The organism is Rhodococcus sp. IEGM 1351 (assembly GCF_030056875.1).
GTDB classification, from domain to species: domain Bacteria; phylum Actinomycetota; class Actinomycetes; order Mycobacteriales; family Mycobacteriaceae; genus Rhodococcus_F; species Rhodococcus_F opacus.
On the sequence record NZ_JASHKU010000022.1, the window covers coordinates 57672 to 115342 of the forward strand.

General features: G+C 67.7%; 53 protein-coding genes and 1 pseudogene (2 of these 54 cut by a window edge). 21 read left to right on the top strand and 33 right to left on the bottom strand.

What is annotated here, in order from left to right; all coding sequences use genetic code 11:
* Positions 1-1209, top strand: the 3' portion of a protein-coding gene (locus tag QM806_RS41490) for a protein kinase domain-containing protein (protein ID WP_005260975.1). 426 nt of this gene lie to the left of the window's left edge; the window shows 1209 of its 1635 coding nt (coding positions 427-1635); its start codon lies off the left edge, out of view; its stop codon occupies positions 1207-1209.
* Here QM806_RS41490 and QM806_RS30760 read toward each other — a convergent pair.
* Both QM806_RS30760 and QM806_RS30765 read right to left on the bottom strand, forming a co-directional pair.
* A complete protein-coding gene (locus tag QM806_RS30760) occupies positions 1187-1621 on the bottom strand; it encodes a LytR/AlgR family response regulator transcription factor (protein ID WP_043787868.1) in 435 nt (144 codons plus the stop codon). The genes QM806_RS41490 and QM806_RS30760 overlap by 23 nt on opposite strands.
* Before the next feature lie 55 nt (positions 1622-1676).
* On the bottom strand, positions 1677-3218 hold the full coding sequence (locus QM806_RS30765) for a GAF domain-containing sensor histidine kinase (protein WP_005260977.1): 1542 nt from the start codon (positions 3216-3218) through the stop codon (positions 1677-1679).
* Positions 3219-3475: 257 nt separating this feature from the next.
* Here QM806_RS30765 and QM806_RS30770 point away from each other — a divergent pair, with 257 nt between their 5' ends.
* Complete coding sequence (locus QM806_RS30770) at positions 3476-3709, top strand: hypothetical protein (protein WP_005250954.1); 234 nt, start codon at positions 3476-3478, stop codon at positions 3707-3709.
* Here the strand turns inward: QM806_RS30770 and QM806_RS30775 are convergent.
* The 7 genes from QM806_RS30775 to QM806_RS30805 form a co-directional block, all read right to left on the bottom strand.
* The gene (locus QM806_RS30775) at positions 3706-4305 is read right to left on the bottom strand and encodes a hypothetical protein (protein WP_054247700.1); all 600 of its coding nucleotides are present in this window, start codon (positions 4303-4305) and stop codon (positions 3706-3708) included. The two genes, QM806_RS30770 and QM806_RS30775, sit on opposite strands and share 4 nt — an antisense overlap.
* Positions 4306-4324: 19 nt before the next feature.
* Entirely contained in the window at positions 4325-4987 is a 663-nt protein-coding gene (locus tag QM806_RS30780) for a TetR/AcrR family transcriptional regulator (protein ID WP_005260980.1), read from the bottom strand.
* A gap of 89 nt (positions 4988-5076) precedes the next feature.
* Complete coding sequence (locus tag QM806_RS30785) at positions 5077-6219, bottom strand: acyl-CoA dehydrogenase family protein (RefSeq protein ID WP_005260981.1); 1143 nt, start codon at positions 6217-6219, stop codon at positions 5077-5079.
* A gap of 11 nt (positions 6220-6230) precedes the next feature.
* Entirely contained in the window at positions 6231-7910 is a 1680-nt protein-coding gene (locus tag QM806_RS30790) for a class I adenylate-forming enzyme family protein (protein ID WP_283293899.1), read from the bottom strand.
* A 25-nt stretch (positions 7911-7935) separates the two neighbouring features.
* Positions 7936-8670, bottom strand: a complete 735-nt coding sequence (locus QM806_RS30795) for an SDR family NAD(P)-dependent oxidoreductase (protein WP_005260983.1) — start codon at positions 8668-8670, stop codon at positions 7936-7938.
* 29 nt (positions 8671-8699) lie between these two features.
* Positions 8700-9494 (bottom strand): enoyl-CoA hydratase-related protein, encoded by a 795-nt coding sequence (locus QM806_RS30800; RefSeq protein WP_005250948.1) that lies wholly within the window; start codon positions 9492-9494, stop codon positions 8700-8702.
* Between the two features lie 124 nt (positions 9495-9618).
* Positions 9619-10770, bottom strand: a complete 1152-nt coding sequence (locus QM806_RS30805) for an acyl-CoA dehydrogenase family protein (RefSeq protein WP_283293901.1) — start codon at positions 10768-10770, stop codon at positions 9619-9621.
* Between the two features lie 141 nt (positions 10771-10911).
* Between QM806_RS30805 and QM806_RS30810 the strand changes: the two genes are divergently transcribed.
* The 3 genes from QM806_RS30810 to QM806_RS30820 all read left to right on the top strand — a co-directional run bounded on the left by QM806_RS30810 (position 10912) and on the right by QM806_RS30820 (position 13469).
* Positions 10912-11862, top strand: a complete 951-nt coding sequence (locus tag QM806_RS30810) for a hypothetical protein (RefSeq protein WP_054247705.1) — start codon at positions 10912-10914, stop codon at positions 11860-11862.
* A 132-nt stretch (positions 11863-11994) separates the two neighbouring features.
* Complete coding sequence (locus tag QM806_RS30815; protein WP_005250938.1) at positions 11995-12606, top strand: TetR/AcrR family transcriptional regulator; 612 nt, start codon at positions 11995-11997, stop codon at positions 12604-12606.
* 212 nt (positions 12607-12818) lie between these two features.
* Entirely contained in the window at positions 12819-13469 is a 651-nt protein-coding gene (locus tag QM806_RS30820) for a TetR/AcrR family transcriptional regulator (RefSeq protein ID WP_007301583.1), read from the top strand.
* Here the strand turns inward: QM806_RS30820 and QM806_RS30825 are convergent.
* Positions 13466-13933, bottom strand: coding sequence for a DUF6069 family protein (locus QM806_RS30825; RefSeq protein ID WP_133985245.1), 468 nt, complete (start codon positions 13931-13933; stop codon positions 13466-13468). The genes QM806_RS30820 and QM806_RS30825 overlap by 4 nt on opposite strands.
* Before the next feature lie 181 nt (positions 13934-14114).
* Here QM806_RS30825 and QM806_RS30830 point away from each other — a divergent pair, with 181 nt between their 5' ends.
* Positions 14115-14654 (top strand): nitroreductase family deazaflavin-dependent oxidoreductase, encoded by a 540-nt coding sequence (locus tag QM806_RS30830; protein WP_007301584.1) that lies wholly within the window; start codon positions 14115-14117, stop codon positions 14652-14654.
* Here the strand turns inward: QM806_RS30830 and QM806_RS30835 are convergent.
* Positions 14632-15192 carry a TetR/AcrR family transcriptional regulator gene (locus QM806_RS30835; RefSeq protein ID WP_065492315.1) on the bottom strand — a complete coding sequence of 187 codons (561 nt, stop codon included), beginning with the start codon at positions 15190-15192 and terminating at the stop codon, positions 14632-14634. The genes QM806_RS30830 and QM806_RS30835 overlap by 23 nt on opposite strands.
* A 250-nt stretch (positions 15193-15442) precedes the next feature.
* Here QM806_RS30835 and QM806_RS30840 point away from each other — a divergent pair, with 250 nt between their 5' ends.
* The 4 genes from QM806_RS30840 to QM806_RS30855 are packed head-to-tail and all read left to right on the top strand — an operon-like array spanning position 15443 to position 22292.
* Entirely contained in the window at positions 15443-16678 is a 1236-nt protein-coding gene (locus QM806_RS30840; protein ID WP_182624449.1) for a cytochrome P450, read from the top strand.
* 26 nt (positions 16679-16704) lie between these two features.
* Complete coding sequence (locus QM806_RS30845) at positions 16705-17331, top strand: TetR/AcrR family transcriptional regulator (protein WP_167113949.1); 627 nt, start codon at positions 16705-16707, stop codon at positions 17329-17331.
* 33 nt (positions 17332-17364) lie between these two features.
* Positions 17365-19074: an AMP-binding protein gene (locus tag QM806_RS30850; protein WP_182624448.1), complete on the top strand. Its 1710-nt coding sequence runs from the start codon at positions 17365-17367 to the stop codon at positions 19072-19074.
* Positions 19071-22292 (top strand): acetyl-CoA carboxylase family protein, encoded by a 3222-nt coding sequence (locus QM806_RS30855; RefSeq protein ID WP_182624447.1) that lies wholly within the window; start codon positions 19071-19073, stop codon positions 22290-22292. Before QM806_RS30850 ends, QM806_RS30855 begins: the two co-directional genes overlap by 4 nt.
* A 32-nt stretch (positions 22293-22324) precedes the next feature.
* Here QM806_RS30855 and QM806_RS30860 read toward each other — a convergent pair whose 3' ends face one another.
* The 10 genes from QM806_RS30860 to QM806_RS30905 form a co-directional block, all read right to left on the bottom strand.
* Complete coding sequence (locus tag QM806_RS30860; RefSeq protein ID WP_005572974.1) at positions 22325-23314, bottom strand: MDR family oxidoreductase; 990 nt, start codon at positions 23312-23314, stop codon at positions 22325-22327.
* Between the two features lie 88 nt (positions 23315-23402).
* The gene (locus QM806_RS30865; protein ID WP_169692736.1) at positions 23403-24473 is read right to left on the bottom strand and encodes an L-idonate 5-dehydrogenase; all 1071 of its coding nucleotides are present in this window, start codon (positions 24471-24473) and stop codon (positions 23403-23405) included.
* A 35-nt stretch (positions 24474-24508) separates the two neighbouring features.
* Positions 24509-25447 (bottom strand): sugar kinase, encoded by a 939-nt coding sequence (locus QM806_RS30870; RefSeq protein ID WP_283293904.1) that lies wholly within the window; start codon positions 25445-25447, stop codon positions 24509-24511.
* Entirely contained in the window at positions 25447-26061 is a 615-nt protein-coding gene (locus QM806_RS30875; protein ID WP_283293905.1) for a bifunctional 4-hydroxy-2-oxoglutarate aldolase/2-dehydro-3-deoxy-phosphogluconate aldolase, read from the bottom strand. The genes QM806_RS30870 and QM806_RS30875 overlap by 1 nt, the downstream gene beginning before the upstream one ends.
* Positions 26058-27437: an MFS transporter gene (locus QM806_RS30880; RefSeq protein WP_054245996.1), complete on the bottom strand. Its 1380-nt coding sequence runs from the start codon at positions 27435-27437 to the stop codon at positions 26058-26060. The genes QM806_RS30875 and QM806_RS30880 overlap by 4 nt, the downstream gene beginning before the upstream one ends.
* A gap of 50 nt (positions 27438-27487) precedes the next feature.
* Positions 27488-29023: a mannitol dehydrogenase family protein gene (locus QM806_RS30885; RefSeq protein WP_283293907.1), complete on the bottom strand. Its 1536-nt coding sequence runs from the start codon at positions 29021-29023 to the stop codon at positions 27488-27490.
* A gap of 5 nt (positions 29024-29028) precedes the next feature.
* Complete coding sequence (gene manD / locus QM806_RS30890; protein ID WP_167113966.1) at positions 29029-30246, bottom strand: D-mannonate dehydratase ManD; 1218 nt, start codon at positions 30244-30246, stop codon at positions 29029-29031.
* Complete coding sequence (locus tag QM806_RS30895; RefSeq protein ID WP_054245987.1) at positions 30243-31247, bottom strand: 2-hydroxyacid dehydrogenase; 1005 nt, start codon at positions 31245-31247, stop codon at positions 30243-30245. Before QM806_RS30895 ends, manD begins: the two co-directional genes overlap by 4 nt.
* The gene (locus QM806_RS30900; RefSeq protein WP_120660328.1) at positions 31248-32264 is read right to left on the bottom strand and encodes a LacI family DNA-binding transcriptional regulator; all 1017 of its coding nucleotides are present in this window, start codon (positions 32262-32264) and stop codon (positions 31248-31250) included.
* Between the two features lie 112 nt (positions 32265-32376).
* Positions 32377-33351: an LLM class flavin-dependent oxidoreductase gene (locus tag QM806_RS30905; protein ID WP_120660327.1), complete on the bottom strand. Its 975-nt coding sequence runs from the start codon at positions 33349-33351 to the stop codon at positions 32377-32379.
* A gap of 137 nt (positions 33352-33488) precedes the next feature.
* Here QM806_RS30905 and QM806_RS30910 point away from each other — a divergent pair, with 137 nt between their 5' ends.
* Positions 33489-34619, top strand: coding sequence for a nitric oxide synthase oxygenase (locus QM806_RS30910; protein ID WP_005572987.1), 1131 nt, complete (start codon positions 33489-33491; stop codon positions 34617-34619).
* Here the strand turns inward: QM806_RS30910 and QM806_RS30915 are convergent.
* Positions 34587-35546: a LysR family transcriptional regulator gene (locus tag QM806_RS30915; RefSeq protein ID WP_231137705.1), complete on the bottom strand. Its 960-nt coding sequence runs from the start codon at positions 35544-35546 to the stop codon at positions 34587-34589. The genes QM806_RS30910 and QM806_RS30915 overlap by 33 nt on opposite strands.
* A 77-nt stretch (positions 35547-35623) precedes the next feature.
* Here QM806_RS30915 and mdlC point away from each other — a divergent pair, with 77 nt between their 5' ends.
* From mdlC to QM806_RS30930, 3 genes are read left to right on the top strand one after another with little or no spacing between them, the layout of a single operon-like run.
* Positions 35624-37210 carry a benzoylformate decarboxylase gene (mdlC, locus tag QM806_RS30920; RefSeq protein WP_005572989.1) on the top strand — a complete coding sequence of 529 codons (1587 nt, stop codon included), beginning with the start codon at positions 35624-35626 and terminating at the stop codon, positions 37208-37210.
* A 53-nt stretch (positions 37211-37263) separates the two neighbouring features.
* Positions 37264-38634, top strand: a complete 1371-nt coding sequence (locus tag QM806_RS30925) for an MFS transporter (protein WP_502943919.1) — start codon at positions 37264-37266, stop codon at positions 38632-38634.
* A 27-nt stretch (positions 38635-38661) separates the two neighbouring features.
* Complete coding sequence (locus QM806_RS30930) at positions 38662-40119, top strand: aldehyde dehydrogenase family protein (protein WP_120660326.1); 1458 nt, start codon at positions 38662-38664, stop codon at positions 40117-40119.
* Between the two features lie 26 nt (positions 40120-40145).
* Here QM806_RS30930 and QM806_RS30935 read toward each other — a convergent pair whose 3' ends face one another.
* Positions 40146-40388 carry a globin family protein gene (locus QM806_RS30935; protein ID WP_259465669.1) on the bottom strand — a complete coding sequence of 81 codons (243 nt, stop codon included), beginning with the start codon at positions 40386-40388 and terminating at the stop codon, positions 40146-40148.
* A gap of 76 nt (positions 40389-40464) precedes the next feature.
* Positions 40465-40689 (bottom strand): annotated as a pseudogene (locus QM806_RS30940) (truncated hemoglobin); the annotation flags it as partial.
* Here QM806_RS30940 and QM806_RS30945 point away from each other — a divergent pair.
* Entirely contained in the window at positions 40688-41266 is a 579-nt protein-coding gene (locus QM806_RS30945; protein ID WP_120660325.1) for a TetR/AcrR family transcriptional regulator, read from the top strand. The pseudogene QM806_RS30940 and the gene QM806_RS30945 overlap by 2 nt on opposite strands.
* A gap of 8 nt (positions 41267-41274) precedes the next feature.
* Here QM806_RS30945 and QM806_RS30950 read toward each other — a convergent pair whose 3' ends face one another.
* Both QM806_RS30950 and QM806_RS30955 read right to left on the bottom strand, forming a co-directional pair.
* Positions 41275-42699, bottom strand: a complete 1425-nt coding sequence (locus QM806_RS30950; RefSeq protein WP_120660324.1) for an MFS transporter — start codon at positions 42697-42699, stop codon at positions 41275-41277.
* On the bottom strand, positions 42696-43151 hold the full coding sequence (locus tag QM806_RS30955; protein WP_120660323.1) for a MarR family winged helix-turn-helix transcriptional regulator: 456 nt from the start codon (positions 43149-43151) through the stop codon (positions 42696-42698). The genes QM806_RS30950 and QM806_RS30955 overlap by 4 nt, the downstream gene beginning before the upstream one ends.
* Before the next feature lie 257 nt (positions 43152-43408).
* On the opposite strand from QM806_RS30955, the gene QM806_RS30960 reads away from it, so the two are divergent.
* Together QM806_RS30960 and QM806_RS30965 are read left to right on the top strand one after the other, a co-directional pair.
* Entirely contained in the window at positions 43409-44605 is a 1197-nt protein-coding gene (locus QM806_RS30960; protein WP_283293912.1) for a L,D-transpeptidase, read from the top strand.
* A 9-nt stretch (positions 44606-44614) separates the two neighbouring features.
* On the top strand, positions 44615-46024 hold the full coding sequence (locus tag QM806_RS30965) for an FAD-binding oxidoreductase (protein WP_242322637.1): 1410 nt from the start codon (positions 44615-44617) through the stop codon (positions 46022-46024).
* A gap of 8 nt (positions 46025-46032) precedes the next feature.
* On the opposite strand, the gene QM806_RS30970 is transcribed toward QM806_RS30965, so the two are convergent.
* From QM806_RS30970 to QM806_RS30990, 5 genes are read right to left on the bottom strand one after another with little or no spacing between them, the layout of a single operon-like run.
* The gene (locus QM806_RS30970; RefSeq protein WP_005569879.1) at positions 46033-47118 is read right to left on the bottom strand and encodes an ABC transporter ATP-binding protein; all 1086 of its coding nucleotides are present in this window, start codon (positions 47116-47118) and stop codon (positions 46033-46035) included.
* Between the two features lie 51 nt (positions 47119-47169).
* Positions 47170-48048, bottom strand: a complete 879-nt coding sequence (locus QM806_RS30975) for a carbohydrate ABC transporter permease (protein ID WP_005261017.1) — start codon at positions 48046-48048, stop codon at positions 47170-47172.
* Positions 48048-49013 (bottom strand): carbohydrate ABC transporter permease, encoded by a 966-nt coding sequence (locus tag QM806_RS30980; RefSeq protein ID WP_283293913.1) that lies wholly within the window; start codon positions 49011-49013, stop codon positions 48048-48050. Before QM806_RS30980 ends, QM806_RS30975 begins: the two co-directional genes overlap by 1 nt.
* A complete protein-coding gene (locus QM806_RS30985; RefSeq protein WP_054245618.1) occupies positions 49010-50335 on the bottom strand; it encodes an ABC transporter substrate-binding protein in 1326 nt (441 codons plus the stop codon). The genes QM806_RS30980 and QM806_RS30985 overlap by 4 nt, the downstream gene beginning before the upstream one ends.
* A gap of 52 nt (positions 50336-50387) precedes the next feature.
* Positions 50388-51410, bottom strand: coding sequence for a sugar-binding transcriptional regulator (locus QM806_RS30990; RefSeq protein WP_054245619.1), 1023 nt, complete (start codon positions 51408-51410; stop codon positions 50388-50390).
* A gap of 150 nt (positions 51411-51560) precedes the next feature.
* Between QM806_RS30990 and QM806_RS30995 the strand changes: the two genes are divergently transcribed.
* The 4 genes from QM806_RS30995 to xylB are packed head-to-tail and all read left to right on the top strand — an operon-like array spanning position 51561 to position 56356.
* Positions 51561-52565 (top strand): NAD(P)-dependent alcohol dehydrogenase, encoded by a 1005-nt coding sequence (locus QM806_RS30995; protein ID WP_133986754.1) that lies wholly within the window; start codon positions 51561-51563, stop codon positions 52563-52565.
* Between the two features lie 10 nt (positions 52566-52575).
* The gene (locus tag QM806_RS31000; RefSeq protein ID WP_005569874.1) at positions 52576-54057 is read left to right on the top strand and encodes a mannitol dehydrogenase family protein; all 1482 of its coding nucleotides are present in this window, start codon (positions 52576-52578) and stop codon (positions 54055-54057) included.
* Positions 54054-54977, top strand: a complete 924-nt coding sequence (locus QM806_RS31005; protein WP_054245620.1) for a carbohydrate kinase family protein — start codon at positions 54054-54056, stop codon at positions 54975-54977. The genes QM806_RS31000 and QM806_RS31005 overlap by 4 nt, the downstream gene beginning before the upstream one ends.
* Positions 54974-56356: a xylulokinase gene (gene xylB, locus QM806_RS31010; protein ID WP_242322614.1), complete on the top strand. Its 1383-nt coding sequence runs from the start codon at positions 54974-54976 to the stop codon at positions 56354-56356. Before QM806_RS31005 ends, xylB begins: the two co-directional genes overlap by 4 nt.
* A 53-nt stretch (positions 56357-56409) precedes the next feature.
* Here xylB and QM806_RS31015 read toward each other — a convergent pair whose 3' ends face one another.
* Together QM806_RS31015 and QM806_RS31020 are read right to left on the bottom strand one after the other, a co-directional pair.
* Positions 56410-57417, bottom strand: coding sequence for an NADP-dependent oxidoreductase (locus QM806_RS31015; RefSeq protein WP_054245622.1), 1008 nt, complete (start codon positions 57415-57417; stop codon positions 56410-56412).
* Positions 57418-57443: 26 nt separating this feature from the next.
* A protein-coding gene (locus QM806_RS31020; RefSeq protein ID WP_005569867.1) for a DUF1304 domain-containing protein crosses the window boundary here: on the bottom strand, positions 57444-57671 show its 3' portion. 159 nt of this gene lie beyond the right edge of the window; the window shows 228 of its 387 coding nt (coding positions 160-387); its start codon lies off the right edge, out of view; the stop codon is at positions 57444-57446.

Genomic DNA, 57671 nt, shown 5'->3' on the forward strand with positions numbered 1-57671 from the left:
CACCGGCGAGGCACCCTCCACCGCGACATCAAGCCCGCGAACATCCTGCTCACCGAGTACGCGGAGCCTCAACTGACCGACTTCGGCATCGCACGAATCGCGGGTGGCTTCGAGACCGCCACCGGCCTCATCTCCGGTTCCCCCGCGTTCACCGCACCCGAGGTACTCCAGGGACAGACCCCCACACCGGCGTCGGATCTCTACAGCCTCGGCGCCACGCTCCTGTGTGCGCTCAACGGTCACGCGGGCATCGAACGCCCCCGAGCCGAGCAGACGGCCACCCAGGTGCCGCAGACCCCCGACGGAACGATGTCCAATGCGACGCAGACCGACATTCCCGCCGACGTGCGCTCCGCCATCAACCATGTGATGGCGGGCAACATCGAGGATCGTCCCGCGAGCGCCGCCGAGTTCGGGGAGGAGTTGCGGCGGATTCAGCGCCGCCACGGCCTGACCGTCGACGACATGGCGGTGCCCACCGACCTCGGCGACCCCCACGACCGCGACCATCCGCAATCGGCTCGGGCCCGGGCAAGCTCGGAGAGCAGGCCGGTGACGACACGTCTGCGGGTGATCCTGGCCGAAGACGACGTCCTGCTCCGCGAGGGGTTGGCGAGCCTGCTCACGCGCTCCGGCTTCGACGTGCTGGAACAGGCCGGCGACGCAACCACACTCCTCGAACTGGTCCGTGAGCGAGCCCCCGACCTGGTGATGGTCGATATCCGAATGCCCCCGACCCACACCACCGAAGGGCTCGACGCGGCCCGGGCGATCCGCGACGAATTCCCCGAAGTCGGCATCCTGGTCCTGTCCGCGCACGCCGACGTCGAACACGCGATGGAGCTACTCGCCAGCGGCCGCGGAATCGGCTACCTACTCAAGAGCCGCATCACCGACGTGGACGATTTCATCGACACCCTCCAGCGCATCGCCGCGGGGGCCTCCGTCGTCGACCCCGCGCTGGTTCAGGAGTTGGTCTCCGCCCGCAGGCGCAACGACCCGCTCGCCGCACTCAGCGCGCGGGAGCGGGAGGTACTGGCCCTCATGGCGGAGGGACGTTCCAACGCCGGCATCGCCCGCCGACTCTGGGTCACCGAGGGCACCGTCGAGAAACACGTACGCAGCATCCTCACCAAACTGAACCTCCCCGAGACCGGCGACGATCACCGTCGAGTTCTCGCGGTCGTCACCTTCCTCGAGGCCCGCTGACCGGAGCCACCGGCTCCCCTTCGGTTCCGTCACCGGCACCGAGCAGATCCCGGATCGCCTCGGACGACAGCTCGGACTTCGACACGAAACCCACCGCGGGGCTCCCGGCGATCAAGTCCGCCAGGTCCTGCTCGGCGTGGGTGGAAATCAAGATCACCGCAGCCGGGAACGCGTCCTCGTCGAGCCGCTCCGCGAGTTCGAATCCACTCTCCGCGCCGAGTTCGACGTCGACCAGGATGACATCGGGCTGCAACTCCGCGGCCGACCGGACCGCGTCGGCGGTGTTCGACGCAATGCCGACCACCGTGATGCCCTGCCGCTCGAGCAGTCGCCGAGCAGTATCCGAAAAACGTGGGCTGTCATCGACGATCAGGCACCGTAGACGACCGAATTGCAACACCATGTCTTCCATGGTTGACCTGATACTCCCGGGTACGCATTCCCGCTAGCAGGTAAATCCCGTTCGGTCACTCGTCGGCGACCGGGATGGTGATGTCCAGCATGGTCCCGTGACCGGGGGGACTCGTGATCAGCATGTGGCCGCCAAGGGCCTCCACACGGTCCTGTAGTCCGATGAGGCCAGAGCCCGCACCGGACGAGGCGCCGCCGACGCCGTCGTCCCCGATCACCAGGTGCAGAGTGCCGTCCTCCGCCCGCAGGGACACATCCACCTCGGAGGCGTGGGCGTGTTTGGCGGCGTTGGTGAGCGCCTCGGCGACCACATAGTAGGCGGCTACCTCGACCGATTCGGAGAACCGCCCCTCGATCGCGACGTCGAGAGCAACGGGGACTGCGGAACGACGAGCCAGCGTCCGCACCGCCGATCCCAGCCCGCCCTTCGACAGGATCGCCGGATGGATCCCGTGCGAGAGTTCCCGCAGATCCTCCGACACGCCCGTGAGCCCCGAGGCGATGGCCGACAACTGCTCGCGCACGTCCCCCCACTCGGCCGGCACCGACGCCTCCGCCATCCGCACCTCCAGTCCCAGCGACACCAGCCGCTGCTGGGCCCCGTCGTGCAGGTCACGTTCCAGGCGACGCCGGGCCTCGTCGGTTGCCGTGATGATCCTGGCCCGCGAGGCGATCAGTTCGGCACGGGTCGCCGCATTGGCGATCGCGGTCGCGACGAGATCGGCGAAGTCACCGAGTCGGACCTCGGTGTCCGCGGGCAGCGGCTCGGTGCGCCGCGATCCGACGATCGCCGCGCCCCACACCCGTTTGTCCACGACGATCGGGACTCCCACGATCGATCCGAAGCCCTCGGCACGAATGCGGGTAGCAACTGCCCCACCGACATCTTCGTGGTTGTCGATCCTGGCGCCGTGGCCGGTGCGCAAGACGATCGCCCCGACGTCGTCGCCCTCCGTCGAGATCCTGTCTCCGGTGACGGGCATCCGAGTTTCCCCCGGCTCGTATCGAACGGCGACCAACGTCCCTGTGCCGTCTCCCTCGTAGCGAAGCAACACGGCGTCGACCACATGCAGCCAGAGCGCGAGTTCTTCGGCCACCGCCGTGAACACCTCCGAGGGGCTCACCCCACGCGCCGTCAACGTCGCCACCCGACGTAGTGCGGCTTGGTGTTCGGCGAGGATCGCGAGCTCGTCCCGGCTCGCCTCCGCCTCCCGGCGGCGCAGAACCGCTTCCGCGGTACGCAATCTGGCCTGGCCCGCCATGAGGTTGGCCACCAGAGCGACCGGCAGGAAGACCACGATGGCCACCCAGTCGCCGGCTTTGGCCGGAAGCAGGGTCCCCGCCACCTGAAGGTGAAAGTAGACGTAGACGAACGCGCTCACCAGAGTCGTCATTACCGACAGCGCAAATCCCCACCGAGCCGAGACCACCAGAACTCCGAGCAGGAACACCGCACCGAATGCATTTTGCGGCGCTACCTTGTCCAGCTGATGCACCACAACGGTTTCCACGGTGATCACGGTGGCGGCGACCACGATCCCCAACCACAACGGCGGGGTCGTCGGACGCACCAGCAGCGATATCAGACGCGCAGGCATCTGGTGCGCGTCCGCGTCGAAAGCCGCCCAGGGGGCCTCCGCGCCGCGCCGCGACAGGGCTCCATGTGACCGCCGTGACCACTTTCGCGTCATCGTGCATGCTCGGATCAGTCGTGGAGTACTCGGACAGACCTCGATGAGCATCATATCGAGCTGCCGGTCCGGTCTCATCCGACCGAGTTCCCGTCACTCGGCTGACACCCGCCGATGTCGCTACGCTGGGCACAGGCCGATGCAGTAAACCTTGGGAGGAAGCGGTGGTAGCCGTACAGATACAGGTGGGTGATCTGGTGCAGGCGTCCGGTCACGCCGGTCCCTGGCTGGTGGTCGAGCTCAGCAAGGGCATGGCCTCGCTGCAGCATCCCGACGGCCATCGGCTCTCGGTCCGGACGACGGCCCTGTCCGTGGTGCACAAGGCGACGAGCCCGGCCGGCGAGGTCGAACCGGCCGACCGCGAACAGCCGGGAGAGGCCCCCACCCTCTTCGACTAGTCGACGATCGTGGTGACGATCGACGTGGCAGCCGGGGTCCGCGGGGTCGAGCCGAACCCGAATCGGACGGGCGGATCCACCGGCTGCAGCGCGCCGAGGTCCCGGCCGCGCCAGGATGCGGACATTCCCACCACCCGCCGCTGATCGACGGCGCCGTAGTACTCCCGGCGCCCGTTGCCTGCGGTGCCGCGGGTACGCACACCACGGAGAACGACACGGGCGATCGGGTCGCTGACCACACAGAACCACGGTGCACTCGCGAGCGCCCGCGGGATCAGGTTCAGCAATCGTCCGAGCGTGGTGCGGGCGCCGAGCTCGAAACTCACGCGCAGGTCCCCGCCCTCGACGGTCCGGCTGCCGCCGGACCGCGAGCACCGGACGGACGCGATCACGGTCTCGTCGAAGACGTACGTCGCGGTGACGAAGTCGCGGACCACCTCCGACGGGGCGAGCAGCACGCGGTGACCGTCCGCGAGTTCGACCATGACATCCGTGAACTCACCGAGCGGTGATCGCGACCAGTGTCCGACGACGATGCGCACGCCCGAGCCGGTGCCCAGGCCCGTGATCTCCCCGTCGAACCGCCATCTGGTCATTTGGTCAGCGTATGCGCGGTCACTCCGTCAGGTGTCGGTACTTCGCGATGCTCCGGTCCGACAGCACGGTGCGGAGAATGAATCGTGTTTGCGCCGTGATGTATTGGTCCACCGTGTAGCGGGACGCGAAATGCCAGTGCTTGAGCGCCCACCCGTGCGCGAGCATCATCATGTCGAATGTTGTCAGATCGACGTCGAGATCGCTCGCGATGCCCGCGGCGATCGCGGCATCGAGGGCGTCGTGGAGCGGCTTGGAGGTCGCCACCTCGAGTTCCTTGATCCGCTCACGCCCGTCCTGGTCGAGCGTCCGGCTCTCCCGATACGTCAGCACGACGGCATCCAGATTCTCGTCGACGATCTCGACATAGCGCCGGAACCCGGCCACCAGCCGCTCGACGGGGTCGGTTCCCGCTGCGTCCATCGCGGGCTCGAGCTGATCGCGGAAGGCGTCGAGGATGTCGACGATCGTGGCGAGGAGGATGTCCTCCTTGCCGCCGAAGTATTTGTAGATCAGCCCGACGCTCACCTGTGCCTCGTCGGCCAGCGCCTGCATGGACATCTGGTGGAAGCCGGTCCGCTGCATCACCGTGACGGCGGCGTCGAGCACCTGACGTCGCCGCGAGCTGACGCGGACGGCGCGGACGGCTTCGTCGAGTGGAAGGGCGGACGTGTCCTTCGCCATGACAGATGACCTCTCCTTGCTGGCAGAACCTGCGGTGAACGAGTATTCACAGTATCCCGCGCGGGGCCGGAACCGCAGTCCGGCCCGCGTCAGATCCCGAGATCCTTCGCGACGATGGTCTTCATGATCTCGGTGGTACCGCCGTAGATCGTCTGGATCCGAGCGTCCACGAACGCACGCGCCACCGCATATTCACGCATGTATCCGTACCCGCCGTGCAGTTGCAGGCACCGGTCGGCCACGCGAACCTGCAGTTCGGTGGTCCACCACTTGAGCCGCGCCGCACGGGCCGGGGTCAGTTCTCCGCGGACGTGCTGCCGGATGCAGTCGTCGAGATAGGTCCGGGCCAGATCGAGTTCCGTGGCCAGCTCCGCGAGAACGAACTGGGTGTTCTGGAGACCGGCGATCGGCTTTCCGAAGGCGCTGCGTTCCTTCACATATTCCAGGGTCTGCTCGAGCACTCCCTCGGCGGCCGCGACCGCGCCGACGGACAGCGAGAGGCGTTCCTGCGGCAGATTGTGGACGAGTTGATAGAAACCCTGCCCCTCCTCGCCGAGGAGGTTGGCCACCGGCACGCGCATGTCGGCGAACGTCAGCTCGCTCGTGTCCTGGGCGTGCAGCCCGATCTTCTCCAGATTGCGGCCCCGGGAGAATCCCGGTGTGCCGGATTCGACGACGAGCAGCGACAGCCCCTTGTGCTTGTCTGCCGACATGCGCACGGCGACGACGAAGAGCGTGCCGTTCTGACCGTTGGAGATGAACGTCTTGCTGCCGTTCACCACGTAATGGTCGCCGTCGCGCACTGCCGTGGTGCGGATCCCGGTGAGGTCACTGCCGGTGCCCGGCTCCGTCATCGCGATGCCGAGAATCGTCTCACCGGTGACGGTTCCGGGAAGCCAGCGCGCCTTCTGCTCCTCGGTCGTCATGTCCGTCAGGTACGGCAGCACGACGTCGTTCTGCAGAGAGAATGCGATGCCCGCGGCGGCGGCACCCGCCCGATTGACCTCGTCGACGACGATCGCGTTGTAGCGGAAGTCCTCGACGCCGGGGCCGCCGTAGGCTTCGGGAACCGGGAAGCCGAGCAGCCCCTGCTTACCCGCGTCGGTGAACAGTGCCGGGTCGAGGCAGCTTTCGCTCTCCCACTGCTCGTGCCGCGGGACGATCCGCTCGCGCACGAAGCTGCGGACACTGTCCCGGAACTGGTGGTGCTCGGACTCGAATTCGATGGTCATCACGGTGTCCTTTACGAGCCGGTGGTGTGGGATCCGCGGGCACTCGGAACGACGAACGCCCCGCTCTCGAACTCCCGGCGCGCGGTGTCGGTGGCCTTGTAGTGCAACTTCTTTCCCGTCGCAGACACGGGGAGTGACTCCACGAAACGGTAGGCCCGGGGGCGCTTGAACTGCGAGAGCATCGGGTGTCTGCGGCAGAAGTCGTCCAGATCGTCCGCGGACGGGACCGGTGCGGTGGTGACGACGTAGGCGACGACGATCTGCCCCCACTTGTCGTCGGGAACCCCGACCACCAGCGAATCCGTGACCGACGGGTGCCCGCCCAGTGCTTCCTCGATCTGCACGGGGTGCACGTTCTCGCCGCCGGACAGGAGCATGTCGTCCTTGCGGCCGACGATCGTCACGAACTCCTCGTCGTCCCACGTGGCCAGATCACCGATGTGGAGCCAGCCGTTCCGGAACTTCCGTTTCTCCTGCTCCGGGGCATCGAAGTAGGCGTTGGCGCCTTTCGGTGAGCGGACGATGACCTCACCGATCTCGGTTCCGTCCTTGGCGACCGTCTCGTGAGCGTCGGCGAGGCGGTCGTCGAACAGCCGGACCACGGCGACGTCGTCGTCGATGCAGGCCCGCCCGGCGGTCCCGGCCATCTCCGGCAGATCGATGGGCCGGAGGAAGGTGTTCCAGAACCCTTCGGTGCTGCCGTACCCGTTGAAGATGCGAGGATTCAGCACCTTCTGATAGTGCAGTGCCGCTTCCCGTTCGAGTGGCGCACCCATCGTCACGATGCCGTTGAGGGTCGACAGGTCCCGGGGCTTCTCCTCCTGTGCGCGAGCGAGCACCGCCAGGTTGGTCGGGGCACCGATCAGGAACGTCAGCCCGTATTCCTCGACGTAGTCGAGGGTGACCTCGGCGTCGAAGCTGCGCTGCGCCACCAGCGAGGAACCGAGATAGAACGTGGGATTCGGCCCGGCGCAGTACAGCCCGCCGCGGTGGAACCACGGAGTCATGTTCAGTGTCTTGTCTTCCGCTGTCAGCGGGAAGTGCATGATCACGTCGTGGGCGCTGAAGATCTCGATCATGCTGTTCAGCGGAACACCCTTGGGCATGCCGGTGGTTCCGGACGTGAACAGCCGTGTGGTTTCGTCCCACACCGTGCGACTCACGTCCGGCGGTGAGGCCGGCTCGGCCACGAGTTCGTCGAAGCGAATCACCTCGAAACCGTTTCCCGGCAGTGGTTCTCCGGGTCCGACGGCAACGACGAGCGCGGGCTTGTGTGTGGAGCGCGACAAGGCATCCCGCACCATCTCGCCGATCTCGGTGTCGTAGACGAACACCATGGGGCGGTTCGCGTCGAGGATGACCGCCGTCTCCCCGGACGCGAGCCGGAAGTTCATCGGCGCTCCGACCGCGCCGCAGGCCTGCCCGGCCAGGTACAGCTGGGCGAATTCGGAACCGTTGAACAACTGGTAGGCCACGACATCGCCTGGTGCGACGCCGGCGCGGGCAAGCCCGGTGGCGAGCCGGTCGACGCGATCACCGAGTTCGGCGTACGTCCAGCTCTCGCCGGTCGACGGGGACTGCATCGCGAGTCGATCGGCGTACCGGTGGGTGTTGCGCCGGAAGCCGTTCAGATAGGTGAAATCGTGCTCGAAGTACTGACGATAGGCGTGGGCGTCGTATGTGTACGTCATGATGAGTCCTCCGTCCCGGTGCCGGTCAGCCGGCCATGGTGAGGCCACCGCTGACGCTGATCACCTGGCCCGTGATGAACGACGCGGATTCGGACGCGAAGAACAGGACCGGCGCCGCCACTTCCTCCGGGCGGGCGAGCCGCCGGAACGGAATGGCCTTCACCAGAGACTCTTTGAGCTTCTCCGGCTGCGCCTGGAACAGCGGGGTGTCGGTCGGGCCCGGGCACACGCAGTTGACGTTGATCCCGTACCGGGCCATCTCACGGGCGAGCGACTTCGACAGCGCGATCACACCCCCCTTCGCACCGGCGTAGATGCTCTCCCCCGCACTGCCGACACGGCCTGCATCGCTCGCGAGATTGATGACGCGCCCGCCGTTACCGGCCTCCACCATGCCGGGAAGGAATGCACTGCACATGTGCACGGGCCCGAGATAGTTGATGGCGACGACCTTCTCGGCGAATTCGGTAGTGGCGTTGAGGAACTGATCGGTGCGGTCCCACCCCGCCGCGTTGACGAGGACGTTCGCGACGCCTACCTCGGCCGTCACCCGGTCGCGCAGGGCGTCGACCTGCGCCCGGTCGGCGACGTCGACGGTCATCGGAATGAGCCGGTCGGGCCGTTCGGCTGCTGTCTTCTCCGCGGCCTGCGGGTCGAGGTCGGCGACGACCACCGTGTCGCCGTGCTCGGCGAGCGCGAGGGCGATGGCCCGGCCGATGCCGGATCCTGCGCCGGTGACCACTGCGATGTTGTTGCTCATGCTTTTTCCCACTTCCCGTGCTGTCGGACTCAGGCGTTCACGAATTTGTTGAAATCTGGCTTGCGCTTCTCCGCGAACGCCGCCGCCCCCTCGAGGCCTTCGGGTGAGTGCGTGAACAGGTCCAGCGCGGACATCGCGAGGTTGCTCAGTCCGGCCTGGTGATCGGTGTCGGCGTTGAACGACTGCTTCAGGAAACGCAGGGTGGTGGGGCTCTTCTCGGCGATCTCCGCGGCGACGGCCTTGGCCTCGTCGAGCAGTCGGTCGGCGGGGACCACCCAGTTGACCAGGCCCCAGCGTTCGGCGGTGACCGCGTCGTACTGGCGGCAGAGGTACCAGATTTCCCGGGCGCGTTTCTCGCCGACGACTCGCGCCAGGAAGGCGGACCCGAAGCCCGCGTCGAAGGAGCCGACGCGGGGACCTGCCTGGCCGAACTTCGCGGTCTCGGAGGCGATGGTGAGGTCGCAGAGAACGTGGAGGACGTGGCCGCCGCCGACAGCGATGCCGTTCACCGCGGCGATGACGGGCTTGGGGACGTCGCGTATCAGCTTGTGCAGGTTGCCGATTTCGAACATTCCACTCTCGGTCGGGCCGTAGTCGCCGGTCTCCGCGCGCTGCTTGACGTCGCCTCCGGTGCAGAACGCCTTCTCCCCCGCACCGGTGAGGATGATCGCCTGCACCGCGTCGTCGGCCCACGCCGAGCGGAAGGCCTTGATCAGCTCCTCGACGGTCTTGCCACGAAAGGCGTTGTAGCGCGCGGGGCGGTTGATCGTCACGACCGCAGCCGGGCCGTCGACCTCGTAGGTGATGTCTTCGTAGTCGGTCACGGTGATTCCTCTCTCTGAAGTCTGCAATGAGTTGATGTTCATAAGTAGTGAACTAGCATTCGACGTGAATGAACGTATATTCACACCGGGCAGTGTGTCAAGGGTCACTCGGCGCTCGGTGGCACTAGAGGAAGGCGCCGACCCCGGTCTCCGCCCGGCCGATCAGCAGCTTCTGGATCTGACTGGTGCCCTCGTAGAGCGTCATCACCCGCGCGTCGCGCATGTATTTGGCGACGGGATATTCGTCGACGTACCCGTACCCACCGAAGATCTGTATTGCGTTGTTGGCGGCGCGAACCGCGGCTTCACTGCAGAAGTACTTCGCCTTCGACGCGGCCGTCCCGAACGGTTCACCGCGCTCGATCAGGTCGGCGGCCCGCCAGGTGACTAACCGCCCCGCGTCGGCGTCGACGGACATGTCGGCGATCAGGTCCTGCACGAGTTGGAACGAGGCGAGCGGACGGTCGAACTGCGTGCGCTCGCGGGAATAGGCGACGGCGGCCTCGAGGCAGCCCTGGATGATTCCGACGCAACCCGCGCCCACCGACACGCGACCCTTGTCCAGCGAGTGCATCGCGATGGAGAAACCCTGCCCCTCGGATCCGAGCAGGCAACTCGCGGGGACGCGGACGTCCGTGAAGGACAACTCGGCCGTCGCCTGCCCGCGCAGTCCGAGCTTTCCGCGGATCTCGCGCGATTCGAATCCCGGGGTGTCCGTCGGAACCAGAAAGGCCGAAACCCCTTTGGGCCCAGGGCCTCCGGTGCGCGCGAACACCAGGCACAGTTTCGCCCACGTGCCGTTGGTGATGAAGATCTTGGACCCGTTGATGACGTAGTCGTCGCCGCTGCGTACCGCCTTGGTCTTCAGATTGCCCGGGTCGGAACCGTTGTCCGGCTCGGTGAGCCCGAAGCAGGCGAGCGCCTCACCGGACGCGATGCGGGGCAGCCATTCGTGCTTCTGATCCTCGGTGCCGTGCGAGAGGATGACCTTGCCCACCAGCCCCATCGACACCGACACGATGCCCCGGACCGCGGAGTCCGCCCGGCCGAGTTCCTCCATGCCGAGGCAGTACGTGATGTAGTCGCCGCCGAGACCGCCGTACTCCTCCGGAATGGTCATGCCGAAGAAGCCGATGTCGGCGAGCTTCTCGACGATCGCGGTGTCCACCGATTCGGCGCGGTCCCACGCGGCGCGGTGCGGCACGACCTCCTTGTTCACGAAGTCGCGGGCCAGCTGCCGGAACTCCTTCTGCTCCTCGGTCAGTGTCAGGTCCATGGATGCTCCTCGATGCCGCGTTGAATACACGATCACTTTTCGTGAGTTATCACTCACTTGAAGTGAAGCTATATTCACTCCCGGGTGTCGTCAACCCCCGAGCACTGGCCCGGTGCCGCGTCGGCTGAGTAGGCTCGACTCATGCCGGTCACCTGGTCGGACGGGGTCGATGACGTCATCCGTGGCGATCTGACCTGCGGGTTCGCGTACATCACACCCGCAGGCGGGGCGGTGGTGACGGCGGTGGCACCCCTCGGGCTGAGCGACCGCGAGCGGGGAACGGTCGGCTTCACCACCTCGCTGGGGTTCGGCCGCAAGCTCGAACGCATCAAGGGTGAACCCCGGGTGGCGCTCGCCTACCACGCCCGCGAGCACGGGATCGGCGACGGTACCAATCAGCGCTACGTGCTCGTGCAGGGAGACGCGACGTTCGACCCCACCCCCGACCCGGAACTGCTCGAGGACATCGGCCGGCGCTCGACCCCCTACACGGGCGAGCCACGCCGCGGCGCGTTCTGGGACCGGTGGCTCAGCGCGTACTACGCCGACCGGGTACCGGTGACCGTGACGGTGACACGGGTCGTCGCCTGGCCCGATCTGCACCTGACCGGCCGGCCCGAGGTGTTCGGCGCACCGCTGCCCGCCGTCGACCCGGAACCCCAGACTCCACCGAAGAGGGGCACCGGCCCACGGGTGGATGCGGCCAAAACCGGTGGGCGCGCGGCGAAGCTGTCGCACCGGTTGCTCGCCTACCGTCAGGCGGACGGCTATCCGGTCGTCGTTCCGGTCGACGTCGTTTCTGCGAGCAGCGAGGGCGTGCGTCTGACGGTGCCCGCCGGCGCGCCGCAGGGCGGCCGCCGCGCCGGGCTGCTCGCCCACGCCTACCGCGCCAAGCTCGTCGGCCTCGAGTCGCGTCAGAACACCGGTTGGATCGAGGTCACGGGCACCGAGGCGCTGTATGCGCCCCATACCCAGGCCGGGTTCGCGGCGCCGCCGAACAAGACCCTCCTGCTCCTCGCCAACGGGTTTGTCGCCCGGCGGGGGCTGGCGAAGGCCCGCAAGGAGGGCCGGACCCAGGCCATGGGCGGCTGATTCACCCGTCGCACGTGGTTCACCGCCGCCGGGTTACTCGCGGTATTCTCACCTCAACCGAACCTTCGGTCGGCTCCCGTGGATGACGGCGCACCGATGCGGTGGAGTTCTGCACCTGGAAGGATTGCGCGCATGACTACGGCACGCCCCGCACGGAAGACCGGATCGCCCGGACGTCCCGGCTACGACCTCGACTCGCTGCTCGCTGTCGCAGTCAAGGTCTTCAACGACAAGGGTTACGACGGCACCAGCATGGAGGTACTGGCCCAGCGCCTGGGAATCACGAAGTCGTCGATCTATCACCACGTGTCCGGGAAGTCGGAGCTGCTCGAGCTGGCATTGTCGCGCGCGCTCAACGCCCTCTTCGCGGTCACCACCGAGGAGAAGGCGACGAGCGGCCGGTACATCGACCGTCTCGAGTATCTCGTCCGCCGCAGTGTCGAGGTCCTCGCCGCCGAGCTTCCCTACGTGACGCTCCTGCTGCGCGTTCGCGGCAACACCGCGGTGGAGCGTCGCGCACTCGCCCGCCGCCGCGAGTTCGACGCGTTCGTCAGCGACCTCGTCGTCGCGGCGGCGGAAGAGGGAGACCTGCGGCCCGGCATCGATCCCGCGCTCACCAGCCGGCTCGTGTTCGGCACGGTCAACTCACTGATCGAGTGGTACCGCCCGCGCACCGGCGGGACCGTCGCGGACCTGGCGGACGCCGTCGTCGAGCTGACGTTCGACGGGCTGCGCCGCACCTGATCACCGCGGCGACCGGCGTCAGCCGCCGTCGCCCGGGGACGAACCGGAATCCGCTCCGCACCGCCGCGCCGAACGTCGTTGGGACGGAAGCTCTGTGGTGGTCATGACGACCTCCTGATGCCGCTCGATGCGGCACGTGGTGCATTCGGGATGACCGTTGACGTCTGGTGTGGATCCCCGATCGTTACCGGGATCGATGAGACGATGACGGCATGACCGACAGCGAGAACCCACGTGGAGCGCCGCGCAAATGGCGTGGCCGGGAGCCGGCCGACCGTCGCGCGGCGAGGCGTGCGGCACTGATCGAGGCCGGCCTGCAGATCATGGGAACCGAGGGAACGGCAGCGACGACGATGCGCGCGACCTGCCGTCAGGCCGGCCTCACCGAGCGCTACTTCTACGAGAGTTTCGACAATCGCGAGGCGCTGCTCGTCGCACTCCTCGACCACGTCGTCCTGGGCGCGAGGGACACCCTGCTCAGGGCTCTCGAGACGGGTCCCGACGATCCGGGCGAACTCGTCCGCCACGTCGTGAAGGCGTTCACCGGCTACATCGCCCAGGACCGGCGGCGGGGACGCATCATGTTCGTCGAGTCGCAATCGGTGCCGGAATTGGCCCAGCGCGGCGACCAACTCGTCACCGAGTTCACCACTCCCATGACGGCGGCACTGACAATGCTGGGTGTCGACGGCGCACCCCGCGACGCCGTCAACACCCAGCTGAACGCGATTGCCCTGTTCGGGGCGATCGCCTTTCTGTACCAGCGCTGGCTCACCGGCAGCCCGAAGATCTCGCAGAAGCGGATCGTCGAGCACATCGCACTCACCATCGAGGCTCATGCGCCGGTGAACAGCACCCCCTAGACGTGCGCGGCGCGAACCAGCGGTCGCCGCATCGCTTCCAGGCCCGCGACGACCGCCACGGCGATCACCACGTGCATGACCGAGAGCGCGATGGTGCTGGCGGTGTCGAAGTCGGCCTGAATGGTCAGGGCGATCGTCGCGAGCGGCAGCAGGGCGCCGATCACTTCGGCCGGACGGATGACGGCCACCCATTTCAGCGAGATCAGCGCGGCCAGTGTCATTCCGATCAGTATCGGAACGACCGTCAGGATGACGACACCGCCGGGCGCCACACTGCTGGTCTTGCCGGCATCCGTCATCTCGAACGAACCGCCGGCAGCCAATCCCAGCAGCCAGATCACCAGGTTGGGGACGAGCGCGCCGATCGTAGTCGCGGCGATCGCCCACAGGCGGCTCAGTTCGAGCGTCATCGGGTTGATCCGTGAGGTCGTGGTTGCAGAAATCGTGGTTCCGGTGCTGGACATGTTCGTTTCTCCCTGTCGAGTGGCTCGAAGTGCTACTGACCGATCCTGCAACCTCAACCATTGTTTGGGTCAAGGCCTTAAATCGAGGTCTTCTCGGTGAGACCCGAACAGATAGACCCGGGCGGAACGCAAAACTCATCGCGGTCGGCCCCGGTCGGCCATCTGGGGAAAGATGGTCACCATGAACTCTGCCCCCACGACACCTCCCCGACCGCGGGGGCTCCGCAACCCCCTCCGCATACTCGCGCGCTGGCTCGGCACCCGCGAATGGGTGATGCGGATGGCGCCGATCATCATCTGGCTGGAGTCGCACCTGCGCGCGTGGACCGGCAACCGGGTGAGCCTGATCGGTATCGCCGGACTGCAGTCCGTGCAGGTGACGGTCCCGGGACGCAAGAGCGGCACCCCGCGCACGACGGCCCTTCTGTGCATTCCGTACGGGGACGGGTACATCGTCACCGGCTCGAATTGGGGACGTCCCGAGCATCCGACGTGGTCGGTCAATCTGCGTGCGGCCGACGAAGCCCAGGTGAAGGCCGGGTCGCACGAATCCCGGATGAGCGTCCGGATGGTCACCGGAGACGAACGCGAGAATCTCTGGAAACTGGTGGTCGACTACTGGCCCGGCTACCTCATGGAGCATCGACGGTCCGGTGGACGTGAGTTCCGGCTGTTCGTGCTCGAGCCCACCCGCTCGGCTACAGAGAGTCGCGAATCCTGAAGACCGGCTCCACGAAGCGTTCGACGGCGCGACGCTCGGCGGCCGAATCGCCCAACGGCCAGGTCAACAGCGACAGGACGACGCGCACGATCCACCCCGCCGCCTCCTCGTCGGGCGCGATGCGGGTGAGCGAGATTGCCACCCGGCCGAGTTCGGGTGCGCGGGCCAGGTACTCGTCCGTACTTCTCGACCGCGACCCGGTGAACCACCGCGCCAGCGTCGGCTCCGCGCGGATCGCGGTCACCGACGCAAGAATCGCCTCGACGATCCGCTCCGAGTTCTCGAACGATTCCAGCGACTGCTCGACGTGGGCCGCCACGGCTCCGGCGGCGCGGGACATCACGGCGTCGACGAGAGCCCGCTTGCCCCCGACGTAGCGATAGAGCGTCGCGCGCGAGCACCCTGCCCGCGCGGCGACCTCGTCGACACCCACGCCGTCGATGCCCCGCTCGCGGATGAGGTCGGCCGCGGCGGCGTGAATCCTCTCGACGGCAAGCACCCGCCGGTTGCCGCCGGTCAACCAATCCGCGTGTTCCATCCGCGCCGCCGTCCGAAACATCGTTGCCCTTGTGTCTCACAGTGAGACGAATACACGAGAAATTCTAGAACACGTTTTCCAAATTGGGGTCATGATCAGGCTCGACGGCTCCAGATCCACTCACGCTGAGACAAGGGCAAATTCATCGCTGAACAGCGGAGTCGCAGTCCGCAGACCACTCTTGACAGCATCGTCCTTCGACGCGAACTGTGGTGATCTATAACAGGTTCCCGCCAACAAGGAGGCCTCGATGACCCACTCGCCGACCCGTGGAACCGACATCTTCGATCCTGCCCATCTCGACGAACCGAACGAGCTCTACCGGACACTCCGCGAGCACTCCCCCGTCCACCGGGTCGCCGGAACCGACTTCTTTCTGGTGTCCACGTGGGATCTCGTGACCGAGGCGGCAAACCGCACCGAGGTCTTCTCGTCGAATCTCACCGGTGTGCTGGTGCAGCAACCGGCGGGGCCGCCCGCGACGTTCGACATGGACGGCGGCGGTCAGGCCGTGCACGTGCTGGCCACCGCCGACGACCCGGCGCACCTGCACCATCGCAAGCTCGTGCTGCCGGCGCTCGGCCGCCGCATCCGCGCGCTGGCCCCGGCCGTGGACTCGCTCGTCGACACGCTGTGGGACGAGGGAATGCGGGACGGGCAGATCGACTGGGCGTCCGCGATGGCGGACCGGCTGCCGCTGGCGATGGTCGCGCATCTCATCGGCCTGCCCGAGTCGGACGTACCCCAGCTACTGACGTGGGCCTACGACAGCACGGAGCTGCTCGGCGGGGTCGTCGCCGCGGACCGCCTCGGTCCCCTCGTCACCTCCGCGGCCGAACTGGCCGGCTATCTGCGGGCGGAACTCGTGCGGGCGACTTCGGACCCACGCGACGACCTTCTGGGCGTCCTGGCACACGCGTGCGATGCCGGTGAACTCTCCGAGGACGTGGCGACACTCGTCCTGGTCCAGTTGGTCGGCGCGGGCGGCGAATCGACCGCGGGGCTGATCGGGGGCGCCGCACGACTCCTCGCCATCCGCCCCGGACTGCAGACCCGGCTGCGGCAACAACCCGCACTCGTCGACGCGTTCCTCGACGAGGCGCTCCGCCTCGAGTCCCCGTTCCGCGGGCATCACCGGCACGTAGTTGCCGACACCACGCTGGGCGGCGCCGATCTGCCCGCCGGTAGTCACCTGCTCCTGCTGTGGGGCGCAGCCAACCGGGATCCGGCCGTGTTCGAGCGTCCGGACGAGATAGTGCTCGACCGGCCGCACATCCGTTCGCATCTCGCATTCGGCAAGGGCGTCCACTTCTGTGTCGGATCGGCGCTCGCCCGCATGGAAGCGCTCGCCGCGACCACCGCACTGCTCGCGCGCACCAGCCGCTTCGCCCTCGCCGCCGACTCCGAGCCACGTTGGGTCCCCAGCTTGTTCGTGCGGCGCCACAGCGCGCTCCCGCTCCGACTCGAGGTGACACCCAGAGATTGACATTGACGTCAACATCAACACATACTGTGACCGTGACCACAAGTGAGGCTCAGGAGCGGGCGCGGTCGGCGCGGAAAGACAACGACGGTCCCCGCCGCCGCGAACTCCTCCGCGCCGCGAGCGCATGCTTCGCCGAACTCGGCTACGACCGGACGACCGTCGAGGTGATCACCACCCGGGCCGAAGTGTCGCGGGCAACGTTCTACGCCTACTTCTCGTCGAAGGACGAGGTGTTCCACGCCGTCGCCGCCGACGTGTGCGAGGAATTCCTCGAGTCGCAGCACGTGGAAGGACCGGCGAGCGAGGACCTGCGAGACGTGCTGCGCACCACCACGAAAGCGTTCGTGGAAGCCGTGTACACCAACGGACGCGTCCTCGAACTGATCAGGCACCGCGCCCGGCTCGACCCCGAGGTCGGCCGAAGCTGGACCACCGTGCAGACCCGGCTCATCCGCCGCTACACCCGGTTCATCGAGCGCATCGTCGCCACGTGCGACGTCACGCCGTGCGCGCCGCCTGCCCGCATCGCGCAGACCCTCGCCGACGCCCAGCTCGCGGGCGCCGCCCGGCTGGTCGACGCGACGGCCCGTGAACAGCGCCGCTACACCGCCGACCTGACCGCCATCTCCGAAAGACTCATCGGCTTCGCCTGACAACGACAATCCGCACAGAATCGGGAGTTCGGTATGCCCACCTCGCCTTCGAGTGACCCCACGGCCCTGGAATCGGCCCTCGCCGAGATACGCGAACTCCAGGACGCCGCGTGGCCACCGCAGGTACCGCGGACAGTCGAGTACCCGATCGAGGGCCGCACCGTGATCGACTACCTGCGGCACTGGGCGACGGCACGACCGCAGACTGTCGCGATCGACTTCTACGGTCGTGCGATCACCTACGCCGAACTCGACGAACTGTCCGACCGCTTCGCCGGCTGGCTCCTGCAGCGGGGCGCGTCCGCCGGCGACCGCGTCGGCGTCCATCTCACCAACTGTCCGCAGTTCCATGTCGCCATGCTCGGGATCCTGAAGATCGGCGCCGTCCACGTCCCGATCAACCCGTTGTTCCGGGAGCACGAACTCGCGTACGAACTCGACGACGCCGGCGTGGAGATCCTGCTGACGCAGGATTCGTTCGCGACCGTGGTCGAATCCGTGCGCGGCCAGACGGCGCTGCGGCACGTCGCGATCACCGCCGTGTCGGACCTGCTGCCTGCCGTACCCAGCGTCACACCGCCGTTCCCCGCCGCCTCCGTAACCACCGACTGGGCGGAGATCATGGACTCTTCACGTGCCCAGCGGATTCCGATGGACCCCGACGCGTTGGCGGCACTGAACTACACCGGTGGTACCACCGGGATGCCGAAGGGCTGCGAACACACGCAGGCGCACATGGTCTACACCGCCGCCACCGCGACACTGGCCGGCGGCAGGCAGGTGGGCGAGGCTCCCCCCGTGGTCCTCGGGTTCCTGCCCATCTTCTGGATCGCCGGCGAGGACTTCGGCATCCTGTACCCGCTGATCAACGGCGGCACCGTCGTGCTCCTCAACCGCTGGGACCCGGAGGCCGCGGCGACACTCGTCGAAAGTCGTGGTGTGACATCGATGGTCGGGACGGTCGACAACTATGTGGAGCTGATGGATCTGCCCGACTTCACCGACCGAGACTTCTCCACCCTGGACAACGCGATGGCCGTGTCGTTCGTGCTCAAGCTCGACCCCGCGATTCGCGGCCGCTGGCGCGACGCCACCGGACACGTGCTGCGGGAGGCCAGCTACGGGATGACGGAGACGCACACCGCCGACACCATCACGCTCGGATTCCAGACCGACGACGAAGACCTGCTCAGCGAACCCGTGTTCTGCGGACTTCCGGTTCCGGGCACCGACGTCCTGATCGTCGACGAGGCCGGGGTGCCCGTGCCGGTGGGGCACCCCGGACAGATCATCGTGCGCAGTCCGTCGCTGCTCACCGGTTACTACGGCAAACCCGATGCCACCACTGCTGCGCTCCGCGACGGATGGCTCCAGACCGGCGACGTGGGCAAGCTGAACGGCAAAGGCGCACTGCACTATCTGGCGCGCAACAAGGAAATGATCAAGACCAACGGGATGAGCGTGTTCCCGTCCGAGGTGGAGGCACTGCTCATGCTGCACCCCGACATCCAGTCGGCCGCCGTGGTCCCGAAGCCCGATCCGGGCAAGGGCCAGGTGCCGTTCGCGTTCGTCCAACTCCTGCCCGACCGTCAGATCTCGGGTGAGGAACTGCGGGAGTGGGCCACCCGGAACATGGCCACCTACAAAGTCCCTACCGTCGAGGTGCTCGACGCCCTACCCATGACGGCGACCGGGAAGGTCCGCAAGGCCGACCTGTTCGCTCTGGCCGAGGAGTACAAGTGACCCTGCTGGTCGCCAATCGTGGCGAGATCGCGCTCCGCATCATCCGCACCGCCGAGGAGATGTCGGTCGACACGGTCGCCGTCTACGCGGAGGACGACGCGGACAGCCCCCACGTGCGCGCGGCAACCGAAGCGGTCGCGCTCCGCGGGTCCGGCCCGTCCGCCTACCTGGACGCTCGCGCCATTCTCGACGCGGCAGCGGAGTTCGGTGCCACGGCAGTGCATCCCGGATACGGATTCCTCAGCGAGAACGCCGATTTCGCACGCGCCTGCGCCGAGGTGGGACTGTCCTTCGTGGGTCCGAGCCCCGAAGTGCTCGACATCTTCGGCGACAAGTCGTCGGCACGCGAGGCCGCCGTGGCCGCGAAGGTGCCGGTGCTCGCCGCGACCAACGGTCCCACCGACCTGGACGGCATCCGCGCGTTCTTCACGGAACACCCGGGCGGCATCATGATCAAGGCGCTCGCGGGCGGCGGCGGTCGCGGCATCCGTGCCGTCCGCAGCGCGGACCGTATCGACGAGGAGTACCGGCTGTGCGCGTCCGAGGCGCAGCTCGGGTTCGGCAACCCCGCGCTGTTCGCCGAGTCCCTTCTCGACGGCGCCCGGCACATCGAGGTGCAGGTGGTGGCGGCACCGCACGCGGGCGTGACGCGGGCCCTGGCCGTCGGCGACCGCGACTGCAGCGTGCAGCGCCGCCACCAGAAACTCGTCGAGATCGCCCCCGCGCAGGGGCTCGACCCGGGACTGCGCAGCGAACTGCACGAGGCCGCGGCCCGGCTGTGCGCCAGTGTCGGGTACCGGGGACTCGCCACCGTCGAATTCCTGGTGTCCCGGGACGGCTTCGTGTTCCTGGAGGTCAATCCCCGAATCCAGGTGGAGCACACTGTCACCGAGGAGGTGACGGGGATCGACCTCGTCGCCGTGCAGATCGCCATCGCCCGGGGAGCCGACTACGGGGAGCTGTCACTGCCGGACGGCGTCAGCGCCGTGGGGCTCGACGCGTCGGGCACACCCACTGCTGCGCGCGGAATCGCCGTCCAGGCTCGGGTGAACATGGAGACGATGCGCCCCGACGGTCAGGCCGTCCCCGCCGCGGGCACCCTGTCCGTCTTCTCGCCGCCGACGGGACCGGGTGTGCGCGTGGACACCTACGGGCGACCCGGACTGTCACCGAGTCCGCGGTACGACTCGCTCCTAGCGAAGGTGATCGTGCATTCGCGGGGCCCGTCGTTCTCCGCCGCGGTGCGTAAGGCCGATGCGGCGCTCGCCGAGTTCGTCGTCGAGGGCGTCCCCACCAATATCGGCTTTCTCCGGGCGATTCTGGCGGACCCCGGCTTCGCCGACGGCGTCGTCGGCACCGACCATCTCGCCGAGCGGATGAGTGCGCTCGTCGACGCCGCCCACGTGCACCAGCCGGCGGAGGTGGCGTCGGAAACACTCGAGTTGCGGGCGGGTGAGGACGTGCTGCGCGCCCACATGGCCGGGACCGTCGTAGAGGCGGCCGGAGAAGGTGCGACCGTAGAGTCGGGTGCCCAGCTCGTGGTGCTCGAGGCCATGAAGATGCAGCACGTGATCGCCGCGCCCGCCGGTGCGGTAGTCGAGCGGAATCTGGTGGCGCCCGGGCAGACTGTCAACGCCGGCGACCCGCTGGTCGTGATCCGCCGCACGGGATCCGAGGCCGGCGACGTCGCCGACAGCGCAACCGATCTGGATCGTGAGCGTGCGGACCTGGCGGAGATCCGGCAGCGACACGAGGTGACCCTCGACGCCGCCCGGCCCGCCGCTATCGCGAAGCGCACGAAGCTCGGGCGGCGCAGCGCACGTGCCAACATCGACGATCTGGTCGACCCCGGCAGCTTCGTCGAATACGGACCTCTCGTCCTGGCCGCGCAGCGTAGCCGCCGATCCGAGCAGGACCTGATCGAGAACACCCCCGCCGACGGTCTGGTCGCGGGGCTTGCCACCGTCAACGGTGACGTGTTCGGTTCGCGCGACGCCCAGGCGGTCGTGCTGTCGTACGACTACACGGTGCTCGCCGGGACCCAGGGCATGCGTAACCACGCGAAGACCGACCGGGTGATCGAACTGGCCGGCCGCAAGCAGGTCCCGGTCGTCCTGTTCGCCGAGGGTGGCGGCGGACGGCCCGGCGACACCGACGCCGGCCCGGCAGCAGGATTGGACCTGAACACCTTCCGGTCGCTGGCGGCGTTGAACGGGAAGGTTCCGCTGGTGTCGGTGGTCTCCGGCCGCTGCTTCGCGGGCAACGCCGCCCTCGCCGGAGTCTGCGACGTCCTCATCGCCACCCCCGACGCGAACATCGGCATGGGTGGCCCGGCGATGGTGGAGGGCGGTGGACTGGGTGTGTACCGGCCGGAGGACATCGGGCCCGTCGACGTGCAGCGGCGCAACGGCGTCATCGATCTGCTCGCCCGGGACGAGGTGCACGCCGTCGAACTGGCCAAGAAGTACCTGTCGTACTTCCAGGGCGCGCTCCCCGAGTGGGAAGCCCCCGACGAGCGGCTCGCGCGCCACGTCGTCCCGGAGAACCGGTTGCGCGCCTATGACGTTCGTAGTGCCGTGGAATCCATCGCCGATGTGGGCTCGGTCCTCGAACTACGCCGCGACCACGGCGTCGGCATCGTCACCGCGCTGATCCGGGTGGAGGGTGCGCCGTACGGGCTGGTCGCGAACAGCAGCCACCACCTCGGCGGCGCGATCGACGCGGTCGCGGCGGACAAGATGGCCCACTTCCTGGAGCTGTGCGAATCGTTCGGCTTGCCCGTCGTCTCACTGTGTGACACACCGGGATTCATGGTCGGACCCGATTCGGAGAAGGAGGCCACGGTTCGCCGCTTCGGCAATCTGTTTGTCGCGGGCGCGCGGATGACCGTGCCGTACGGAACGATCATCCTGCGCAAGGGGTACGGCCTCGGCGCGATGGCCATGGCGGGCGGCTCCTTCCACGCGTCCGAGTTCACGGTCGCGTGGCCGACCGGCGAGATCGGGGCCATGGGACTGGAAGGCGCGGTGCGGCTCGGATTCCGGAAGGAACTCGAGGCCATCGACGACCCCGCCGAGCGCGACACCGCGTTCGCGCAACTCGTCGACGCCGCCTACCAGCACGGGAAGGCACTCAACGCGGCGACGATCTTCGAACTCGACGACGTGATCGATCCGGCCGACTCCCGTGCCTGGATCGTGCGCCTCCGGCGCCCGTGAGTACTTGTTAACCGCGGGACGTTAATAAGCACTCACGGGGCGACGCCCACCACGGCCCGGCCCGAGTAGGTGCCGGCCCGCACCTGGTCGATCACCGAGACGACGTCCGCGATCGGAACGTCGTGGGTGATCGACTCGAGCCGGGACGGCGCGAGGTCGGACGCGAGACGGCCCCACAGCCGGCGCCGCTGCTCGATCGGGTACTGCACCGAGTCGATGCCGAGCAGGCTGACACCGCGCAGGATGAACGGCAGGACCGTGGTCTCCAACTTCGGTCCGCCGGTCAGCCCACTCGCCGCGACCGCACCGCCGTACTCGATGGTGCTGAGCACGTGCGCGAGGGTGGCGCCGCCGACGCAGTCGACCGCCGCAGCCCACTGCGCCTTGCCGAGCGGACGCGGTTTCGTGTCGGGCTCCGGGAGGCGGCCGATCACCGTGCTCGCGCCCAGTTCGGTGAGCAGTTCCGCCTTCTCCGGCTTTCCGCTCGACGCGACCACCTCGAAACCCGCCGCCGACAGCAGGTCGACGGCGACGGTGCCGACGCCGCCACTCGCACCGGTCACGAGCACCGGACCGTTGCCCGGCTCGACCCCACGGGACAGCAGCGCCTCCACGCTCATCGCGGCCGTGAAACCGGCGGTACCGATCGCGGCAGCGGTGCGGGTGGACATGCCGTCGAGTTTCACCACCCAGTCGGCCGGGACGCGGGCGAACTGCGCGTACCCACCGTGACGGGCGGTGCCGATGTCGTAACCGTGCGCGATGACCGTGTCACCGACGGAGAACTCCGGGGACTGCGACTCGACGACGGTGCCCGCCACGTCGATACCGGGCACGATGGGGTACTCGCGGACCACTCCACCCTTCGGTGTGAGCGCCAGTGCGTCCTTGAAGTTCACGCTGGAGTACTCGACCTGGATCGTGACCTCGCCCTGCGGCAGGAACGACTCGGCGACCGTCTCCTGGGAGAGGCCGATGGCGCCCTCGTTCTCGCGAGCGATCCAGGCGGTGAATTCCTTCATCAGCTTGCTCTCCTGACCTCGGGGGTGCGTCGAGACCATCATGCGACAGCCGTGCCCCGCAGACGAGGCCGGGGCGACGTTCCCCGGATCAGAACCGCAGGAGCACCTTGCTCGACGAGGACGCATCCCTGGCCGACGCGAACGCGGTGAGCGCATCGGCGACGTCGTACTCGGCCGTGACGATCGGATCCACCACCAGCGAGCCCTCGGCGAGGGCGGCCACCACCTCGTCGATCTCGTCGTTGAACCGGAACGAGCCGACCAGATCCAGTTCCCGGGTGATCGCGATCGACATGGGTACCGGCTGATCCCCCGAGGGAAGCAGACCGACCATCACGACCCGGCCGCCGCGGGCCGTGCCGTGGATTGCCGATGCCAGACCGCGATGGTTGCCGGAGCATTCGATGGTGACGTCCGCTTCCACCGCCGCGACTGCGTCGGCATCGGTGGCGGTGAGTGTCGCGTCCGCACCCACGGCGCGCGCGATCCTCAGCGGGTACTCGTGCATGTCCACCGCCGTGATCTTCCCGGCGCCCGCTCGCTTCAGCACCGCCACGACGAGCGCGCCGATGGGTCCGGCACCGATGACGAGGACCGACCGGTCCTTCACCTCCCCTGCCCGCGCGACCGCGTGCCACGCCACGCTCGCCGGCTCGGCCAGTGACGCCAGACGAAGATCGAGGCCGTCGGGAAGAACCCGGAGCATGCGGGTCGGGACGGCGACGTGGCTGACGAACAACCCGTCCGCGTGCGGGAAGTGCGCCGCACTACCCAGGTACGTGCATCCGGGGGAAATATTGGGGCGATCGGCTGGATACTTCGCGCTGTCGCCGCCGGGGGTCGCGGGATGGATGGTCACGGGGGTGCCGGCGCCGGGACCGCTTCCGTCCGTCGCGCCGATCAGGACGGTGCCCGACGCCTCGTGTCCGAGCCGCATCGGTGCGCGAAGGATCGACTCGCCGGCGGCGCCGTGCTGCCAGTAGTGCAGATCGGATCCGCAGATCCCGCCGTAGGCGATGCGGATCACCGCTTCGTCCGGCTTCGGTGCGGCGATCGGCACCTCCTCCACGCGCAGGTCCTGCGCACCGTGGGCGACGACCGCCTGCGCGTGCGTCGGAATCTCGGTGGCGTCTGAAGCGGTGGTCGGGCTGGTGTTCATGCGTGGAGTCCAGTTCTGTCGGAGATCGGAGCTGGTCATCTGGTGACGGGTTCCGTTGTGGTGAGAAGGCCGAGTTCGTCCCGGCGTGGCATTCCCTCCCAGTCGCCGGACACGGTGCACGCGAACGCCCCGACCGTCACAGCGGTTCGCAGGCGGTCGGCGGGTGCCTCACCGGCCAGTCGTTCCGCGAGGTAACCGGCGACGAAACCGTCTCCGGCCCCGACGGAGTCGACCACGCTCACCGGCACCGCGGGCAGGGAGTACGTCTCTCCGTCGACCATCGCCAGGCATCCCTGGTCGCCCAGTTTCAGGATGCTCTCGCGTGGTCCGAGGTCGCGGACACGGGCGACGAGTTCGGCGGGGGTGCCCTCGCCCACCGCGATGGCGGCCTCGTCCTCACCTGCGAAGACGATGTCCGACAACGCGATCAGCTCACGGAAGACGGGGCCCGCGTCGTCCCGCGACCACAGCGCGCGGCGATAGTTGAGATCGAACGACACCGGAATGCCCAGTGCGCGCGCCCGTTCGACGCAGTGCAGGGTGGTCTTCCTGGCGGTGTCGGACAGGGCAGGGGTGATGCCGGTGACGTGCAGCAGGGACGCCGACTCGAGGCGGTCGTCCGCGATGTCCGACATCGTGAGCCGTGACCCCGCGCTGCCGGTCCGGTAGTACCAGACGCGGGTGGCGGTGGCGGTTCGCCGCTCCTTCACCATCAGTCCGGTCGGAGCGTCCGGATCGCGGATGACGTCGGCGGTTATTCCCTCGGCCCGGAGTTCCCGTTCGATCAGGTCGCCCAGGCTGTCCTGGCCGACGCGCCCGATCCAGGTGACGTCGACGCCGAGTCGCCGCAAGGCGATCGCGAAGTTCGATTCGGCGCCGCCGATTCCCAGATGCAGTGTCGATGTGTGGGCGAGGGCACCGGTGTCCACCGCCCTGGTGAGGGCCATCGTCTCGCCGAACGTCAGCACCGTCATCACGCGACCTCCAGTTCGGCGACGACGTCGGTGAGGCGCCGGCATCGTTCGGCCAGCTGCCCGAGGTCGCCTCCGCGGAGTGCGTCCCCGATCAACGGTCCGCCGAGGCTGACCGCCGCCGCTCCGGCCGCGAACCACGCGGGGACGTCGTCGATGCCCACCCCACCCGAGGGGACGACCTGGATGTCGGGGAAGGGCCCGCGCAGGTGCCCGATGTACTCCGGCCCGACCACCGACGCCGGGAACACCTTCACGGCAGTGGCACCCGCGTTCCATCCGTTCCACAGCTCGGTCGGGGTGAATCCGCCCGGGTAGATCGGAACTCCGGCACGCACGGCCGTGGCGATGACGTCGAGGTTGGTCGTCGGCGTCACGAGGAAGTCGGCTCCCACGTCGAGGGCGGCGCGGGCCTGCTCGACGGTGGTGACCGTCCCGACCCCGATCTCGACGCCGTCGGGTGCGGCGCGCCGGATGCTGCTCAGGGACTCGAGGGTTCCCGGCGTGCTCATCGTCAGCTCGACGGCGTGCACGCCGTTCTCGGCGAGGACGTTCACCACCGGGGCGTACCGGTTGGCGTCCGCGGCACGCAGCACCGCGATGACGGAAGACGTCATGCCGCCGTCACCTCACGGTCGGTGGCGTTGGCGGCCAGCGTGAGGTCGCGGTCGCGGGTTTCCGGTGCCATCGCCGAGGCGATCAGAACGGTCACGGCCATCAGGATCATGTAGACGGCCACGGGGATCCACGAGCCGGAGAACGCCGTGACGAGCGCCGCACAGATCAGCGGTGCGACACCGCCGCCGAAGATCGAGGCGAATTCGCGGCCGAGTGTGACGCCGGCGTAGCGGTAGCGGGAGCCGAAGATCTCCGGGAAGTAGCTCATGGTGACGCCGACGGCGCCCTGGCAGGCCAGGATGAAGCCGACGATCATCGCCATCGTGATCAGCAGATGCGAGCCGGTGTTCAGGGCCAGGAAGGTCGGCACCGGCAGGATGATCAGGGCGATCACGATCGAGATGTACACCGGCTTGCGGCCCACCCGATCGGACAGGCGGCCGAACCCGTAGGCCGCGATGCCGCCGCAGATGGCCCCGACCAGCAGCACCTTGGGAATGAACGTGGGGTCGACGTGCACGTCGTTCTTGAGGTACGAGGCCATGAACACCTGGTACGTGTACGACTGCGCGCTGATGCCGATGGTCATGAACATGACGATGAACAGCGGCTTCTTGCCGTTCGCGAAGATCTCCTTCACCGGCGTCTTCGGAACCTGGTGCTGCTCCTTGAGTTCCTGGAACACCGGGCTCTCGTTGAGCTTGCGACGAATGACGAACGCGGCGACCGTGACGAACAGACTGCTGACGAACACGAGACGCCAGCCCCAGGACATGAGCTGCTCTTCGGGCAGGAGCTGCGCGGCGATCCACGCGACTGCGCCGAGCGCCGTGCCCAGTGCGGCTCCCGTCATCACCAGGGCGGCGAGCCTACCTCGCCTGCCTATCTGCGCCGTCTCCGTCAGAAGGGTTGCACCGCCGGACTGTTCGGCTCCCGCTCCGAACCCCTGGAAGAATCGGCATGCGACGAGGAGAGCAGGTGCGAGCAGCCCGACCTGACTGTAGGTGGGCAGCAGGCCGATACCCAGTGTCGCGCCGCCCATCAGCATCAGCGTCGCGACGAGCACCCACTTGCGGCCGAGACGCTCTCCGTACCGCGAGAAGAACAGGCCGCCGAGCGGCCGGGCGAGAAACCCGACGGCGTAGGCGCTGAAGCTCGCGAGGATGCCCGCCGCCGGCGAGATGTTCGGGAAGAACAGGGTGTTGAATATCAGCGCCGAAGCGGTGCCGTAGATGACGAAGTCGTACTGCTCGAGCGTGGTGCCGATGAGCCCCGCCCACGCCGCCCGGCGGACCGCGGACGGGTCTGCCTGGGGTGTACCGCCACCGCGGCCGGGAGTTTTCGGGTTCACCGTGGGGTCGAGTGTAGTGTCCATGGATTCCTCCATTGGTGGTCCCGGAATAGTCCGGGCAAGGGGTGAGGGAGTCAGATGGTCGCGCTGGACCGCAGCGACGTGATCGTGCCGAGGTCCGGGACCGGGTCGGATGCTTCGCCGGCGGCGACTGCCGGCCCGTGACGGACGATGATGTCGACGAAGTCGGCGATCCGCGAGACGAAGTCGGTGTGCGAAGCGAGAGTGCTGGGAAACAGACCTCCGTCGACGAAGACGGAGCGAACGAATTCGGTAGTGGACGCGGCGTTGTCGGCCATTCCTGCCAGGCGCGGTCGAGCGGGGTCGGTCATGGATCGTGCGTGGGGGCCGGGATCGAACCCGGGCGGCGGGGCGATGCAGCAGAGGTATGCCGCCACCGTCAGAGAAAGGTACTGCGGGACGGTACCGCGGCCGAGGTGTTCGAGCGCGGGAATCGGGATGCGCTGCGCCAGTTTGACCGATCCGTCGGAGCCGACCTGCGAGGTGCGATGTCCCAGAGCGGTATTGGACCAACGCGAGAACAGCTGCCGGATGTAGTCGTCCGTGTCCACCGATTCGGGAACGGTGACCGTCGGCAGGTACTCGTCGCAGAGGATCCGCCGCGCTGCGTCCTCGACGAACGGCTGCGCCACGGACTCGGGGATGGTGGCGCGCCCGTCGAGTGCGCCGAGGTAGGCGATGAGCGAATGCGTCCCGTTGAGCAGTCGGACCTTCATCAGCTCGTACGGCTCGACGTCGTCGGTGAACAGCGCGCCACCGTGCTCCCAGGCGGGACGCCCGGCGGCGAACCGCTCCTCCATGACCCACATCGTGAACGGCTCCGCGGGGACGGCGATCGTGTCGCGCACGCCGAGGTGTGCCAGCGCCGCCTCGTTGTAGCGGTCCGAACCGGACGGCACGATCCGGTCCACCATCGAATTGGGGAACGTCACGGACGAGTCCATCCAGGACAGCAGGTCGTCGCGGAGAGGCGGCGCGAAGATGCCGACGAACTCGCGTACGAGTCCTTCGGTCTGACGCCCGTTGGACAGCAGGTTGTCGCAGCTGAGGATCGTGACCGGGGCGGCGTGCGTGCTCGCCCGCAGGGCCAGTCCGCGGGCGATCTGCCCGATCGTGGTGCGGGGCGTCCGCACCTCGCCGAGGTCGCGGCGAACGACATCGGAGTCGAGGTCGAGGGAGCCGGTTTCGGGTGACACCGTGTACCCGTGTTCGGTCACCGTGATCGTGACGATCTTCGTCGCCGGGTCCGCGATCGCACGGACGACCGACTCCGGGTCCTGCTCGGCCACCAGGGTCCCGGTGTGTGAACCCGGGACGCTCACACGAGAACCATCCGGCGAGATCTCGACGACGCTGTACAGGAGGTCCTGCGCGTTCATCGCATCGGCGACGGTGCTCGAGCGGCTCGCCACACCGAGAATGCCCCACGGTCCGGGTTCGCGTTCCATCGCGAGCGCGGTGTACACCGCCTGGTGTGCGCGGTGGAAGTTGCCGAGGCCCAGGTGCACGATCCCGGCGCCTTCCGGTACCCGCCGGTGGATCAGTGCCGCAGCGGGAACGTTTCGGCGCGAGAGTGTCGGTTCGGACATGCTCGTCACCAATCCGTCATGGAGCCGTCGCGGCGCCGGGCGACCGGGAGGTAGGCCTGCTCGTACGGATATTGCTCCGCGAGTTCCTCGTTCATGCTCACTCCGATGCCCGGAACGTCGCCGGGGGTGAGGTGCCCGTCCGAGAACGACCACTCGTGGGGGAAGACCTCGCTGACGAGCGGGTCGTAGCCCATGTACTCCTGGATTCCGAAGTTCGGCGTCGCAAGCCCGAGGTGCAGGCTCGCGCCCAGGGAGATCGGCGAGACGTCCGACGGGCCGTGCGGTCCGCCGCGAATCTGGTACACCTCGGCGAGCGCGAAGATCTTGCGGACGTGGCTGATTCCGCCCGCGTGGACGATGGCCACCCGGATGAAGTCGATCAGCTGCTCGGTGATCAGGTGCTGGCAGTCCCAGATCGTGTTGAAGACCTCCCCGATCGCCAGGGGTGTGGTGGTGTGGTTGCGCACCAGACGCAGCGCGTCCTGGTTCTCGGCGGGCGTGACGTCCTCGAGCCAGAACAGGTCCACATGTTCGACCGACTTCCCCAGCCGCGCAGCCTGCTGCGGGGTGAGCCGATGGTGGGCGTCGTGCAGCAATTTGAGGTCGGGGCCGACGTGTTCACGGACCGCTTCGAGGATCCGCGGTGCATGGTTGAGGTAGGCATCGGTGTCCCATACTTCCTCGACCGGGAGTGCGCCGCGGCTTGCGGGCTCGTATCCGGCGGCGCCCTGGTGCACGCCGTACACCGAATCCAGGCCGGGAACCCCGGACTGCACTCGAATCGCCTGGAAACCCTTCGCGCGCTTGGCGTCGACGGAGTCGAGTAGCGCGGGCGCGTCCCACCCGGTCGCGTGGGTGTAGGAGAGCACCCGGTCGCGGACGGCGCCGCCGAGCAGCTGGTAGACGGGCTGGCCGAGGGTCTTGCCCTTGATGTCCCAGAGTGCGACGTCCACGGCTCCGATCGCGGCCATCGTGACGGGCCCGCGCCGCCAGTACACGCCGCGGTAGAGGTACTGCCAGGTGTCCTCGATCCGCGCCGGGTCGCGCCCGATCAGCAAGGGCGCGACATGGTCCCGGAGATACGACGCGACGGACAGTTCACGGCCGTTGAGCGTGGCGTCACCGTAGCCGACGACGCCGTCGGCCGTGGTGATCTTGACGGTGACGAAGTTGCGGGTGGGGCTGCAGATCAGCACGTCCGCGGAGATGATCTTGTCGGTCATGCTCGTGATCCTTTCGAGCCGACGGCGGGGGCGACGACGTTGCGCAGTTGCTCACCGCGCGTGAGTCGAGTGATGTTGTCGGCGATGTCGTCGACGCGTCCGACGAAAGTCTGTTGTGAGACTCCCGAAGAATGCGGTGTCATCAGGATGTTGGGGAGTTCGGAGAACGGCAGAGCGCTGGGCGTCCCTCGACCGTCGGGTCCGGGATAGTCGTACCAGACGTCGATCGCCGCGGCCGCGATGGTCGACGAGGACAGTGCGTCGAACAGTGCCTGCTCCTGGACGAGAGGTCCGCGGCCCACATTCACCAGCACACCGTCGCTACCGAGTGCGCGCAATTCGTCGGCGCCGATCATGCCCCGCGTACGGTCGTCGAGCGGTGCGGACACCACGACGACATCGGATTCGACGAGGAGACGCCCGAGTTGGGACACGTCGGCCGCCCAGTCCAGTCCCGCACTCGGCGCGTCGACGTTGCCACGACCGGTCACGGCCGCTCCTGTCGCGCCGAATGCTCGGAACAGATTCCACGTGGCGTGGCCGATGTGGCCGAACCCCACGAAGCCCACTCGCGCGCCCTGCAGCGAATTCGACTGCGTAAGACGGTCGTCGTAGACCGAGGTGGCCCAGACGCCCTGCCGGAGTGCCTTGTCCTGCGCGACGAAGCCGCGTCGAAGCATCACCGCGGCCGCCACGACGTATTCCGCGATCGACTTCTCGTGATGGAAGGTGTTCGCCACCAGCACGTCCTGCGCCAGGGCATCGAAGGTGATGTTGTCCGTGCCGGCACCGGCGACGTGGACGAGGCGCAGCCTCTCGGCAGCCGACGCCATGGACGGTGTGAACTTTCCCCCGACATAGACGTCGGCGTCGCGCAGATCCTCGATCAGGGCGGCCTCGTCGAAGCCGCCGTGCCAGGACAGCCGCGATTCGGACGGAACTGCGGCCTCGAGCCGGGATCGGTGCGGAATCAGGTTGCTGTCGGCAACAACGATTTTCATCTAGCGGCTCTCTTTTCCGGGGCGAAACACCCGATCGTGCGCCGGTCCGGCCGAAGCCCGGACGACCAGTTGAGTGGGGAGGTGGATTTCTCGGATATCGGAGTCCGGCTCGTTCGCGCGCTGGAACACCAGGTCCAGACTCAGCACTCCGGCTCGTGCCATCGGCACATTGATGCTCGTGAGCGCGGGGCTGGCGAGTTCGGCCAGCGGCGAGTCGTCGATGCCGATGACGCTCAGGTCCGCCGGCACCGAGAAGCCCATTGCGCGGACGCCGTTCATCACTCCGATGGCCATCGGATCGTTGTGTGTGATCACGGCGCTCGCGCCCGTCGCGATCACGCTCGCCGCTGCGGCATGACCGCCCGCGAGGGTTTCCTGCTGCCAGCCGAGTAGACTCAGCTGCACATCCCTGGCCTTGCAGAATTCCTCGACCGCGGCGACACGACGCTGGTTCGACCAGGACTGCGGCGAGCCCTGGACGTAGGCGAGGTGCTCGTGCCCGAGGGCGACGAGGTAGTCGATGGCCTGGCGAATTCCGTCTTCGGAATCCGCCACGATGCAATCGCATTCGGGTGACGAGCGGTTGACGAGCACCAGGGGGGTGTCGCCGGCGAGCTGCACGATGTCCGATGCGGGCAGCCGCGGAGCGCAGACCACGAGTGCGTCGACGCGACCCTGCAACTCGCCGAGAACCTCACGCTCACGGTCGGCGCTGCCGTCGGTGTCGGTGAGGAGCACCGTCTGGCGCCGGTGCCACCCCTGAGCCTGCGCCGCCTTCACGAAGCTCGCGAACACCGTGTGTCCGATGTCGGGCACCACGACCGCGACGGTGGTGGCGGTGGGGCGCACGACGTCGGTGCGGGTCGGTGACGCCGCCCGGTAGCCGATCTCGTCGGCGACCGCGATGATCCGCGCGAGCGTGTCCGGTCCGATCCGGTCCGGGGCACTGAACGCCCGTGACGCGGTGGACAGGGATACCCCTGCGCGTTGTGCGACCTCGGTCAAGGTGGGTGCCACGGTGCTACCGCCTCGCTGTTCGTTGTGACTGCCGACACACACTATCCACCGGCTTGCGCAAAGTTGTCAATAGTTGCGCAAGGCTTGCAGCAAACCTGCGCGTCGTGCGTGTTCACACGTCCAGGAGTGACAACTGCCGATCGGATTCGAACAACGCGGCCCGGTCGAACGTCGACGTCGAGGCCAGGAGTTCGTCCGCGCCGGTGCGCGCGGCGAGGGCCTCGACCGCGACCCTTACCTGCTCGACGGTGCCGTGGATCGACGACGCGATCGAGGCGTCGACCTGTTCGCGCAGCCGCGGCGTCCACGCCCGACCCCGGATGTCCGCGACCGATTCGAGCGGCGGGAACTCGCCGGTCCGGCTCGACTGCGCCAGCGCCCACGCCTCCGGAAGCAGCAGTTCACGGGCTCGATCTTCGTCCTCGGCGATCATGACCTCGAGCGAGACGATCACGTACGGGGACGGATTCCCGGCGGACGGGATGAAGCTGTCGCGGTACCGGTCGAGTTCCGGAACGCGGGCGCCCGGCGCTCCGAGGATCGGCCCACCGACCACCACCGGCAGACCCGCCTTCGCGGCGAAGTCGAGCCCGCGCCGGGTAGCGAGAACGAACATCGGCGGTGGACTCGTCACGTGAGGCCGGGCCGTCACGGCGCCCTTGCCCTCGAGGTAGCTCCGCACCTCGTCGAGGTCGCCGGCGAACGTGTCGGGGGCGTTGCGGTCGCGGCGCAGCGCCTCGCGTACCGGCTTCGTGAATCCCAGCGACCGTCCGACGCCCAGGTCGATCCGGCCCGGGTACATCGCCTCGAGCATCAGGAACTGCTCGGCCACCACGAGAGGCCGGTGGTTCGGCAGCATCACACCACCCGAGCCCAGCCGGATCCGGTCGGTGCGGGCGCCGAGGGCAGCGAGCAGCACCGGCGGCGACCCGCTCGCGATGCCCGGCACGGCGTGATGCTCGGCCACCCAGAACCGATGGAACCCCAGATGCTCGGCATGCACCGCACGCTCGATCGTCCCGGTCAGCGCGGCAGAGTCGGGCGCACCCCGGCGCGTGCGGGACCGGTCCAGAATCGACAGCTTCACCCCCGGGGCAACGGTCCGCCGGCCGACGGTATTTCCTCACCCCGCACTCGGTGGACGAGTGTGCGCGCTTCGCTGACATACTGACCGCCGCAGGATCCACGATCGCCGGGAGGTCAATGGTGAGCAGCACAGGGACTATGTCGTACTCGCTGGACGTCACGTCGCGGTCCGCAGCGCAGATGCGGGAGTGTGCAGAGTTCTTCAGCGAGCCCGAGCTGGCCCACCTGCCCACGGCCCGCCTCGCGGACGCACTGGAGTCGCTGGCGGAGACGGGCCGCTACGAGCACACCGTGGAGGAACTGGAAGTCGGCTCGCAGCTGGCCTGGCGCAACCACGCCCGGTGCGTCGGTCGCAAGCACTGGCGCACGCTGAAGCTGATCGACGCCCGGCACGTCACCACCGCGGACGAGATTGCGGAGGCGTGCTGGGAGCACCTGCGGGTCGCGACGAACGGCGGCGCGCTGCGCTCGGTCATCACGGTCGGTCCGCTGCCGCTTTCCGACGGTCGCGAGTACAAGATCGTCAGCCCGCAACTGATCCGGTACGCGGGCTACCGCCACGCGGACGGGACGGTGACCGGGGACCCCGCGCAGGTCGGCATCACCGAGGCGGTGACGAAGATGGGGTGGCGGGGCGCAGGCACGCCGTTCGACGTGCTGCCGCTGCTGGTCAGCACCCCCGACGAGACGCTGCGCTGGTACGAGATTCCATCCGAGCTGGTGCTCGAGGTCCAGATCGAGCACCCCGACTACGCCTGGTTCGCCGATCTCGGTCTCAAATGGCATGCCGTTCCCGCCGTGTCGAACATGAGTTTCTCGGTCGGCGGGCTGACCTACCCGCTCGCCCCGTTCAGCGGGTGGTACGTGAGCACCGAGGTCGGAGCCCGCAACCTCAGCGACCAGGATCGGTACGACATGCTGCCCGCCATCGCCGAACGGCTGTGCCTGGACACGACGTCGGAGCGGACGCTGTGGCGCGACCGCGCACTGGTCGAACTGAACCGCGCCGTGATCCACAGTTACCGGCAGGCCGGTGTGCACATGGTCGATCATCACACCGTCGCCAAGCAGTTCATCAGCCACGTCGAACGAGAAGAGTCACTCGGCCGGAAGTGCCCCACCGACTGGTCGTGGATCAACCCGCCGATGTCGGCGGCGCTGACGCCCACCTTCCACCGGCTCTACGACGCACCCGACATGGACATCCGCCCTAACTTTCTCCCGGCCGCCACTGCATCAGGATGTCCAATCGGCGGCGGGAGCCTGTAGGACGTCGGCTATCAACTCCCGCAACCAATCGACGCCCGGCGACGGGAGAGCCCGCCGCACGGTAAAGAGCGACACCTCGACGTTCGGTATCTCGACAGGTAGCGCGAACGTGCGGACGGGCGAGGACCGGGTGAACAGTTCCGCGACCCGGCTCGGCACCACGGCGAGGTGCCGGGTCTGCGCCACCAGTTCCGGCAGCACCGCGAAGTGCGGTACCCGCACGGCGATGTCACGGCGACGCCCCATCCTCGCGAGGGCTTGATCAGCGTCCACGTGCCCGGCGGCGGCGTCGACGACGATGTGCCGTTCGGCAAGGAAATCGTCCAGTCCGGGTTCGACTCCGATCCGCGGATGCCCGAGTGCGCACAGTCCGAGATAGCCTTCCCGAAACAGGGGGTCGCGGCGCAGATCCGGCGCGTCGATGCGCGGGGTGCAGATGACGGCGTCAGCACGACCCTGACGCAATTCCTCTGCAGCACTGGCAAAATCGAGCGGCGTTACTTGCACGGCGCAGCCGGGAGCGCGGGTTTCCAGCGCCGCGAGCACTCCGGGGAGCAGTGAAATCTCCCCAAGATCGGTGGCGCAGATCCGAAAGGTTCGGTCCGACGTCTCGGCGTCGAATTGACCGACACCGGAGACGGTCTCGTCGATGACCTCCAGCGCCTGATGCAATTGCGGGTACATACTCGCCGCCAGAACCGTGGGCGCCAAGCCGTCCGACGACCGGATGAAGAGGTCGTCGTTGAACTGCCGCCGCAGTCGGCGGAGCGAATGGCTCACCGACGGCTGCGTGATGAACAGCAGCTCCGCCGTACGGGTGACGCTCCGCGTTTCATACAGCAGCACGAAGGTCCTGATGAGGTTGAGGTCCACGTCGGCCATACCGATAATATAGATCCTGTCTATGTGCTGATCGACAGTATTCATTGGACCTATAGGACGCGGCTCCCTACCGTGGTTCACGTCACACCGCGAGGACCATGCGAAGAAATGGAGAACACCTGATGGCCGACGTCAGCGAAGCGACCTATGACCTACTGCGGGCGCATGGCCTGACCACGATCTTCGGCAACCCCGGATCGAACGAGCTCCCCTTCCTCGCCGGGATGCCCGACGACTTCCGCTACATCCTGGGTCTGCACGAAGGCGCCGTCCTGGCCATGGCCGACGGGTACGCCCAGGCCCGCGGCGGCGCGGCCTTCGTCAATCTGCACGCCGCCGCGGGCACCGGCAACGCGATGGGCGCGCTCACGAACTCGGTCTACTCCCACAGCCCGTTGATCATCACCGCCGGGCAACAAGTCCGCTCGACCATCGGCCAGGAGGTGATGCTCGCCAACGTGGACGCGCAGTCGCTGCCGAAACCCCTGGTCAAGTGGTCCTGCGAGCCGGCGTGCGCGCAGGACGTGCCGCGGTCGATCAGCCAGGCCATCCACATCGCGAACCTGCCCGCGAAGGGTCCGGTCTATGTGTCGGTGCCGTACGACGACTGGGCGCAGGAAGCACCCGCCGAGACAAAGCACCTCCTCACCCGCGCCACAACCACTGCCGGTTCCCTCAGTGCGGATCAACTCGCCACCCTCGTCGACGCCCTCGACCGCGCCGAGAACCCGGTCCTCGTACTCGGACCGGAAGTCGATGCCGAGTACGCCAATGACGACGCGGTCCGTCTCGCGGACGCACTCGGCGCCCCCGTCTGGATCGCGCCGTCCCCGTCACGATGCCCGTTCCCCACCCGCCACCGCAGCTTCCGCGGGGTCCTGCCAGCCGCCGTCCAGGGCATCACCGACGCACTGGTCGGGCACGACCTGATCCTCGTCGCGGGAGCACCCGTGTTCCGGTACCACCAGTTCGTCCCCGGCGAGTACCTGCCCGACGGCGCCCGGCTCATCCACCTCACCAGCGATCCCGGCGAGGCCGCCCGCGCCCCGATGGGTGACGCACTGGTCGGCGGTGTGCGGGATGCGTTGTCCCGCCTCGCCGACAGCGTGACGCCGGGCCGCCGCCCGGTCCTGCCGCCGCTGCCCGACATCCCACAGGCCAGGACGTCGTCCGAGCGCGTGCATCCGGAGGAGCTGTTCGAGCTGTTGCGCGGCACTGCGCCGGACGACGCCGTGTACGTCAAGGAGTCGACGTCCACCACCGGCGCGTTCTGGTCGCAGGTCGACGTCTCCCGCCAAGGCAGCTACTTCTTCCCCGCATCGGGCGGGCTTGGATTCGGACTGCCCGCCGCAGTCGGTGCCCAGCTGGCGAATCCGGACCGTCAGGTGATCGGCCTGATCGGAGACGGCTCGGCCAACTACGGCATCACCGCCCTGTGGACGGCCGCGCAGTACGACATTCCGGTGATCATCGTCATCCTCAAGAACGGGACCTACGGCGCACTGCGCTGGTTCTCGACGGTGCTGGGGTCCGGCGAGACCCCCGGCATGGACGTTCCCGGGATCGACTTCACCGCCATCGCTGCGGGGTACGGCGTGACGGCCACCGCGGTACGGACCGGCGACGACTTCGTCCGCGCCTTCAAGACCGCCCTCGGCAGCGGAAAGCCTGCCGTGATCGAGGTCGAGACCGACCTCACCGAGCCGTGATAGCCCCACTCGTTCCCACGGCAGCAACGCTGCCCCGCATCGGGAGTATGCCCTTGTCTCAGAACCCGCTGTCCCAGAACCCGCTGTCCCAGAACACAGTTACCTCGATCATCTCCAACGCCCGACTGCGGCCGTTCCATTATGGTGTCGTAGCCCTGTGCTCACTGCTGATGATCATCGACGGATACGACATGGTCTCGTACGGCACCGTGATCGTCCATCTGATGGACGAGTGGAACATGGACCCGGTCACCGCCGGCACCCTCGGATCCGCGGCGCTCGTCGGCATGCTGATCGGCGGACTGTTCGTCGCCCCGCTCGCCGATCGGTACGGCCGCCGTCCGCTCATGCTCATCTGCGTGACGGTGGCGAGCGTGGCGTCGTTCAGCTGCGCCTTCGCCGGCGCCCCGGCGCAACTCGGCATTCTCCGCCTCGTCGTCGGTGTGTCGCTCGGCGCGCTCGTACCCAACTTCACGGCACTGATCGCCGAGCTCGCCCCACGCACGTCGAAGGCACTGCTCGTCACGTTCGTGTCGTCGTTCTACTCCGTCGGTGGCATCGCCGCCGCGGTGTTCGCAATCAACGTGGAGCCGCTCTGGACGTGGCGCGGTGTGTTCTACGTCGCCGGTCTGCCGCTCCTGTTGCTACCCGTTCTGCTGAGGTACCTGCCGGAGTCGCCGGAGTTCCTCGCCATCAACGGTCGTCAGGACAAGCTGGAGGCTGTGCTGTCCAAGGTCGACCCGGGTCGCGACCTGAGCGACGTCGTGGCCACGCCACGTCCGGAAGTTCGGAAGGCACCTGTCGCGCAGCTCTTTACCAACGGAAACGCCCTGAACAGCTTTCTGATTTGGATCTTCTTCGCGATGTGCATGTTGTTGAGTTACGGGCTCAACACGTGGCTACCGAAACTGATGCAGACCGCCGGCTACGCTTTGAGTTCCGCGCTGTGGACCCTGGTGGTGCTGAATCTCGGGGGCATCGCCGGCGCGATCTTCGGCGGCTGGCTGGCCGACCGCTGGTCCTACCGCAACACCCTGATCACGTATTTCTCCCTGGCATCCCTGTCGCTGGTGGGACTGTCCTTCGACCCAGCCGCCGCACTGCTCAATGTGCTGCTGTTCGTCGCCGGTGCGGCGACCATCGGCGCGCTCGCCATCATCCACGCGTTCGCCGTCGAGTTCTACCCGACCGAGGTACGGTCGACCGGCGTCGGGTGGGCTGCGGGCATGGGACGGATCGGTGCGATCGGTGGCCCCACCCTCGGCGGCGCGCTCCTCGCTCTTCATCTACCGTTCCAGCAGAACTTTCTCGCCGTCGCCGTACCGGGAGTCGTCGGCGCGGTCGCGGTGGCAATCGTCGCCAAGCGGAAATTCCGCTCGCCCCGCACCGAATCCGCGGCACCGTCACCCGTACTCGCGTCCTGACCGACCTCACCGAAAGAAGGATCGACCATGAGCCTGCTCGACATCGACTGGGAGAAGAAGGTCTTCACCGGCAGCTGGACCGCCGCCGAAGGCGCGTTCTCCGAGGTCGTGGAGCCCGCGACGGGCAGCACCCTCGGTCACGTCGGCACCGCGACCGCCGCCGACGTCGCCGCGGCCTGCACCAAAGCCGCCGAGGTCCAGCGCCGCTGGGAGAAAACGCCTTTCGAGGATCGGGCCGCGATCCTGCGCCGCGCCGGTCAGCTCCTCGAGGAGCACGCCTCCGAGATCGAGACGTGGATCGTCCGGGAGGCCGGATCGATTCGCGCGAAAGCGAGCCTCGAGACGCACGTCGCAGCGCAGGAATGCTACGAGGCGTCGGCGTTGCCTTCGCATTCCAAGGGTGAGGTGCTCCCGTCCGCCGACGGACGTCTGAGTTTCAGCCGTCGGATCGCGGCGGGTGTCGTCGGTGTGATCGCTCCGTTCAACTTCCCCCTGATCCTCTCGATCCGCGCAGTGGCACCCGCACTGGCACTGGGCAACTCAGTGATTCTGAAACCCGACACCCGAACCGCAGTGTGCGGCGGTGTGGTGCTGGCGGCCGTGTTCGCGGCCGCTGGGGTACCGGACGGCGTCTTCCAGATGCTGCCCGGCGGCGCCGATGCCGGTGCCGCCCTCGTCACCGACCGGCACACCCGCGTCATCGCGTTCACCGGCTCCACGTCGGCGGGACGGAAGGTCGGCCAGGCCGCGGCGGCGCACCTCACGCGGGCACACCTCGAACTCGGCGGCAACAACGCCCTCATCGTCCTTCCCGACGCCGACGTCACCAAGGCTGCGTCGGCCGGAGCCTGGGGCGCATACCTCCACCAGGGCCAGATCTGCATGGCCGCAGGCAGGCACCTGGTCCACGAATCGGTTGCCGACGAATACGTGGCGGTGCTCGCCGAGAAGGCGCGAGCGCTCCCCGTCGGCGACCCGTACACCAGTGAGGTGGCACTCGGCCCAATCATCGACGCGGTGCAGCGCGACAGCATCCACCGACTCGTGACCGAGAGCGTCTCGACCGGAGTGACCCTCGTCGAGGGCGGCACCCACGACGGGCTGTTCTACCGCCCGACCGTCCTCGACCACGTGCAGCGCGACACCCCCGCGTTCTGCCAGGAAGTGTTCGGCCCCGTCGCTCCCGTGCTGCGCTACTCGACGATCGACGAGGCCGTCGAGATCGCGCGCGACACCGAGTACGGATTGTCGCTGAGCGTCCTCGGCTCGGATGCGATGGCGGCCTGGGAAGTGGCGCAGCAGATTCCCACCGGGCTCGTGCACATCAACGACCAGACCGTCGGCGACCACGCCCACATCCCGTTCGGCGGAATGGGATCCTCCGGAAACGGCGGACGAGTCGGCGGCGCCGCAGCGAACCTCGAGGCGTTCACCGAACTCCAGTGGGCCACCATCCAGGGGCCGATTCAGCAGTACCCGTTCTGATCGGACAGGCTGACACCCTGCCCTACTCAGCCGCGGTAGGGCGGGGCCACGCCCCAACCCCAGTGCGGGACGGGTGCGTGCTCGATCACCTCGGCACCGGGGCTCGAGTTCTGCAGCGCGAGTCTGGTCCCCCACTCGACGTATGCCATGAATGCGGAACGGAATTCGGGATCCGACGGGAGGCCGGCGTCGTCGGCGGCGAGGCTCATCGTCGATGCGAAGCGGTGCCGCTGCTCCGGGCTGATGGCGAGGCCGATGTGGTGGCGCAACATCCGTTCGTAGCCCGCCCAGCTGTTCGCTGTAGCCCGGCGGGCCGCCGAACACCTCGCACCACCAGAGAGTCACGTTGCGCCGATGCTCCTCGTGCACGCCGCCGGGGAACATCGGCGACAGCAGTTCGTCGCCCTCCACCCGGTCGTAGAAGGCGTCTATCAGCCGCCGGAACGACTGCTCACCGCCCGCCCACTCGTACAGGGACGGTGTTTCCTGATCACTCATGGGAGCTCCCGATTTCCGTCGTCTGTCCATTACAATACACATCAGTATTGGATTGAAAAGAGGTTCGAGCATGAGTGTGGCCGGGCGCAGTCGCGACACCGATATCGACACCCGGGTTCTGAAAGTGGCGGGCAGGCAGTTGTCCTGCGCCGGCTACGACGCGATGTCGCTCGCCGCGATCGCCGCGGAGGCAGGCACCACCCGGCAGGCGCTGTACCGGCGGTGGGCGTCGAAGTCGGAGCTCGCCGCGGCAGTCGTGGCGCAGTTGGCCGACGAACAGTCGGGGCGGTCGTCGGCCGATCCCTTCGGGGATCTGGTCCGCGAGCTGACCGACTTCCGGCGCGGGGTGTCGCGGAGCGGCCGGTTGTCGCTCGTCGGCACGATGCTGCAGGACACGACGGACGCCGATGTCCGCGCGCAGTACCGCGCCCGGGTGGTGGCGCCGCGTCGCCGCCGCATCCGCGCCATCCTGGACCGCGCCGCCGAACTGGAGCTGATCGACGCGGACGCCGATCTCGACGTCGCCGTCACCATGACCACCGGCAGTTGGTACGGCCGGGCGCTGGCCGGTGATCGCCCACCCGCCGACTGGCCGGCCCGGACCGCGACACTGATCTGGCGGGCCGTCGGCGGGGTGCCGCCGACCTGACGCGGTTGCTACGCCGTCGACGCGTTCGTCGACCGCCGGTCTCCCATGTTCCGTGACATCAGGACGCCGATGAGGAGGAGAACGCCGGCGACGGCGATGAACCAGCCCGTGCGGTGCAGTCCGTCGTCACCGATGATGTGACCGGCGGTGGTCTGCAGTACGACTGCCGACAGGTTCGCTCCGATGTACTGGACGGTGCGGTACATCCCGATCGCCGTGCCGACTTCCTCGACGGACGTGACCGAGCTGATCAGGTTCTGATTGCCGATATTGTTGAACCCATTGGGAATTCCCAGCACCGCGGCCACCAGGAGTAGCACGACGATCGGAGCCGTACTGCTCTCCACCGACGCCAGGAGCAGCCCTCCCACCAGGAGCGCACACGTCCCGACGGTGAGCGTTCGGCGCACCCCGTGCCGCCGATACGTCCGTGACGCGAACAGCGTGGAGCCGATGCCGACGACGGCGACGGGCAGCATCGTCAGACCGGCTTCGGTGGCGCTCATTCCGCGGGAGTACTGCAGCCACTGCGGGATGCCGAAGAAGACGCAGTAGAACGCCGTGTACGTGAGGAGGGTGCGGGCGAGTGTGGCGCTGAGCGCACGGTTCCGGGCCAGGGCCCGAACGTCGATGAACGGTTCGTCCGCACGACGTTCCCAGTGGACGAACAGGGCGAACACCAGCGCCCACACCGGGATCAGCCACCACACGGGGTCGCTGGTGAGCGACAGCAGGAACAGCATCGTCGACGAGACGAGCCCGAGGAACAGCAGGACCCCGGCCACGTCGAGCGCGTGGAGCAGTTGCCGACCACTGACCGAGATGCCGCCGACGAAGCCGACCTTGGCGAATTTCGTGACCGCCACCGCGCTGAACGCGACGATCGGAAGGTTGATCCACATGATCGACTGCCAGCCGAACGCCCCGACGAGCAGTCCGCCGAGCGTCGGGCCCAGGGCCACGACCGCCTGGCTGCAGATCGCGAGGGTCGTGATCGCGGTGCGCGGCTGCGCGCCGCGCCGCTCCGCGTACCCGCGAATCATCGTCATCGCATTGGGATACTGCGTGGCGGTTCCGATTCCGACGAGGATTCGGGAGAAGATCAGCCAGCCGACGGTGGGTGCGAGCAGACCGGCGACCGAGCCCAGCGCTACCAGGGCGAGGCCCCCGAGGTAGACCTTCCGGGCTCCGAGCAGCGCGCCGAGCTTGCCTGCCATCGGAGCGGTGACGGCCGTGGCGATGTAGAGCCCCGAGATCACCCACGCGATCCCGGACGAGGAGCCGAACTGGGCGGCGATGCCGACGATCGCCACCGCGATCATCGACGAGTTCAGCGGTTGGAGGATGCTCCCGGTGGCGACCGAACCGCTGACCCGGAACGGTACGGACGGGGACTTCTGCGCGAGGCCGGTATCGGCGACGGTCGCGCTCACGAGTTCATCAGTGACTCCTGCTGCGGCGCCGGCTCGGTAGTTCCGGCGAGTCGACGGAGTAGCCGTCCGGCGATAAAGAGGAGGTCGCGCTCGGCGTCGGTACATTCGGCGGCGAGCGCGGCCGCCAGCCACTCGCTTCGCCGCGACCGATCGTCGACGAGCGTCTGCAACCCCAGCGCGGTGATCGCGACGATGCTCGCGCGCGCATCGTGGGGGTCCACGGTCCGGGAGACCATTCCGGACTCCTCGAGGATCGAGACGGTCCGCGCGATGGACTGCGGCGCGACCTGCTCGAGATCGGCGAGAGCGCGTGCGCTCATCGGACCTTCCCGGTCGAGGTGCGCGAGGGCTTGGAGTTGCGAGGGGGTGAGCAGGTGCCCGGAGCGCTGGGTTCGGATACGTCGGTTGAACAGAACGACGTCCTCGCGGAACTGATCGACCATCTGGTCCATGGCGGCCTCCCTCTCACAGTCAGGTTCATTAGCCAGTCTAGCTGTTCTATTTACAGCCTTCAATAGATCGATTAACGCTGTAAACAGACGATTCAGTCACAATTTTTCATCAGCACTGCTGTCTAATGCCTTGAGGGGAGACCCCGCGACCTCGAATTTCTGCAGGTGGGGCGGGCGCAGCGAGCGTCTCACAGGAAAGTCCGAGGCGATCGCTGGCAGTATGAGGACGGCGAGCGCTGATCCAGATCCGAAAGAAGGTGGTCGTGACTCTTCGCACACGGACAGCCGGCATTGTCGCGGTGGTGGCCCTGACGTTCCTGGCCACGGCGTGCACCCTCGGAGACACCGGCACGTCGGAACCCCCGACCACGTCACAGTCCGCGCCCGCCTCGATTGTCGTCCCCGCTGCCGACGGGGCGCCGATCAATCCGACCACCCCGATCGTGGTCACCGCGACAGGCGGCAAGCTGACCGCCGTGACCGTCACGAATCCCGCGGAGCAGAACACCCCGGTCGCCGGAAATCTCACGCCCGACGGCACGAACTGGACGAGCAGCCAACCACTCGGCTACGGCTCCACGTACACAGTCGTCGCGGACGCGGTCAACCCCGACGGCGCCCCGATCGAACAGACCTTCACCGTCACGACGTTGACGCCCGGCACCACCGCGTACGCGAACGTCGTCCCGGCACCCGAGGTCGTCGCCGACACCGGCATCGGCGTCGGCCAGCCGATGGTCTTCCAGTTCACCGCACCGGTCGTGAACAAGGCCGAGGTGCAGCAGCGACTGCACGTGACGACGACACCGCCGCAACCCGGCGCCTGGTATTGGACCGACGACCAGAACGCGCACTATCGAGCGGCGGGATACTGGGCGCCCGGCACCAAGATCCACATCGAGGCCGACGTGTACGGCGTCGATCTGGGCGACGGGGCCTTCGGCGCCGAGAACAACTCCGCCGACTACACCGTGCACGACTCGTGGGTGGCCAAGGCGGACGGCGCGAGCAAAATGCTCACCGTCTTCCACAACGGCGTCCAGGAGAACGCGATGCCGATGAGTCTCGGCACCCCCGACCACCCCTCGCACGAGGGTCCGCACGTGATCTCCGACAAGCAGCAGAGCATCATCATGGACTCCTGCACGTACGGGGTGTGCGCCGGCGATCCCGACTACTACCGCGAAAAGGTCGATCTCAACCTGCGGATCTCCAACGACGGCGAGTTCGTCCATTCGGCGCCGTGGTCGGTGGGTGATCAGGGCAGCAGCAACGTCTCCCACGGCTGCGTCAACCTGGCACCCGCCAACGCCCAGTGGATGTTCGACCATTTCGGTATCGGCGACGTCGTCGAGATCACCAACTCGGGCGGGCCGCTCCTGCCCGTGTGGGACACGTACGGTGACTGGGAGGTCCCGTGGGATCAGTGGCAGGCAGGTAACGCAACGGGATAGGAGGTGCTCGTGAGTTCACCATCCGCGGAATGTGTCGCACAGTTGAAGGCGGTTCTCCCGCACCGGGTTCATCTGCCGGACACCGACGACTACCGCACCGCGCTGGGCAGAGTGTTCTTTCCCGATGCCGCGAGACGCCGTCCGTCCTGCGTCGTCGAACCGGCGTCCGTGGAGGAGGTCTCCACCGTCATGAGGGTCGCGCACCGGACGGGCGGCACCGTCACCGTCCGCGGCGGCGGGCTGAGTTCCAACTGCGTCGCCGACGACGCCGTCATGCTCGACCTGTCGGCGCACCTGAACACGGCCCGACCCGAGGACGACCGCGTGGTCGTCGCCGGCGGCGCCACCGTGGGAACCATGCTGGACGCCCTCGCACCCACCGGCCGGGTGGTGCCGGTGGGGATCGTGGGCCACGCCGGATTCGGACTCGTCACCCGCGGCGGCGTCGGATACCTCACGCGCAGTCTCGGATTGACGATCGATCAGCTCGTCGAGGCCGAACTGGTGCTTCCGTCCGGCGAGGTCGTCCACCTGTCCGATGCCAGCACGGGCGACGAGGCGGACCTGTGGTGGGCGGTCCGGGGTTGTGCACCGTGCTTCGGCGTCGTGACGTCGGCAGTGCTGCGCACACACCCGGTGGGTCCGGTGTGGGTCGACCGGATGGTGCTCGGACTCGAAGCGCTCGCCACCTACTTCCGTGTCGCACCGACGCTTCCGCGAGACACGACGATGGGCGCGGTACTCGGTTACAGCGCACTGTCTCCCGACGAGCCCGTCCTCTTCGTGTACACCGTGTGCGCGAGCGGGGACGAGTCCGACATCGACCGCGCCCGATCCGCCGCCACCACCGTCGCCGACGTGTCAGGCAAGGTGCTGTACCGATCCGAGATGTCCGGTACGTACCTCACCGGGTTACCCGAATTCGCGCCACCCGGCCCCGACGGCGAAGAACCGGAACCGATCCGGCTGCCCGAACCGGGCGAGCGCCGTGGGTCGTTCTTCGGGAAGGCCGTCTTCACCGGACCGACCCTCGACTCCCAACTCGCGGAGGCTCTGGCCACCCAGATCCGTGGGGCGCCGACGCGGGACTGTCGTATCGACTTCCAGCACACCGGCGGTGCCCTCGCCGACGTCGGTGACGGCGACACCGCGTTCTGGGGCCGAAGCGGCGAGTGGAACATCCCGCTCAACGCCGTCTGGTCCGACCCCTACGACGGAGCCGCCTGCCTGTCGTGGGCGGGCGGCACCCTCGACGCGCTCGCACCCCACACGATCGGCGTCTACAGCGTCGAAGTGCGGCCCGGCTTCCCCGAGACCGGCGCCGAGATCGACGCGGCCTACGGCGGAAACCTTCGCCGACTGCGCGAACTGCGGCAGAGGCACGATCCGATGGGGGTGCTGACGCACTATCCGCTCTAGGGCATGCCCTAGTCGCCGATCCGCTCCCCCGTCTCCGGGTGGAACAAGTGGACCGCTCCGTCCCGCTTGTGCAGGGACACCGTGTCGGCCAGCCGCGCGGGGGTGCGGGTCAGTGACCGGGCGGTCAGTTGCGTACCGTCGCCGGCGATGTGGGTGTGGACGTAAGATTCGCTCCCGAGTTCCTCGACCAGGTCCACGATCACCTCGATGCCACCGTCCCCGGTCGACAACTCCAGCTGCTCGGGGCGCACACCGACCGTGACGGTCTCCAGTCCGGCCGCGTGCAGCGCCGACAGCTGGTCGCGCTCGAGCGCGAGCGTCGAGTTCCCGAGGCGCACGCCGTCACTGACTATGGGCATCGTCATCAGGTTCATCGCGGGCGAACCGATGAATCCGGCGACGAACGCGTTCTTCGGGCGATCGTAGAGTTCGGTCGGCGCCGAGAACTGCTGCAGCTTGCCGTTCTTGAGGACGGCCACCCGGTCACCCATGGTCATCGCCTCGACCTGGTCGTGGGTGACGTACACGGTGGTGGTGCCGAGCCGGCGCTGCAGCGCCGCGATCTGCGTGCGGGTCTGGACGCGCAGCTTGGCGTCGAGGTTCGACAGGGGCTCGTCCATGCAGAACACCTGCGGCTCCCGCACGATCGCTCGACCCATCGCGACGCGCTGGCGCTGACCGCCGGACAGCTTGCCGGGCTTCCGGTCGAGGTAGTCGGTCAGGTCGAGCAGTTTGGCGGCATCGGCCACCTTCTTCTTGCGTTCCTCCACACCGACTCCGCGCATCTTCAGAGCGAAGCCCATGTTCTCGCCCACCGTCTTGTTGGGATAGAGGGCGTAGTTCTGGAACACCATCGCGATGTCACGGTCCTTCGACGGCACCCCCACCATGTCCTTGCCACCGATCTCGATGGTGCCTTCGTCGATGTCCTCGAGGCCGGCGAGCATCCGCAGTGCGGTGCTCTTGCCGGAGCCGGACGGGCCGACGAGGACGATGAACTCGCCGTCTTCGATGTCGAGGTCGAGCGAATCGACCGCCAGCGTGTCGGCGTTCTCGTAGAGGCAGGATGCGCCCTTGTACGCGATGTCAGCCATGATTGCTCCTCAGGTGGGTACGAACGGTGGGGGAAGTGGTTGCCGGGGCGATCATTTGATCGCACCGAAGGACAGGCCGCGGACCAGTTTGTTCTGTGCGACCCAGCCGGCCAGGATGACCGGGAGCGCCGCCAGCGTCGCCGCCGCCGACAGCCGGGCCCAGTACAGGCCCTCACCGGTGATGAACCCGACGAGGAACACCGGAATGGTCTGAGCCTGAACGGCGGTGAGGTTGACCGCGAAGAAGAATTCGTTCCACGAGAAGATCACGCAGATCAGTGCGGTGGCCGCGATGCCGGGTGACACGAGCGGAAGGATCACCTCACGCACCGACGTCCACAGGCTCGCGCCGTCCATGCTCGCGGCCTCGAGCAGCTCACCGGGGACCTCGAGGAAGAACGAGCGCATCATCCACACCGCGATGGGGACGTTCATCGCCGTGTACAGGATCACCAGCGCCCAGATGTTGTCGAGCAAGCCGATGTCGTTGACGATCACGTACAGCGGGATGATCGCGGCGACGATCGGGAGCATCTTCGTGCTGATGAAGAAGAACAGGGCGTCCTTCGTCTTGCGGACCGGCCGCAGCGACAGCGCGAACGCCGCCGGCACACCGAGCACCAGCACGAGGATCGTCGACATGGCGGTCGCGAACGCCGAATTCAGCAGTGCCGTGCCGATTCCGCTGTCGAGGACCGCCTTGAACTGGTCCAGGGTGGGCGTGAAGAACAGCTTCGGCGGAGTCGTGTAGGCGTCGCCCTCCTGCTTGAACGCGGTGAGCACCATCCACGCCACGGGGAAGAAGAAGCCGAGCGCCACGATCCACGCCACCACGCTCCACGGGCTGAACTTGCGGTGCTTGCGCGCCCGCTTCGTCTCCGGCGCGGTGGGGGTGGACTCCACCGGTGCCGCCGCAGTGTCGGTACTCATCACGCTGCCTCCTCGTTACCGGTAAAGCTCTTGAAGATCAGGCGCAGCGCCAGGGTCGCGACGACGATGGTCGCGATCACGACGATGACGCCCATCGCGGCGGCCTGCCCGATGTCGAAACCGAGGAATGCGCGCTGATAGATGTAGAAGGGAAGATTGGCGCTGGCCGTGCCCGGCCCGCCCTGGGTCATCATGTAGATGGCGTCGAACGTGTTGATCAGGTAGATCGCGCCCAGCACCGCGCCGAGTTCGATGAACCGGCGAAGATGCGGGAGCGTCAGTTCACGGAACATCGCGAACGGCGTAGCACCGTCCACCCGTGCCGCCTCGAGGATGTCGCGCGGCATCGACTGCAGACCCGCCAGGATCAGCAGCATCATGAACGGGGTCCACTGCCAGATCAGGTTCACCATGACCGCGGCGAGCGGGAACTTGCTGACCCAGTCGACCTGTCCCACCCCGAACGGGGAGAGGACGAAGTTGACGATACCGAACACCGGGTCGAACATCGTGGTCTTCCACAGCAGCGCACCGGCGACCGGGGTCACCAGGAACGGGGTGATGAGCAGGGTCCGCACGATGCCGCGGCCCAGGAAGGCGCGGTCGAGCAGCAGTGCGAGCAACAGCCCGAGCACCACCGAGATGATCACGGTGCCGACGATCAGGATCACGGTGTTGACCGCGACCTCACGGAACTGGCTGTCCTGGAACACGTCCACGTAGTTCTGCAGTCCGACGAACGCCTGGGATCCCGGTCGGACCAGGTTCCAGGACTGCGTCGAGTAGTACAGCGTGAACAGGAACGGGATCTGGGTCACCACGATCATGAAGATCAGGGCGGGGAGCAACGGTCCCCGGCGACGCCATCCCTCGGCGCGGGAGACGCTGTCGTCCTTGGCCTCCCGCAGTTGCCGCACCCGGTCGGCGGTGCCGTCCGCGGTGGGTTTCTCGGCGATGGTTGTCATCGTTCCTCCCGATACGTCGCGCCGACCACCTCGGCGTACTGCTGTGCCTGGGCGAGCGCCTCGGGCACGGTCTGCTGTCCTGCGATCGCCGCGCTGATCTGCTGGCTGACGCGGGTTCCGAGATCCTGGAACTCCGGGATCGCCAGGAACTGCACGCCGGTGTACGGAACCGGTTGCACGGTGGGCGCTTCCGGTGTCGCGTTCTCGATCGCCTCGAGCGTCAGCGGACCGTAGGCCGCCGAGGCCTCTTTGTACTCGGGAATCTCGTAGGTCGACAGCCGGCTGCCCGGAGGCACCCGCTCCCAGCCGAGATCCTCACCGACCGTGCGTATGTATTGCTTGTCGGTCATCCACGAGATGAACTTCCACGCCGCATCGGGATTCTCGCTGCTCTCGGGAATGCCGAGCGACCAGCTGTACAGCCAACCGGAGTTGTCTTTCACCTCGATCGGCGCTGGCGCGTAGCCGATCTTGCCGACGACGGCGCTCGACGCCGGATCCTCCAGCGTGGACACCGCGGACGTCGAGTCGTACCACATCGCCACCTGACCCTGAGCCAGCTGCGTGGCGCACTCACCGAAACCGCTCGTCGCGGCGCCCGGCTCGCCGTACTCGCGCACCAGGTCTACGTAGAACTGCACCGCGCGTTCCACCTCCGGGCTGGTCAGCTGAGCGTTCCAGTCCTCGTCGAACCAGCGGCCACCGAACGTGTTGATGACGGTGTCGAGGGGTGCGAGCAATTCACCCCAGCCCGGCTTGCCACGCAGGCAGATGCCGGCCATGTCGTCGGAGTCGAGTTGCTTTGCCGCCGCTGCGACCTCGGTCCAGGTCGGCTTCTCCGACAGGGTGATTCCGGCCTGCTCGACCAGGTCCTTGCGGTACATCAGGAACGAGGATTCGCCGTAGAACGGCACCGAGTACATGTTCCCCTCGTAGGACAGGGATTCGCGCAGGGTGGGGATGAAGTCGGCCTCGTCGTAGCCCTCGGTGGCCTGCGCGTACTGCGACAGGTTCTTCAGCCAGCCGTACTTGGCCCACTGCGGGGTCTCGTAGTTGCTGATCATCACGACGTCGAACTCGCCGCCACCGGTTGCGGTGGATGCCGTGATCTTCGCGCGCGCCTGGTTCTCCGACAGCGTCACGAACTTCAGGTCGATGTCGGGATTCTCTTCCTCGAACTGCGAGGCGAGCTTCTGGGCATCCTGCATCTGTGAGTTGGAGACCATCGCGATGGTGATGGTCTGGTCCGACGCGCCCAGCGTTCCTGCGCCCGCGCATCCGCTCAGCGTGAGGCAGAGCGCGCCCGCGCCGGCTACCAGCATCGTCGCCGGTTTCCTGTTTTTCTTCACCGATCTTCACCTCTCTTGCGTGGTGCTACTGATCGAGCAGCCAACGCGCGCATTCGATGTCGCAGACCAGCATCTTGGCCAGTCCGCCGTGGAGGGCACCCAGTGCCGCTTGGTGTTTGGCGACGCCACCCGTGACGAGGATCGATCCCCCGCACGCACGGATGTCGTCGAGTGGAACGGACATGGCCCGTTCGTCCAGAGGGCCGGCGACTTCGGTTCCGTCGAGCCGGTAGAAGCGCCCACCGACTTCGCCGACCGCGCCGAGGCCGGTGAGCACGGACAGCATGTCCGTGTCGATGAAGCTGCCCTCGAACAGGGTGGTCGACGTGGAGACGGCGCCCGTGCCGAACATCATCATCTCCGCCGTCCGCCCAGCCTCGAGCGCCTTGGAGATGACGGAGTCGCCCCGCATGGATACCACGGTCGATGCGTCCGCGTACAGGGGAACGGGAAGCCGAACAGTGTTGGCCTGCAACTGCTCCGCGCACCTACCCAGGACGTACTCCGTTCCGGTCTGGTAGTTGATGGCACTCACCGAACCGTCGAGCTGGACGACCGACGCGCACGTGGCCGCCCCGGACGGCAACCCCTGCGCGACGGCGACCGTCTCGGGCCCCCACGTGAATCCGAGGGTGTCGCCTTCCCGGATCCGGCGCACCAGCAGGGACGCGGCGGCGCGCCCGACCCCGGCGAAGCTGTTGTGGTCGTCGATCGAACCGGCGGCGTCGACGGAATCGGCGACCACCACCGCCTCGACGAGGCTGTACTTCTCCTCGAGCGCACGCTCCTCGTCCGAGCGCAGCGAATCCCGCAGATGCGCGGGAGCCTGCACCTCGATGCGTACCAGGCCCTGCGTCCGGGCCCGTGCCACCAGCCGGCCCGCCGTCGGGCGGGAGACACCGAGGCGTGTCGCGACCTCGGCCTGCGTCATTCCGTCCAAGTAGTACAGCGTTGCAGCGCGCAACGCGAGGCGTAGATCCTCCGTCGTGGACGGCGGCGGCGACGCGATGAGAGACGGCGTCTGGGCCGTCGGATTGGGGGACGTCACTGATTCTCCTCGCCATGATCCCGAGCCCGTCGAGTGTGTCTTCGGAGCCTCGAGAAACCGTGAGCAAATGATCACTATGCGTTCATCTGCTCAATACGCTAGCATCGAAGTGTGACCCACACAACACTCCCTTCCGATATCCCCAGGACGATGCGTGCCAGCGTGCTCGTCGAGCCGGGTGTCATCGAGATCCGGGAACGCCCCGTCCCCACTCCCGGCCCCGGCGACGTCCTGATCCGCGTGGCCTCGGTGGGCGTCTGCGGATCGGACGCCCACTACTACCGCGAGGGCCGGATCGGTGAGTTCGTGGTCGACCAGCCGATCGTGCTGGGCCACGAGGCGTCGGGCACCGTCGTCGGTGTCGGTGCCGGGGTTCCGGCAGCGCGTATCGGGCAGCGAGTCTCCATCGAACCGCAGCGCCCCGACCCGGACACCGAGGAATCGCGGCGCGGTCTCTACAACTTGTGCCCGCACATGCAGTTCTATGCCACCCCGCCGATCGACGGGGCGCTCGCCGAGTACGTGACCATCGGCTCGGCATTCGCCCATCCGATTCCGGCCGAGATGTCCGAGGACGCGGCCGCGCTGTGCGAGCCGCTGTCCGTGGCCATCGCCACCACCCGCAAAGCCGGCGTGACGGCCGGATCCCGCGTCCTGATCGCGGGAGCGGGACCGATCGGGATCGCCATGGTGCAGACGGCCCTCGCATTCGGCGCCACCGAAGTGGTCGTCTCGGACCCCGATCCCCGGCGACGTGACGTCGCAACGAAATTCGGTGCCACCGCGGTGCTCGACCCCCGCGAGCAGGACGTCGCGGGACTCCACGTGGACGCGTTCGTCGACGCGTCCGGCGCCCCGAGCGCGGTGCTGGCCGGGATCCAGGCCGTCCGGCCCGCGGGATCCGTGGTTCTGGTGGGCATGGGCGCCCCCGAGATGACACTGCCGGTCCAGACCATCCAGAACCGAGAGTTGGTGCTGACCGGGGTATTCCGCTACGCCAACACCTGGCCGACGGCGATCGCCCTCGCGCGGTCGGGGCGGGTCGACCTCGATTCGATGGTCACCGGAAGATTTCCGCTCGCCGAGGCGGAGCAAGCACTGAACGCAGACCGGACGCCGGGCAGCCTCAAGGCCGTCGTACGCGTCCAGGAATGAGGAGAGACCGATGCAACTGTGCGCGCAGGCACTGCAGCAGTTCGACGACACCGTGCAGGTGCCGAATTACGATCGAAGCGACATCACCGTAGGGATAGTGCATTTCGGTGTCGGCGGATTCCACCGCGCACATCAGGCGATGTACGTCGACCGGTTGCTGCGACGCGGGGAGGCCCGCGAGTGGGGCATCTGCGGGGTCGGGGTCCTGCCCGGTGACCGGCGGATGAAGGACGTCCTCGACGCGCAGGACGGCCTGTACACGCTGGCGCTGCGACACCCGGACGGCACCTGGGACGTGAGCGTCATCGGGTCCATCGTCGACTACCTCTTCGCTCCGGACGATCCCGAGGCCGTGATCGAGAAGATCGCCGCGGAGACCACGAAGATCGTCTCGCTGACGATCACGGAGGGCGGCTACAACTTCACCCACGACACGGGCGAGTTCGATGCCGAGAACCCGGACGTCGTGCACGACCTCACCGACGGCGCCGCCCCGCGGACCACGTTCGGACTCGTCATCGAGGCCCTGGCCCGGCGCCGCGCGCGCGGCTTGCCGTCGCCGACCATCATGTCCTGCGACAACATTCAGGGCAACGGCGACGTGGCCCGCAAGATGTTCCTGGCCTACGCAGAGTTGAAGGATCCCGAACTGGCGGCGTGGATGCGCGAGGAGACGTCCTTCCCCAACTCGATGGTCGACCGCATCACGCCCGTCACCACCCCCGAGGTGACCGAGGCGCTGTCGTCGCGGTTCGGCATCGACGACCGGTGGCCCGTCGCCGCCGAACCGTTCACGTCGTGGGTGCTCGAGGACGCCTTCCCGCTCGGTCGCCCGGCATTCGAGGACGTCGGCGTCCAGGTGGTCGACGACGTCGAACCCTACGAACTGATGAAGCTGCGCCTGCTCAACGCGAGCCACCAGGGCCTCTGCTACTTCGGATACCTGTCGGGATACCGGCTCGTGCACGAGGTCGCGCAGGATCCGCTCTTCGCCGACTTCCTGCTCGCGTACATGGACGAGGAGGCCACGCCCACCCTGGCGCCGGTGCCCGGAGTCGACCTGGACGACTACAAACGCACGCTCATCGAGCGCTTCTCCAATCCCGAGATCCGCGACACCGTCGCCCGCCTGTGCGCCGAGTCCTCCGACCGCATCCCGAAGTGGCTGCTGCCGGTCATCCGCGAGAACCTGGTCGCCGACCGCCCCGTTCGACTGTCCGCCGCGATCGTGGCGAGCTGGGCCCGGTATGCCGAGGGAGTCGACGAGAACGGCGAACCCATCGACGTCGTCGACCAGTTGAAGGACTCCCTCGTGCCGATCGCGCGCAGCCAGCACGAGAATCGCACGGCCTTCATCGAGAACCAGTCGGTCTTCGGTGACCTGGCCGAGAATCCGCGCTTCGTCACCGCGTATCTCTGGGCGCTGGACTCGCTGTACAGCGTCGGTGCACGGAAGACGCTCGAGGCTCTGCGTGAGAAGGTGCAGTCATGAGTCTGGTCATCGGTGAAGCCCTCATCGACATCGTCACGGCGAGCGACGGCACCACCACCGAGTACGTCGGCGGTAGCCCGCTCAACGTCGCGGTCGGTCTCGGCCGGCTGGGCCGTCCGGTCGAATTCGTCACCCGGATCGGTGACGACACGAGGGGCGGTGCGATCGTTCGGCACCTCGAGCAGTCGGGGGTGAGCCTCGCGCCCGGCAGTGTCACCGCGCAGCGAACGGCGACGGCCCACGCCACCCTCGATTCCGCCGGATCCGCCACCTACGAGTTCGACATCGAGTGGGACCTTCCCTCCCCCAGCGGGTCATCTACCCCGTCGCTCGTTCACACCGGTTCCATTGCCGCCGTGATGGAACCTGGCTGCGACGTCGTCGCAGACATGCTCCACCGCCGCCGCTCGTCCGCGACCATCAGCTACGACCCCAACGTGCGACCGGTGTTGATCACCGACAAGGCACGTGCCCGGCAGCGGATCGAGCACCTCGTATCGATCTCCGACATCGTCAAGGTCAGCGACGAGGACCTCCGCTGGTACGACCCCGACCGAAATCCCGTCGACATCGCCCGCGAGTGGCTGTCCCGCGGACCGGCGATGGTCGCGGTGACGAAGGGCGCCGAGGGCGCATTCGCGGTCTGCGCGGCCGGACTCGTCGAGGTCGCGGCCCGCAACGTCGAGGTGGTCGACACGGTCGGCGCGGGCGACGCGTTCATGGCCGGACTCCTCGACGGGTTCTGGTCGCACGGCTTCCTCGGCGCGGAGAGCCGCAACGCACTCCACGCGATCGCCCCGGAGGAGGTGCGGAACGTACTGGACAATGCCGTGCTGATGTCGGGTCTCACGGTCGCGCGTGCCGGGGCGGATCTGCCCACCCGCGAGACACTGGACCGCGCGGCAGGTGTCCGGCAATGATCCTCGTCGCGGGCATCGATTCGTCCACCCAGTCGTGCAAGGTGATCGTCTGCGACGCCGACACCGGTGAGTTCGTCCGCGAGGGCAGGGCGCCGCATCCGGACGGCACCGAGGTCGACCCGCAGGCGTGGGCTGCGGCTCTCGACAGCGCCATCGCCGCCGCCGGCGGACTGGACGACGTCGCCGCGGTGTCGGTCGGTGCGCAACAGCACGGCATGGTGTGCCTCGACGACGCCGGAACGGTCGTGCGTCCGGCGTTGCTGTGGAACGACACTCGCTCCGCCGACGCCGCCGCACAGCTGGTGGACGATCTCGGTGGTCCGGACGCGTGGGCGGACGCGGTGGGGGTGGTGCCCCTCGCCGCGATCACCGTCAGCAAGCTGCGCTGGCTGGCTGATTCCGAACCGGCGAACGCCGACCGGACGTCCACGGTGTGCCTGCCGCACGACTGGCTCGGCTGGCAGCTCACCGGCAGGTCCGATCTCGGCACCCTGGCCACCGACCGCGGTGACGCCAGCGGAACCGGATACTTCTCCGCGGCAACGGATTCCTACCGCCCCGACCTGCTGTCGCTGGCACTGCGCGGACGCACCGCCGCCGTGCCGCGCGTGGCCCGCCCGGCCGAGCGGATCGGGGAAACCCGATGGGGCGCCGCCGTCGGTCCCGGCACCGGCGACAACGCCGCCGCCGCACTCGCCCTCGACGCCCAGGAAGGCGACGTCGTCGTCTCGGTGGGAACGTCGGGTGTCGTATCCGCGGTGTCCGTGACACCGGCGAACGATCCGGGCGGTTTCGTCGCCGGCTTCGCCGACGCCACCGGACGTCAACTGCCCCTCGTGTGCACGCTGAACGCCGCCCGGGTGCTCGACGCGACCGCCTCGCTGCTGGGCGTCGATCACGAGGAACTGTCGCGGCTGGCGCTGTCGGCGCCGTCCGGCAGTGGCGGGCTGGTGATGGTGCCGTATTTCGAGGGTGAGCGCACCCCCAACCGTCCGAACGCCACCGGCTCCGTCCACGGACTGCGGCTGGCCAATTCGACCCCCGCTCACCTCGCTCGCGCGGCAGTCGAGGGGCTGCTGTGCGGCCTGGCGGACGGCATCGACCACCTGATCGCCCAGGGTGTCACGGTGCGTCGCATCCTCCTCGTCGGGGGCGGCGCCCGCTCACAGGCACTGTGCGAACTCGCGCCCGCGATCTTCGGGGCGCCGGTCCTGGTGCCGCAACCGGCGGAGTACGTCGCGATCGGCGCCTGCAGGCAGGCGGCCTGGACGCTGGCCGGGACCCCGGAACCACCCCAGTGGGATCAGACGTCCACCCAGCGTTACGAGGCCGACCCGGCACCCGAAGTGCGCGAACGGTATTCCTCCGTGAGGCGCTGACGCGCCTGTGCGTGGTTAACGAGTCTCTGGACTCCTTAACCACGCACGGGTGGCTACGCCACCTTCACCAGCATCTTCCCGACATTTCCGCCGTGCATGAGCTGCAGGAACGCGTCGACCGAGTTCTCGATGCCGTCGACGACGGTCTCGTCGTGGACCACGTCGCCGGACGCGAGCCACGGTCCCATCTTGGCGGCGAACTCGGGGAAGACGTGCGTGTAGTTGCCGAGGGTGAAGCCCTCGAGGGTGAGCCCGCGGCTGATGATGTTCACCATGTTGTCGGGGCCCGGCGTGCGCTCGGTGGCGTTGTACGCGGAGATGGCACCGCAGAGGGCGGCGCGTCCGCCGTTCCGCATGACGTCGAGCGCGGCCTCGAGGTGGTCGCCGCCGACGTTGTCGAAGTAGACGTCGATGCCGTCACCGGCGAGTCCGCGAAGCTGCTCGCGCACCGGTGCCTGCTTGTAGTCGAATGCGGCGTCGTATCCGTAGCGGTCGGTCAGCAGGGCGACCTTCTCGGCGGACCCGGCGGATCCGATGACGCGCGACGCGCCCTCGAGTCGTGCGATCTGCCCGGCGGCGGTCCCCACCGCACCCGCGGCGCCGGAGATGAACACGGAGTCGCCGGGCTTCAGGTGGGCGATGTGCACGAGTCCGACGTAGGCCGTGAGCCCGGTCAGTCCGAGAATCCCCAAATAGGCCGAGATCGGCACTCCCGGAATCTCTTCGACGACGCGGAACGCCGAGGCGTCACCCTGCGCGACGTCCCGCCACCCGAGGTCGTGAACCACCACCGAGCCGACCGGATGCGTGGCGGCGGTGGATTCGACGACGCGACCGACAGCTCCGCCGGTCATCGTCTCGCCCAGCGCGAACGGCGGGATGTACGACTTCACGTCGTTCATCCGGCCGCGCATGTACGGGTCGACCGAGACGAACTCGTTGGCCACGCGCACCTGGTCGGGCCCGAGGTCGGGCAGCTCGACGGTCGCGGTGCGGAAGTCGTCCTGGGTGGGCCAGCCCACCGGCCGGTTGATCAGCTGAATCTGGGTGCTCGTCGTCATGGGTGTTCCTTTCGATACTTCTGAGGTCACAGCGCCAGTCCGAGCGCGAAGAGGAGTACCGCGAGCAGCGGAAGTGTTCCCTGCGTGATCGCCGCGCGAGCCTTGTCGGGCGACGACAGCAGGAGCACGAGGGCCGCGAGGAGCATGGAGCCCGCGCCGGCGAAGACGAGAGCCGCACCGACGGCGGTCGCGCCGATGATCACGGCGACGATGCCGACTGCCGTCACGATCGCCAAGAAGAGGTTGTAAAAGCC

Bases quoted from the DNA above. Each gene is read 5' to 3' on its own strand.
- QM806_RS30850 (WP_182624448.1), top strand. From the start codon at position 17,365: ATGCCCACCTCGCCTTCGAGTGACCCCACGGCCCTGGAATCGGCCCTC.
- QM806_RS30895 (WP_054245987.1), bottom strand. From the start codon at position 31,247: ATGAAAATCGTTGTTGCCGACAGCAACCTGATTCCGCACCGATCCCGG.
- QM806_RS30865 (WP_169692736.1), bottom strand. From the start codon at position 24,473: ATGAACACCAGCCCGACCACCGCTTCAGACGCCACCGAGATTCCGACG.
- QM806_RS30835 (WP_065492315.1), bottom strand. From the start codon at position 15,192: ATGGAACACGCGGATTGGTTGACCGGCGGCAACCGGCGGGTGCTTGCC.
- xylB (WP_242322614.1), top strand. From the start codon at position 54,974: ATGATCCTCGTCGCGGGCATCGATTCGTCCACCCAGTCGTGCAAGGTG.
- QM806_RS30880 (WP_054245996.1), bottom strand. From the start codon at position 27,437: ATGGACACTACACTCGACCCCACGGTGAACCCGAAAACTCCCGGCCGC.
- QM806_RS30860 (WP_005572974.1), bottom strand. From the start codon at position 23,314: ATGAAGGAATTCACCGCCTGGATCGCTCGCGAGAACGAGGGCGCCATC.
- QM806_RS30760 (WP_043787868.1), bottom strand. From the start codon at position 1,621: ATGGAAGACATGGTGTTGCAATTCGGTCGTCTACGGTGCCTGATCGTC.
- QM806_RS30870 (WP_283293904.1), bottom strand. From the start codon at position 25,447: ATGACGGTGCTGACGTTCGGCGAGACGATGGCCCTCACCAGGGCGGTG.
- QM806_RS30790 (WP_283293899.1), bottom strand. From the start codon at position 7,910: ATGACGTACACATACGACGCCCACGCCTATCGTCAGTACTTCGAGCAC.
- QM806_RS30955 (WP_120660323.1), bottom strand. From the start codon at position 43,151: ATGGACCAGATGGTCGATCAGTTCCGCGAGGACGTCGTTCTGTTCAAC.
- QM806_RS30840 (WP_182624449.1), top strand. From the start codon at position 15,443: ATGACCCACTCGCCGACCCGTGGAACCGACATCTTCGATCCTGCCCAT.
- QM806_RS30995 (WP_133986754.1), top strand. From the start codon at position 51,561: ATGCGTGCCAGCGTGCTCGTCGAGCCGGGTGTCATCGAGATCCGGGAA.
- QM806_RS30885 (WP_283293907.1), bottom strand. From the start codon at position 29,023: ATGTCCGAACCGACACTCTCGCGCCGAAACGTTCCCGCTGCGGCACTG.
- QM806_RS30780 (WP_005260980.1), bottom strand. From the start codon at position 4,987: ATGGCGAAGGACACGTCCGCCCTTCCACTCGACGAAGCCGTCCGCGCC.
- mdlC (WP_005572989.1), top strand. From the start codon at position 35,624: ATGGCCGACGTCAGCGAAGCGACCTATGACCTACTGCGGGCGCATGGC.
- QM806_RS30875 (WP_283293905.1), bottom strand. From the start codon at position 26,061: ATGACGTCTTCCGTCATCGCGGTGCTGCGTGCCGCGGACGCCAACCGG.
- QM806_RS30945 (WP_120660325.1), top strand. From the start codon at position 40,688: ATGAGTGTGGCCGGGCGCAGTCGCGACACCGATATCGACACCCGGGTT.
- QM806_RS30915 (WP_231137705.1), bottom strand. From the start codon at position 35,546: ATGAATACTGTCGATCAGCACATAGACAGGATCTATATTATCGGTATG.
- QM806_RS31000 (WP_005569874.1), top strand. From the start codon at position 52,576: ATGCAACTGTGCGCGCAGGCACTGCAGCAGTTCGACGACACCGTGCAG.
- QM806_RS30910 (WP_005572987.1), top strand. From the start codon at position 33,489: ATGTCGTACTCGCTGGACGTCACGTCGCGGTCCGCAGCGCAGATGCGG.
- QM806_RS30830 (WP_007301584.1), top strand. From the start codon at position 14,115: ATGAACTCTGCCCCCACGACACCTCCCCGACCGCGGGGGCTCCGCAAC.
- QM806_RS30975 (WP_005261017.1), bottom strand. From the start codon at position 48,048: ATGAGTACCGACACTGCGGCGGCACCGGTGGAGTCCACCCCCACCGCG.
- QM806_RS30810 (WP_054247705.1), top strand. From the start codon at position 10,912: ATGCCGGTCACCTGGTCGGACGGGGTCGATGACGTCATCCGTGGCGAT.
- QM806_RS30815 (WP_005250938.1), top strand. From the start codon at position 11,995: ATGACTACGGCACGCCCCGCACGGAAGACCGGATCGCCCGGACGTCCC.
- QM806_RS30970 (WP_005569879.1), bottom strand. From the start codon at position 47,118: ATGGCTGACATCGCGTACAAGGGCGCATCCTGCCTCTACGAGAACGCC.
- QM806_RS30775 (WP_054247700.1), bottom strand. From the start codon at position 4,305: ATGACCAGATGGCGGTTCGACGGGGAGATCACGGGCCTGGGCACCGGC.
- QM806_RS31015 (WP_054245622.1), bottom strand. From the start codon at position 57,417: ATGACGACGAGCACCCAGATTCAGCTGATCAACCGGCCGGTGGGCTGG.
- QM806_RS30930 (WP_120660326.1), top strand. From the start codon at position 38,662: ATGAGCCTGCTCGACATCGACTGGGAGAAGAAGGTCTTCACCGGCAGC.
- QM806_RS30985 (WP_054245618.1), bottom strand. From the start codon at position 50,335: ATGCTGGTAGCCGGCGCGGGCGCGCTCTGCCTCACGCTGAGCGGATGC.
- QM806_RS30980 (WP_283293913.1), bottom strand. From the start codon at position 49,013: ATGACAACCATCGCCGAGAAACCCACCGCGGACGGCACCGCCGACCGG.
- QM806_RS30820 (WP_007301583.1), top strand. From the start codon at position 12,819: ATGACCGACAGCGAGAACCCACGTGGAGCGCCGCGCAAATGGCGTGGC.
- QM806_RS30805 (WP_283293901.1), bottom strand. From the start codon at position 10,770: ATGGACCTGACACTGACCGAGGAGCAGAAGGAGTTCCGGCAGCTGGCC.
- QM806_RS31005 (WP_054245620.1), top strand. From the start codon at position 54,054: ATGAGTCTGGTCATCGGTGAAGCCCTCATCGACATCGTCACGGCGAGC.
- QM806_RS30795 (WP_005260983.1), bottom strand. From the start codon at position 8,670: ATGAGCAACAACATCGCAGTGGTCACCGGCGCAGGATCCGGCATCGGC.
- QM806_RS30825 (WP_133985245.1), bottom strand. From the start codon at position 13,933: ATGTCCAGCACCGGAACCACGATTTCTGCAACCACGACCTCACGGATC.
- QM806_RS30765 (WP_005260977.1), bottom strand. From the start codon at position 3,218: ATGCCTGCGCGTCTGATATCGCTGCTGGTGCGTCCGACGACCCCGCCG.
- manD (WP_167113966.1), bottom strand. From the start codon at position 30,246: ATGACCGACAAGATCATCTCCGCGGACGTGCTGATCTGCAGCCCCACC.
- QM806_RS30785 (WP_005260981.1), bottom strand. From the start codon at position 6,219: ATGACCATCGAATTCGAGTCCGAGCACCACCAGTTCCGGGACAGTGTC.